A 57,671-nucleotide genomic window follows, 5' to 3' on the forward strand; every position below is an offset into this window, starting at 1 on the left:
CGTGCCCAGATCAAGTACTGCTGCCTGGTCCAGGCAACCCGTCCATTGTGCCAGACGCCACCGGGTGAAGAGAAATCGGCGGCGGCGCCGCGTGCACCACGTGGTCGAGTTCGACCTCCGCCGCCACCCTGGCATGCTCCGCGGCTTCCTTCACGTGTACCGCGCTGGGAGTTCCCGCGATGAAGTCCTGCACGAAGATCTTGGCGCGGATGACCGGCCGACGCCACTTCCGCTCCCGTTCGAGTGCGCGGAGCATCCGCTTCGGCTTGGAGGTGTAGCGCCACCGGGCCCACGGTGCGCTCGGCCGGCTCAAACGGAGCGCCCCGATCAGCAGGATCGGAAAGATGAACAGGCCGAGCAACCCCGTCCAGATCTTGCCCTTCAGCAGCACCACCGCCGCGATGAGCAGGTTGATCACGGACGACAACCCGATTGCGACCCGCACCCACGGATCCGGCGAATCCCGGAAGTCGGTGACGTTGATCAGTTCGAGCGGCCGGAGTCCGAGCAGCAGCAGACCCGTCACCGCGATCGCCACGAACACGGCATCGACCGACGTCCGGCCCTCATCCGCCCAGTACACGTCCTGCAGGTAGAAGATCAGCGCGAACTCGTCCAGCACCAGCGCGGCGCCGATCCCGAAGAACGTGGCGAGGACGGCGCCGGTGGTCTGGGTGCCGTCCTCGTACACGGCGATGAGGGACACTCCCGACACGAGCATCGTCACGACGCCGAACACCACGTGGTGGACGTGATGCCCGCCGGGTTTCACGTTGCCCGGCCACCACGACACCTCGGCGCGGATCATCCGCACGCTCAACCGGATGAACAGGAACGCCGCGAGAAACCCGAGCAGGAAAAAGAGCAGAGGCAGGCGCCCGTGCCCGACGATTTCCCGATCCAGCCATTCGTACATCGGCATCCACTATCCCAGTAAAGAACTGGTCACTCCATCGAAAAGTGGTGGCTCGTGTCGGGATGGTGACCTCTCTACTTGCCGAACCCCGCCTTCCGCAGCGCGTCGGCCATCGAACCGCCGGGCGCCGGGCGGGAGTCACGCCCGCGATCGCGTCCACCCTGCTGCTGCGGCTTGCCGCCGCGCCGATCCTGCGGCTGCCCGCCGCCCCGCCGGTCCTGCCGCTGCGCGCCTCCGCCGCGGGGACCGTCGTTCTTGCGGCCGGCCCCGACCTCGTCGTCGAGCCGCAGGGTCAGGCCGATGCGCTGACGTGCCTCGTCCACCTCGAGGACCTTCACCTTCACGACGTCACCCGACTTGACGACGTCCCGCGGGTCCTTGACGAAGTTGTGGGACATCGCGGACACGTGAACGAGGCCGTCCTGGTGAACGCCGATGTCGACGAACGCGCCGAACGCCGCGACGTTGGTGACGACGCCCTCGAGCGTCATCCCCGGCTTCAGGTGCGACACCTTCTCGATGCCGGCGGCAAACGTGGCCGTCTTGAACTCCGGGCGGGGGTCGCGGCCGGGCTTCTCGAGCTCACCGATGATGTCGGTGACCGTGGGCAGACCGAACCGGTCGTCGACGAAGTCCGCCGGGTTCAGGCTGCGGAGCGCGGACGTGTTGCCGATGATCTCGCGCACGCCGGTGCCGCTGGCGCCGACGATCTTGCGCACCACCGGGTAGGCCTCGGGGTGGACGCTGGACGCGTCGAGGGGGTCGTCCCCGTTGGGGATGCGCAGGAAGCCCGCGCACTGTTCGAACGCCTTCGGACCGAGCCGCGCGACGTCCTTGAGTCCCTTGCGGCTGCGGAACGGGCCGTTCTGGTCCCGGTGCGCGACGATGCTCTCTGCGAGCGAACCGGCGATACCCGACACGCGGGACAGCAGCGGCACCGACGCGGTGTTCACGTCGACGCCGACCGCGTTCACCGCGTCCTCGACGACGGCACCGAGCGACCGCGCGAGCAGCGTCTCCGACACATCGTGCTGGTACTGCCCGACGCCGATCGACTTCGGGTCGATCTTCACCAGTTCGGCGAGAGGGTCCTGCAGACGTCGCGCGATGGAGACTGCTCCGCGGATCGATACGTCGAGGTCGGGCAGCTCCGCCGAGGCGTACGCGGACGCCGAGTACACGGACGCGCCGGCCTCGGACACCACGATCTTCGTCAGGTTGGTGGCACCCGACTTGGCGATCAGCTCGGTCGCGAGCGCATCCGTCTCGCGGGAGGCGGTGCCGTTCCCGATGGCGATGAGTTCCACGCCGTGTTTGGCGACGAGACCGGCGAGAGTGGCCAGGGAGGCGTCCCACTTGTTCTGGGGCTGATGCGGATAGATCGTGTCGTGGGCCACGACCTTGCCGGTGGCGTCCACGACCGCGACTTTCGTCCCGGTCCGGAAGCCGGGGTCGAGGCCCATCGTGGCGCGGGTACCGGCAGGCGCTGCCAGCAGCAGGTCGCGCAGGTTGTTGGCGAACACGTCGACGGCGTCCTTCTCGGCCGACTGCCGCAGGCGCATCCGGGTGTCGATGCCCAGCGTGACGATCATCTTGGTGCGCCACGCCCACCGCACGGTGTCGAGCAGCCACCGGTCGGCGGGCCTGCCGCGGTCGGCGATGCCGAACCGGCCGGCGATCCGGCCCTCGTAGACGGTCGGCTCGCCGGGGACGGGCTCCTCCGTGTCGGGTGCCAGGGTGAGCGTGAGCACCTCTTCCTTCTCGCCGCGCAACACCGCCAGGATCCGGTGGGACGGGAGCTTGCCGAACGGCTCGGAGAACTCGAAGTAGTCGGCGAACTTCGCGCCCTCGGTCTCCTTGCCCTTACGGACCGCGGACACCAGCTGCCCGCGGGTCCACATCAGCTCGCGGAGCTCACCGACCAGGTCTGCGTCTTCGGCGAAACGCTCGACGAGGATCGCGCGCGCACCCTCGAGCTGTTCGGCCGTGTAGGACGCCGGATCGGTGGAGGGATCGGTGATCAGTGCGTCGGCGACGGGTTCGTGACCGGCCTCGCGGGCGATCTGCGCCTTGGTGCGCCGCTTCGGCTTGAACGGCAGGTAGATGTCCTCGAGGCGCGCCTTCGTGTCGGCGGTCATGATCTGCCCACGCAGCTGGTCGTCGAGCTTGCCCTGCGAGTCGATCGACTCGAGCACGGCGACCCGGCGCTCGTCCAGTTCCCGCAGGTAGCGCAGGCGTTCCTCGAGTTGGCGGAGCTGAGCGTCGTCGAGCGTTCCGGTGACTTCCTTGCGGTACCGGGCGATGAAGGGCACGGTGGCTCCACCGTCGAGGAGGTCCACGGCGGCCGCGACCTGTCCCTCCCGGACGTCGAGTTCCTCGGCAATGCGCTGGTTCACGGTCTTGAGAGTCACGGAAATGGACCCTACCGCTACTCTGAGACAATATCGTCGGCGGTGAGGCCGTCACGGAAATCTCGGGAGAATTTCATGTCCAGGCTGATCCGATGCCTGACGGTCATGGTCTTCGTGCTGGTTGCGCCGGCCTGCACCATCCCGACCGAGACGAACTCCGTGGTCGACATCCCGGCGACGTCACCGGCCGTCGCGACCCCCGACCTCCTCCCGGCCGACGACCCGCCGGCGGGGGACGGCGTGACCGTGAGCCCGGAGCCGTTCCCCTCCGCGCGAGTTCCCGTTTCCGCACCCCTCGCCGAACGCATCTCGGCGGCGGTCGCGACGGCGTCCGCCGAACGCGGCGCCGACATGTCGATCGCTGTTCTGGACCGCGCCACCGGCAGCTATCTGGAGGGTGCCGCGACCGAACCCGTCGAAACGGCGTCGTTGGCCAAGCTGTTCATCGCCGCCCAGATGTATCACCTCGACGCGCTCGGTGAGCGGCCGCTGTCCGACTTCGACCGTGTCCTCCTGAAGCGGATGCTCGAATCGTCCGACGACGACGCGGCCAACACTCTCTGGGACGATCTCGGCGGCTCGGACGTCGTCGTCGACGTCGCCGGGCGGTACGGACTCGCCGCGACCACCCCACCCTGGGACGGATTGTGGTGGAACACCGAGACGACCGCCGCCGACCTCGTGACGTTCTATGCCGGGCTTCTCGACGATCGCGACGGCCTGGGCGCGGATCGCATCGCCGAATTCGTCGGCTACCTGCGCTCGTCGACACCCGCGGGGATCGACGGTTACGACCAGCGGTTCGGCATCCCCGACGGGTTGCCCGGCGAGAACGTCGTCGGGGTGAAGCAGGGTTGGATGTGCTGTGTGGGAGATCGGTGGATCCACGTGTCGACCGGCCTGATCGGTGACGACAACCGCTACATCGTGGCCGTCGCGTCGCGGGAGGACATCCGGTACGAGGACGACGAGGAGTCGTACCCGGACACCGCGATCACGGATGTCACCGAGGATTCCAGCGCCCGGCATGCACGGGACACGATGACCGGATTCGTGAAGTCGCTGTTCCCCACCGGTGTCGTCGACGACTGGGCGCAGCCCCAGGGTTAGAGCTGCGGCAGGCCCGGAAGCCGGTTCAGGGCAACAGGTCCGGGCGGCGTTCGGCGGTGCGTTGCAGCGACTGCTCCCGTCGCCACGCAGCCACCTTCGCGTGATCACCCGACAGCAGGACCGGCGGGACGTCGAGTCCGCGCCACGTCGCCGGCCGCGTGTAGCTGGGACCTTCGAGGAGGCCGTCGGAGAACGAATCTTCTTGGTGCGACTGCTGATTGCCGAGGACTCCGGGAATCAGGCGCACGAACGCCTCGGTCATCACCAGCACGGCCGCCTCGCCCCCGATGAGGACGTAGTCGCCGATGCTCACCTCTTCGACGCGCACCCGGCGGGCGGCGTCGTCGAACACGCGCTGATCGATGCCTTCGTAACGTCCGCAGGCGAAGACGATGTGCTTCTCCCCCGCCCAGCGCTCGGCGGTGGCCTGCGTGAAAGGAACACCGGCCGGGGTGGGGACGACCAGCAGCGTGTCCGTGTCGCCGTCGCCCGCGGCGAGGACGTCGTCGAGGGCGGGCCCCCACACGGTGGGTTTCATGACCATCCCCGGCCCGCCGCCGTACGGAGAATCGTCGACGGCCTTGTGGACGTCGTGCGTCCAGTCCCGCAGATCGTGCACGTCGACGGAGATGAGGCCTTTGTCGATGGCCTTGCCGAGCAACGCCGCTCGAAGCGGTTCGAGGTACTCGGGGAAGATGGTGACCACGTCGAGACGCATGGCTACCGACTCACTTCCCGTCGGCGGATTCACCGAAGTCGGGATCGAGTAACCCTTCCGGCGGATCGATCTCGACGATGCCGTCGGCGACGGACACCGACGTGACGATCGCGGCGACGAACGGGACGAGAAGTTCGCCGGACTGTTCGCCGGTCCGGCGGATCGAGAGCAATTCGCCTGCCGCGGAATGCAATACCTCGATGACGGTTCCCACCTCGGTGCCGTCCGCGAGGCGCACCGACAGTCCCTCGAGTTCGTGATCGTAGAATTCGTCGGGGTCGTCGGACGGCTCGAGTTCGGCGCTGTCGATGACGAACAGGGTGCCCCGCAGGGCATCCGCCGCGGTGCGGTCCGACACACCTTCGAGGCGCAGCAGAAGCCGCCCGGAATGGTCCCGGGCGGCTTCCACCGTGTATGTGCTCACAGTCTGCTCGCGCGGCTTGTGTCCCCGCAGCACGGCACCGACGGCGAATCGATCGTCGGGTTCGTCGGTGCGAACCTCGACCACGATCTCACCCTTGATGCCGTGCGACTTGGCGACACGGCCGACGACGAGCTCCACTGCTGTAAGGCCTCTACTGATCGGTGTCGATGACGTCGACACGGATCCCGCGGCCACCGATACCGGAGACCAGCGTCCGCAGAGCGGTCGCGGTGCGACCACCACGGCCGATGACCTTGCCGAGATCGTCAGGGTTGACGTGCACCTCGACAGTGCGCCCCCGACGCCCGGTGATCAGCTCGACACGAACGTCGTCGGGGTTGGCGACGATGCCACGAACGAGGTGCTCCACGGCATCGGCGACGACGGCACTCACTTGTCAGCAGCCTCGGACTCTGCAGCAGCCTCGGCGGGAGCGTCGGCAGCAGCCTCGGCGTCCTCGGCCTTCGCCTTCTTCTTCTTGGGCGTGATGGCCTCGCCGACGGGCTCGTTCTCGGCCTGCGCGAGCGCAGCCTGGAACAGCTCCAGCTTGGAGGGCTTGGCTTCCTTGACGCGGAGGGTGCCCTCGGCGCCCGGCAGGCCCTTGAACTTCTGCCAGTCACCGGTGATCTTGAGGATGGCCTCGACGGGCTCGGTGGGCTGGGCGCCGACGCCGAGCCAGTACTGAGCGCGCTCGGAATCGACCTCGATCAGCGAGGGCTCTTCCTTGGGGTGGTACTTGCCGATGGTCTCGATCGCACGGCCGTTGCGGCGGGTGCGGGAGTCGGCGACGACGATGCGGTACTGCGGGTTCCGGATCTTGCCGAGCCGGGTGAGCTTGATCTTGACAGCCACTGCTGTACTTCTCCTTCAGTGCGCACACGAGTGTGCTCACGTGTCACGTGCAATTCGGCGACGCGCAGGAATAGCGCGCCCGGTTTTGCCTCTAACCTGTGACCGCCGCGCGGTGCGTGACCGGATGCGACGAACAGCGGTTCATTCTGCCAGACGAACACCGTCAGGGGGAAACCAGGTCATCGGGTCTTGACGACGGTGCCCCGCAGCACCACGACGTCGGGCGCGGCGAGGGCGTCGCTGCTCGCGCGCGGGTCGTTCCGGAAGACCAGCAGATCCGCGGGCGCACCCGCTTCCACTCCCGGATGTCCGAGCCACGTCCGCGCGTCCCAGCACGCAGCCCCGAGGGCCTCCGCCGGGGTCAGTCCGACCGCCTTCAGTTCCTCGACCTCGTCGGCGATGCGTCCGTGGACGATCGATCCGCCGGCGTCGGTTCCGGCGTAGATCGGGATTCCCGCATCGTGAGCGGCACCGATGGTGTCCTTCACCCGTGAGTGCAGGTCACGCATGTGCGCGGCGTAGATCGGGAACCGCGAGGCGGACTCGGCGATGTCCGGGAACGTCGCGATGTTGATCAGCGTCGGGACGAGCGCGGTTCCGTGCGAGACCATCAGCTCGATCGTCTCGTCGGTGAGCCCGGTGCCGTGCTCGATGCAGTCGATTCCGGCGTTGATCAGACCGGGAAGCGCATCCTCGGCGAAGACGTGCGCGGTGACGCGAGCCCCTTCGCGGTGCGCGGCCGCGATCGCTTCGACGAGGATGTCGTCGCTCCACAAGGGCGCCAGGTCGCCCGCGGAGCGGTCGATCCAGTCGCCGACGAGCTTGACCCACCCGTCACCGGCCCGGGCCTGGCGCACCACCTCGTCCGGCAGTTGCGACTCGTCCTCCAGATCGACCGGGAGTCCGCGGATGTACCGCTTGGGCGCGGCGATGTGCTGCCCGGCGCGGATGATCCTCGGCAGGTCGGGGCGGTCGTCGACGAACCGGGTGTCGACCGGCGAACCCGCGTCGCGGATCAGCAGGACCCCACAGTCACGCTCGGTCTCCGCCTGCGCGATCAACCCCTCGACGCTCTCGCCACCGCCGCCGCCGAACCGGATGCCGACGTGGCAGTGGGCGTCGACGAGACCGGGCACGATCCATCCCGATTCGCAGACGGTCTCGGCACCGGGAACCGGTTCCGTCGAGATCACACCGCCGTCGACCCAGAACTCGACCGGCTGTTCGTCGGGCAGACCGGTGCCCCGGAAGTGCAGTGCGGCCATCGGCTACTTCTTCGGCAGCTTCAGCTGGGACAGGTCGATGCCCTCGAGCCCGGGCGGCAATTCGTCGAGGCCCTTCGGCATGTTCGACAGATCCGGCATCCCCGCGGGGAGACCGCCGGGCGGCATTCCCGGGAACCCGCCGGGCAGGCCGCCGGGGAATCCTCCGCGCACCTTCGGCGGCGTCGGGCCCTTGCCACCCTTCTTGCCCTTCTTGCCCTTCTTGCTGCGCTGCTGCTTCCGCGAGCCGGGCATGCCCATTCGCCCGGCCATCGCGGCCATCATCTTGCGGGCCTCGAAGAAACGGTCGACGAGCTGGTTGACGTCGGAGACCTTGACGCCCGAACCGTTGGCGATCCGCAGCCTGCGGGACGCGTTGATGATCTTGGGATCGTCGCGCTCGGCGGGGGTCATGCCGCGGATGATGGCCTGCACCCGGTCGAGCTGCTTCTCGTCGACGTTCGCGAGAGCGTCCTTCATCTGTCCGGCACCCGGGAGCATGCCCAGGAGGTTGCCGATGGGGCCCATCTTGCGGACGGCCATCATCTGCTCGAGGAAGTCCTCCAGCGTGAGCTGTCCCGAGCCGATCTTCTGTGCGGTGGCCTCGGCCTGCTCGGCGTCGAAGTGCTGCTCGGCCGCCTCGATCAGGCTGAGGACGTCACCCATGCCGAGGATGCGGCTGGCCATGCGATCGGGATGGAAGACGTCGAAGTCCTCGAGCTTCTCACCCGTGGACGCGAACAGAATGGGCTGCCCGGTGACCTCGCGGACGCTGAGCGCCGCACCACCGCGGGCGTCACCGTCGAGCTTCGTTAGCACGACACCGGTGAATCCGACACCCTCACGGAACGCCTCGGCCGTGCTGACCGCGTCCTGACCGATCATCGCGTCGAGAACGAAGATCGTCTCGTCCGGGTTCACGGCGTCGCGGATACCCGCCGCCTGCGCCATCAGGTCGGCGTCGATACCCAGGCGGCCCGCGGTGTCGACGATCACCACGTCGAACTGCTTGTTGCGGGCTTCCTCGACACCTGCCCGGGCCACCTCGATCGGGTCGGCCGCGGTGATGCCCAGCTCGTTGTCGCCGCCGCCGATGGACGTGCCGGGGTGCGGTGCGAACACCGTGGCGCCCGCCCTCTCGCCGACGATCTGCAGCTGGGTGACGGCGCCGGGACGCTGCAGGTCGCAGGCGACGAGCAGCGGGGTGTGCCCCTGGTCGCGCAGCCACTTCGCGAGCTTGCCGGCGAGCGTCGTCTTACCGGAACCCTGCAGACCGGCGAGCATGATGACCGTCGGCGGCGTCTTGGCGAACACCAGACGGCGGGTCTCGCCACCGAGGATCCCGACGAGTTCCTCATTGACGATCTTGACGACCTGCTGCGCCGGGTTCAGCGCCGCCGACACCTCGACGCCCTTGGCGCGTTCCTTGATCTTGGCGATGAACGCGCGGACGACGGGCAGCGCGACGTCTGCCTCGAGCAGGGCCAACCGGATCTCACGGCAGGTGGCATCGATGTCGGCTCCGGAAAGGCGACCCTTGCCACGCAGATCCTTGAGGGTTCCGGTCAACCTGTCGGAAAGGGATTCGAACACCGAGTGCGCTCCTGAAGTCATACGAGTATGCGGTGGATATTCTCGGGCACCAGCCTAGCCGCTCACGTCCTGCCGTTCATTCTCCCCCGCTGCCCTCCTGCTTCTTCGGCTTCGTGAGCGGAACGACGCCGAGGATCGCGCTCTCGACCTGTTCCCTGCTCGCCCGGGTGTCCCCGCCGCCGAGATCGAGGCAGAACGAGTCGATCACCGAAGAACCCAGGGTGGTCACCCGCGCCCAGCGGACGTCCGCGCCGCACGTGTCGAACGCGTCGGCGAGCCGGGACAGCAGCCCCAGCCGGTCCTCGGCCCTCAGCTCGAGGATGACCTCGCCGGGCGATGCGGTGTCGAACCAGATGACCCGCGGCGGCGCCTGCGCGTACTGCACCGGAACCGCGGCTTCGCCCCGTTCCTCCACAGCGGCGACGCGCTGGCTCTCGCGAGCCTCCTCTTCCTTGGCCGTGAGCATCTCCAGCAGGTTCAGCTCCCCCGCCAGCGCGCGGATCAGCTCCTGCCGCAGCAGACCCGCTTGCGGCGGCGCCCCGAATCTCGGGGACACGACGAACGAGTTGACCGCCGACCCCTCGGCGCTGCCCAGGGACGCGGAGTAGACCCGCAGGGAGTGCAGCGCGAGCACGCCCGCCGCCTTCGACAGCAGACCCCGCTGATCGGGTGCGATGACCGTCACCACATACGTGTGGGGACTGTCGGCGGGAACCAGCGCGACGTGCACGCCACCCGACGCGGCCAGAGCCACGTGTTCCGGATCGAGCGGATCGGGTGCGGGAAGCACCTCTCCCGCCATGACCAGACGGCAGCGGCGCACGAGTTCCCCGATCAGCGACGACTTCCAGTCGCCCCACACACCGGGACCCGTCGCCAGCGAATCGGCCTCCGCCAGCGCATGCAGCAACTCCAGCAGGACGCCGTCGCCGCCGATCGCTTCCACGACCCGCTCGACCGTCTCGGGATCGTCGAGGTCCCGCCGGGTCGCGGTGTGCGGCAGCAGCAGGTGGTGGCGCACGATCGCCGTCAGCAGCGCGACGTCCGACGGCCACAATCCGAGGCGCTTACCGATCTGGGTGGCCAGTTCCGCGCCGACCACGCTGTGGTCGCCGCCGCGGCCCTTGCCGATGTCGTGCAGCAACGCGCCGAGCATCAGCAGGTCCGGGCGGGCCACGCGGGTGGTGAACCCGCTGGCATAGGCAGCGGTCTCGACGAGATGACGGTCCACCGTCCACGTGTGCACCGCGTCCCGCGGCGGCAGGTCCCGGACGGCACCCCACTCGGGAAGAAGCCTGCCCCACAGGCCGGTCCGATCGAGAGCTTCGATCGCCGCGACGGCACGGCTACCCGAGCCCAGCATCACCAGCAGATCGTTCAGCGCCTCCTTCGGCCACGGCTCGCGCAGCTCGGGAGCGTTGTCGGCCAGGCGATTCAGAGTGGACGCCGACATCGGCATCCCCGTCGTCGCCGACGCCGACGCGACCCGCAGCACGAGGCCGGGATCCTTCGCCGGCCGGGCGTCGCGCGCCAGCACCACTTCACCGGCGTGCTCGACGACACCCTCGTCGAGGGGCCGTCGCACCGGTGGTCGGCGCAACCGCGCCAGACCGCGCCGCGGCAGGGCGTGCCCGGCCGTCCGCACACCGACGTCGACGGAATAGCTGATGGTGCGTGCGGCATCGCTGAGCATGCGCGCGAGGTCGAATCGATCGCCGATCCGCAGTGCGGCGCCGATCTCGTCGGCGTCCTGCGCCCGCAGCTGATCGCGGGAGCGGCCCGCGACCCGGTGCAGTTCGGTGCGGACGTCGAGGAGCCGGCGATGTGCGAGTGCCAGTCCCCCGCCGGGCGACTCGGGACCGAGCCCGGGCATGCCGTCGGTGAGCTGCGCGATGGACAGCGCGTTGAGCAACTGTACGTCCCGCAGTCCACCGCGACCGCTCTTCAGGTCGGGCTCTGCGCGGTGGGCGATCTCGCCGCTGCGTTCCCAGCGCGACCGCGTCTGCTCGATGAGTCCGTCGAAACGGTTGCGGATGTCGGTGCGCCACTGCCTGCGGACGCCGCTGATGAGCAGATTGGTCAGCTCGACGTCGCCGACGATATGACGCGCCTCGAGCATTCCCAGAGCCGCGGTGATGTCCGTGTCCGCCACCTGTAGTGCCTGAGGGATGGTGCGGACGCTGTGGTCGAGCTTGATGTGCGCGTCCCACAACGGATACCAGAGTTGGTCGGCGACCTGCGCGACGACTGCCGGATCCATGTCGTCGTGAAGCAGGAGGAGGTCGAGATCCGAATACGGCAGAAGTTCCCGCCGTCCGAGCCCACCGACAGCGACGAGTGCGAAACCGCTGTCGGGCTTGATGCCCAGCTCGGCACCCTTTGTGGTCAACCAGAACTCGTGCAGGTCCACGAGCGCGTGACGGAGCGCTGCGGCGTCGAGCCGACGCCCGTGTCCTGCGGGATTCCTTGCGCCGGGGCCGGTCTCGGAGCCGCCGGTGAGCAGTTGCCTGCGTGCGCGGGCCAGGTCCGCTGCTTCGTCCGATCCGCCTGACGCAACCGGCCCTGGTTCCGTCGCCTTGGCGACGGGACCAGGGCCGGTCTTACCGGACCCGTTGGGGTCAGAGCGCATCCGCGCCGCGTTCCCCGGTGCGCACCCGGATGACCGACTCGACCGGCGAGACCCAGACCTTGCCGTCACCGATCTTGCCGGTGCGTGCCGCTTCGACGATCACCTCGACGACCTTGTCCACAGCAGCGTCGTCCACGACGACCTCGACCCGGACCTTCGGAACGAAATCGACCGAGTACTCGGCACCTCGGTAGACCTCGGTGTGGCCCTTCTGCCGGCCGTACCCCTGGACCTCGCTGACGGTCATGCCCAGGACGCCCGCCTGCTCGAGTCCCGTCTTGACGTCCTCCAGAGTGAACGGCTTGACAATTGCTGTGATCAGCTTCATTTCCTCATCCCTCCTTGCCGGATACACGAGCAGTCGCCGAGTTTCCGCCGAGAGCGGCGAAATCGTAGCCAGTTTCTGCGTGTTCCGACTCGTCCACTCCAAGTGATTCACCCTCGTCGCTGAGCCGCAGACCGATCGTGAACTTCACGATCAACGCGACGACGGCCGTACCGACGAGCGAGTAAAGCAGTACTGCTCCGGCGCCCACTGCCTGACGCCAGAGTTGGTCGAGGCCTCCACCATAGAACAGTCCGACAACACCCGCGGGCGCCTCAGCCGTTGCGACCAGGCCGACCATCAGCGTTCCGACGATGCCGCCGACGAGGTGGACACCGACGACGTCGAGCGAGTCGTCGAACCCGAAGCGGAACTTGAGTCCGACCGCGAGCGCGCAGAGTGCGCCCGCGACGACGCCGATGGCGAGCGCGCCGAGGACGTTCACCGAGGAACAGGAAGGCGTGATGGCAACCAGGCCGGCCACGATTCCGGACGCCGCACCGAGTGTGGTGGCGTGGCCGTCGCGAATCCGCTCGACCAGGAGCCAGGCGAGCATGGCCGCGCACGTTCCGATGACGGTGGTGATGAAGGTTGCTCCGGCGATGCCGTTGGAACCGACGGCCGAACCGGCGTTGAAACCGAACCAGCCGAACCAGAGGAGGCCGGCGCCGAGCATCACGAAGGGCAGGTTGTGCGGACGGAACGGGGTGCCCGGCCATCCCTTGCGCTTGCCGAGGATGATCGCGAGGACGAGGCCGGCGGCGCCGGCGTTGATGTGGACGGCGGTACCACCCGCGAAGTCGACCGCGGCGAGCTTGTTGGCGATCCAGCCACCGGTCTCGGCGGTGACGCCGTCGAAGGCGAAGACCCAGTGCGCCACGGGGAAGTACACGACCGTCGCCCAGAGGCCGGCGAACAGCAGCCAGGAACCGAAGCGCAGGCGATCCGCCACGGCACCCGAGATGAGGGCCACGGTGATGATCGCGAACATGGCCTGGAACGCGACGAAGACCGTCGCGGGGATGGTGCCGACGAGCGGGATCGCGGAATCGGCGATCACCGAACCGGCATCGTCGGTCTCGGCGAGGTACGACCCGCCGATCAGTCCTTTGAGCCCGAAGTACTGGAACGGATCACCGACAAGGTTTCCCTTGTCCTCACCGAAGGCCATGGAGTAGCCGTAGAGAACCCACAGGATGCCGACGACACCCATCGCGCTGATGCTCATCATGAGCATGTTCAGCACGCTCTTGGCCCGCACCATGCCGCCGTAGAAGAACGCAAGACCCGGAGTCATGAGCAACACGAGCGCGGCGCTGGTCAGCATCCACGCTGTGTCCCCGGTGTCCGGTGCACCGATAGTGGGGAAATCCACCTTGAGCCTCCTCCTTCTCTGCCCAGCCGGTAGCGGCTGACGACCTGAGAAGAAGGGTGCTCAGTTGGTGTTTCGGCTGTGCCACTGCACTGTTTCGCGCGCGTGAACGCATCGGCCTATTTTGTTGCGTGCAGGTTTCGCCAGGCGATTTGCGGTCGGTTTCAGCCCGCCTGAGCGGTCCGGGAGCCCGAGACGACCCGGATCGCTGCGTCAGCCGAGCAACGCGTCGACGAAGGCACCCGGCTCGAACGGCGCCAGATCGTCGGCGCCCTCACCGAGTCCGACGAGCTTCACGGGAACCCCGAGTTCGTGCTGAACCTGGAACACGATGCCGCCCTTGGCGGTGCCGTCGAGCTTGGTGAGCACCACACCGGTGATGTCGACGACCTCGGCGAACACCCGCGCCTGTGCGAGGCCGTTCTGCCCGATGGTCGCGTCCAGGACGAGGAGGACGTCGTCCACCGACGCCTTCTTCTCGATGACCCGCTTCACCTTGCCCAGCTCGTCCATCAGTCCGGTCTTCGTGTGGAGCCGGCCGGCCGTGTCGATCAGCACGACGTCGACGCCGTTGTCGATTCCCTTGGCCACGGCATCGAACGCGACGGCCGCCGGATCTGCGGCTTCCTTCCCGCGCACCACCTCGGCGCCCACCCGCTCGGCCCACGTCTGCAGCTGGTCCGCGGCGGCAGCACGAAACGTGTCGGCGGCACCGAGCAGGACACGCCTGCCGTCGGCCACGAGAACACGCGCGAGCTTGCCGGTGGTCGTCGTCTTGCCGGTGCCGTTCACACCGACGACCAGCAGGACCGCCGGGTGGTCGTCGTGCGGCAGGGCACGGATCGAGCGATCGAGTTCCGGCCGGAGTTCGGCGACCAGGACTTCGCGGAGGAGCGCACGGGCATCGGCCTCGGTGCGGACGCTGCGCGACGCCATCTGCTCACGCAGCGACGTGACGATCTTCGTGGTGGTCGCCGAGCCGAGGTCGGCGATGAGGAGCGTGTCCTCCACCTCTTCCCAGGAGTCCTCGTCGAGATCGCCGCCGCCGAGCAGTCCGAGCAGGCTCTTGCCCACGGCGGACTGGGAACGGGACAACCGCCCACGCAGACGGTCGAGCCGCCCCTCCGTGGGAGCGATGACGTCGAGCACCGGCGCGGCGGGGGCAGGTGCGGCTTCGGCTTCGGGTTCGGGCGCGGGCGCGACCTCGGGTTCCGGTTCGACCTCGGGTGCGACGACCGGTTCGTACGTGACCGGCTCCGGCGGGACCGTCGGCTTCTCCGGGGCCTTCTCCGGCTCGGGCGCCTTCTCCGGTGCCGGGGGTGCGACGACCTCGGGTTCGGGTACGACGATCTCGGGTTCGGGCACCGGCTTCGGCAGAACCGGCTCGGGCGCAGGCGGACGTGGCGGCGCCGTCGCCGTCGACCCCTGGCTGAAGTTGAACCCGCCGTCCGCGCGGTAACTGCCCGAACGGTCCTTCTCCGCCGTGGTGACCTGCGGGGTGTCCGGCGCCTTCAGGGAGATTCGGCGACGCCGATACAGCAGGGACCCGACGACGAGAACGACGAGAAGTACGGCCAGTGCGGCCGCGATGGCAATCCAAGCTCCGGTAGTCACGCCGCCCATTGTTTCAGGCTCCGGATTTCGTTGCTCACTGCCTTCCCACGCGCACAGTCCCGGCTCGGACCGGAATCAGGCGTCCGCGGCCGCCATGTCCTGGCCACGGAGCCGCTGGGAGATGACGGTGGTGATGCCGTCGCCGCGCATGCTGACGCCGTAGAGCGCGTCGGCCACCTCCATCGTCGGCTTCTGGTGGGTGATGACGATCAGCTGCGACTTCTCCCGCAACTGCTCGAACAATCCGATCAGACGACGCAGGTTCGTGTCGTCCAGTGCGGCCTCCACCTCGTCCATCACATAGAAGGGGGACGGCCTGGCCCGGAAGATCGCCACGAGCATCGCCACCGCCGTCAGCGACTTCTCGCCACCGGACAGCAACGACAGCCGTTTGACCTTCTTGCCGGGCGGCCGGGCCTCCACCTCGATGCCGGTGGTCAGCATGTCCGACGGGTCGGTGAGCACCAACCTGCCTTCACCGCCGGGGAACAGTTTCGCGAACACCTGCACGAATTCGCGTTCGACGTCCGAGTAGGCCTCGGTGAATACCTGCAGGATACGGGCATCGACGTCGGCCACCACCCCGAGGAGATCCTTGCGGGCGGTCTTCACGTCCTCGAGCTGTGTCGAGAGGAAGTTGTAGCGCTCCTCGAGCGCGGCGAACTCCTCGAGTGCCAGCGGGTTGACCTTGCCGAGCGTCGCCAGGTCCTTCTCGGCACGTTTCGCGCGACGCTCCTGCGTGGCGCGGTCGTACGGAATCGGTGCGGGCATCGTGACCTGCTCGCCGCGCTCCTTCGCCTGCTCGTACTCCTCCATCTCGAGTGCGGACGGCGGCAGCGCGACGTCGGGGCCGTATTCGGCGATCAGATCGTCCAGGCCGATGCCGTGCTGTTCGAGGATCGCCTCCTCGAGTTGCTCGATGCGCAGCGCGGCCTGGGCGCGAGCCACCTCGTCGCGGTGCACGGCGTCGGTGAGCGACGCCAGCTGTCCGCTCAGCTGACGCACCCTTTCCTTCACCTGTTCGAGTTGGGTGGTCCGCTCGGTGCGGGCCCGCGCGAGTTCGTCGCGGTGCGCCATCGCGGCTTCGACGACGTCACCGAGGTGCTCGGCGACCCGCTGCCCGGACTCGGCGACCGCCGCCGCAACCGCGGCCGCATTCTGGCGCGCCTTCATCGCACGTTCGGCCCGGGCGCGCGCGTCGCGTTCCACCTGTGCGGCGCGGCGCAGGGAATCCGCCTTGCCGCGCACCGATTCGGCACGCTCCTCGGCCGTGCGCACCGACAGTCGGGCTTCCACCTCCACGGCACGCATTTCGGCCAGCGCCGCGGCCGCCATCTCACGATCGATGCTCGTCGTGTCGGATCCACCCGTGTCGGCGCCGGAGGACGACCCGTCCTGTTCCGCCAGGCGCAGCCGTTCCTCGAGTTCGGCGAGCGCGGTCAGCGTGTCCTCGCGACCGCTCTCGGCCTTGTCCCGCTGCGCCATGAGCCGATCGGATTCGGCGTGCGCGGCCCGCGCGGCCTGGCCGAGGCGGCCGAGGCGCTCGTAGATGGCGGACATCGCGGCGTCGGATTCGTTCAGCGCGGCCAGTGCCTGCTCGGCGTTCTCCTGACGGTCGGCCTGTTCCGCGACCGCGCCGGACAGTGCCGCGGACAGTTCCTCGGCGCGACGTTCGGCGCGGGCCAGATCCTGCACCGAGTTGTCGATGGCGGCCTGGACCTCGAGGGTGCTCGGCTGACGGTCCGAGCCGCCGCTCATCCAGCCCGTTCCGAGGAGATCTCCGTCTCGGGTGACGGCGCGCACGTCGGGCCTGCGCCGGACGGTCTCGACGGCGTCGTCGAGGGAATCGACCACGACCACTCCGCCCAGGAGCGCTGCGAGCCCGGTCCGCAGTTCGGCGGGGCAGTCGATGACGTCGACGGCCCACCGGGCGCCGGAGTCCAGGTGCCCGCCGTCACCTGCGACGTGATCGGTGCCGATGAACAGGGACGCCCATCCGCTGTCCGTTTCCTTCAGCGCACCGACGGCGCCGCGGGCGGCGTCGAGGGATTCGGCGACGACGGCGTCCGCGGCGGGGCCCATGGCCGCGGCGACAGCACCCTCGTATCCCTTCTCGACGGTGATGAGTCCACCGATCGGTCCCCGGATGCCGTGCTGCGCCCGATTCTCGACGAGCCAGCCGGCGCCGTCCTTGCGTTCGAGGCCCATCGACAGCGCGTCGATCCGGGCACGCAGGGATGCCACTTCCTGTCCGGCGGCGCGCTCCTCGGCCTGGAGTTCCGTGACGCGTTCGGTGATCAGGCGCAGTGCCTCGACGGCACGCTCGTGGTGGGAATCCAGCCCGAGCTCGCCGGCGTCGAGGTCACCGATCTCGTCCTGGACCACCTCGAATTCGGACTGTGCCGCGTCGCCGCGCTGCCGGGCCTCTTCGATTGCGACGGTCAGCCGGGACACTTCGGCGTCGACGGAGTCGGCGCGGGTGCGCAGCGTGTCGACCTGCCCGGACAGCCGGGCCAGGCCTTCACGGCGGTCGGCGATCGCCCGGACCGCCGCCATGTGAGCGCGTTCGGCCTCGGCGGCGGTCTCCTCCCCCAGTGCCAGCTGCTCCTTGGCCGCGTCCAGCGCCGCGCGCGCCATCTCGACGGCTTCGACGAGCTCCATTTCCTCCGCGGCGATCCGGTCGGCGCGGGCCTCCATCTCGTCCGGATCCTGACCGCGGTTCGCGGAGGGCTCGGAGTCGAGGTGGCGCGCCCGTTCGCGGGCGATGCGGATGGTCGCGTTGACGCGCTCCGCGAGTGCCGACAGCTGGAACCACGTCTGCGCGGCCGCTTCCGCACCCGGTGTGAGCCTCGACAGTTCCTGTTCGTGCCGTCCCAGCTCCAGATTGGCCTCGTCGAGCGCCTCGGTGACCTGGTCGTGCTGCTCACGCGCGACCTTCTCGTCCTGAGCCTGGTTGGCCAGCTCCTCGCGCCGCGTGACCAGGTCGTCCGCGGCGAGCCGCAGCTTCGCGTCGCGGAGGTCGGCCTGCACGGTCTGGGCGCGGCGCGCCACCTCGGCCTGCCTGCCGAGCGGTTTGAGCTGGCGCCGCAGTTCCGCCGTGAGGTCGTTCAGGCGCGCCAGATTGGCCTGCATGGCGTCAAGTTTGCGGACCGCTTTTTCCTTGCGCTTGCGGTGCTTGAGAACGCCGGCTGCTTCCTCGATGAATGCGCGCCGATCCTCCGGTCGGGATTCGAGGATGGCGGCGAGGCGGCCCTGACCGACGATCACGTGCATCTCCCGGCCGATGCCGGAGTCGCTGAGCAGTTCCTGCACGTCCATGAGCCGGCACGAGCTGCCGTTGATCTCGTATTCTCCGGCGCCGTCGCGGAACATGCGCCGGGTGATCGACACCTCGGAGTAGTCGATCGGCAGGGCGCCGTCGGAGTTGTCGATGGTCAGCGTGACCTCGGCGCGTCCGAGGGGCGCCCGCCCGGCGGTGCCGGCGAAGATGACATCTTCCATCTTGCCGCCGCGCAGTGCCTTCGCCCCCTGCTCGCCCATCACCCAGGTGAGCGCGTCGACGACGTTGGATTTACCCGACCCGTTGGGCCCTACGACACAGGTGATTCCCGGCTCGAATCGCAGAGTCGTTGCGGACGCAAAGGATTTAAATCCCTTCAGCGTCAGACTCTTCAGATGCATGACGGAGAACTTTACCTGCGGTTCACCGTTCCACGAACCCGGTGAGGTCGCCGCGGGCGGAATCCCATTGCTCCACGACGAGATCCACCGCGCCCGGAGTGTCTCCCGACCGCAGCAGCGTCAGCAGGGTTTCCAGCTTGTCCCGAGGCCCCTCGGCGATGACGAGCACGCGGCCGTCCTTCTGGTTGGCCGCGTATCCGACGAGGCCGAGTTCCAGCGCGCGGGCGCGGGTCCACCACCGGAATCCCACACCCTGCACGAATCCGTGCACCCACGCGGTCATTCTCTCCATGTCCGTCACGACCGTTCGAGCTTGTAGATCTTCCCGGTGAAGCTGGTGGCATAGAGCGCGTCAGGATCCCAGCCCGGTCCGGCGCCGAACCGCACCGAGGACACGAGCGGCAGTCCGGACGCCAGGGCGCAGCTCTCCCCCGTCGTGGGATCGACCCGCACCACCTTGCCGCCGCCGTTGTAGGCGACGTAGACGATGCCGTCCGGTCCGGCGGTGAGGTCGTCGGCCGCGTTGAGGGGCCCGGAGCCGGGCAGCGCGACGGAGACAACGGGTCCGCCGAGGTCGTCTTCGCGGAGGATGCGCAGCGTGGTGGTCGTGTCGAACGTCGTCACCGTGTAGACGTTGCCGTCGTGCGCGGAGAGACCGTCGACGGTGCCGAGATCGGTGCGGACGACCTCGGGTGTGTGGGGATCCGCCGCGGGGACGCGCGTCAGTCCCGCCCCGGAGCCCAGATTCCGGGTGGTGAGGATGTCCCCGTTGCCCAGCCGGACCAGCCCGTTCGGCATGACCAGTCCCTCGGCCACGGTGCGTGTGTCACCCGTGTCGAGGTTCACGACGTCGACCGTGCCGCTCGCCGAGCCGGTGACCCCGGCGGCGAAGGAGTTCCCCGTGGCGAAGTACGCGTCGGCGCCGTCCACGGCGATTCCACCGGGCGACTCGACCTCGGGCACGACCGGGGTGACAGTGCCGTCTGGGGCGACCCCGTCGAGGGCTCCGCCGCCCACCAGGCCTGTCCGCGACACCAGCATGGTGCCCGCGCCGTCGAAGGCCAGGTTCTCGAGAACACCCGCCCCGGACGTCACCTCCGACACCGACCACGGGGTGCACGCACCGCCGGGGGGCGAGAACGCGGGCCCGGCGGCCGCGGGCGCGACCACGAGCAGACCCGCGCAGAGCGCCGTCCCGCCCGCGAGTGCGGCCAGCTCACGACGCATCATGCTTCCCTCTGGACGGTCAACGTCACTTTCGTCCCGGCCTTCAGCGTCCGCCCGACCGTGCAGACCTTGTCGACCGACCGTTCCACGAGCGCCACCAGACGCTCCTGCGCGTCGGCGTCGAGCTCGCTGAGGTCCAGCTCCAGCACCTCGTCCAGCTGCGGGTACACCTCGTTCTCCCGGTCGGCGGCACCGGACACCCGGATGGTGGCGTCGTAGTTGTCGCCCAGTCGCCGCGACAGCGGGAAGTCCGAGCTCATTCCACTGCACGCGGCGAGTGCGATCTTCAGGAGTTCCCCGGGGGTGAACACGCCCTCCACGCCCTCGGAGCCGATCAGGACCTCGGCGCCGCGCGAGCTGCGGCCCGTGTATCGCCGGGTGCCCGTCCGCTCGACCCACAGTGAGGTGGGCGCCGTCGTGTCGGAAGTCTGTTCTGCCATGGGTCAATCCTGCCACCGATCGACGCAACGCCAGGTAGGTGGGTGGGCGGCAGTGGTTTCCACACAATTGTGAACGAGGATTCTCAGCAGAGGGAACCGGTGGGCCGTAGGGTGAACCGACCAATGACGCCGAGACGTAGCGGGGAATGCAGATGGGCCAGATCGGTAGTGCGGGAGAGCGCGGGCTTCAGTCCGAGTACGGCACCGAGGATCGTGCCGCCAAGTTCTACTCGGATCAGATGCTGGACCATCTCAATCCGACGATGATCGAGTTCGTCGGCCGCCAGGAGATCGCCTTCATCGCCACCGCCGACGCGTCCGGCGAATGCGACAACAGTCTGCGCGCCGGGACACCGGGATTCATGCACGTCATCGACTCGAAGACCCTCGCGTATCCGGAGTACCGCGGCAACGGCGTCATGGCGAGCCTCGGCAACATCCGGGAAAACCCGCACGTCGGAATCATTCTCGTGGACTTCGTGCAGGACCTCATCGGACTGCACGTGAACGGCTCGGCCCGGATCGTCGAAGACCCGGCCCTGCGCTCCGAGTTCGCAGATCTGCCTGCGGACCACACGAACGGCCGGATCCCGGAACGCTGGGTGGTCGTGGACGTCGAGGAGGCATACATCCACTGTCGCAAGCACATTCCGAGAATGGCACCGGTCCCCCGCCACCGCGAGTGGGGCACCGACGACGTGAAACGCAAGGGCGGCGACTACTTCGACGCCAAGGCGACACCGCGCCACGACACCGACGGTCAGCTCTCCGAGGAGCCCGCGACCGCCGAACTCACACAGACGACTTCGCCGGGCTTCTCCGTGGTGCCGGCTGGCACTTCGGGCAACTGAACGACGAGCGGTTCATGAATTTCTCTCGCCTGATCGCGGTGCCGCACCGCGGGCACGGGCGATCCTCCTGACCGTAGGCGGACAGCGAACGGTCGAAATAGCCCGACTCGCCGTTGACGTTCACGTAGAGCGCGTCGAAGGACGTGCCGCCCTGGGTGAGTGCCTCACGCATGACCTCCTGGGCGGCCGTGAGCACTTCACGGACCTTGGGACCACTCAGCCTGTCGGTGAGCCGATTTCCGTGGATCTGTGCGCGCCACAGCGCCTCGTCCGCATAGATGTTGCCGATGCCGGAGACGACGGTCTGGTCCAGAAGCGCACGTTTGATCTCGGTGTGCTTGCCGCGCACGACCTTGACGGTGGCTGCGAGGTCGAAACGCGGATCCAGTGGGTCACGGGCGATGTGCGCCACCGAGTCCGGCACGAGCGAGCCGTCGACGTCGACGAGCGGCGCCAGCGCCCAGCCCCCGAACGTCCGCTGGTCGACGAACCGGAGGTCGAGACCGGAATCGAGCCGGGCCCGGATCCGCAAATGCTTCTCGGTCGGCAATTCCGGTGGCTGCACGAGCATTTGACCACTCATGCCGAGATGCACCACGAGAGCGACCGTGCTGGGTTCGAGGACCAGCCACAGATACTTTCCACGACGGTCGGCGCTCGCGATACGTTCGCCGGTGAGCTGTCCGGCGAGGTCGGCGGCGCCGGGCAGATGACGCCTGATCGCACGTGGGTGCAGGATGTCGACGGAATCGATCGACGCCCCCACGATGTGGCGTTCGAGTCCGCGCCGGACCACCTCTACTTCGGGTAGTTCAGGCACTGACGTCGTCGGCCGCTACGTCGGGGCCTGCGTCGGACAACGCATTCCACGCCGTGCTCGCAGCCTTCTGCTCGGCCTCTTTCTTGGAGCGGCCGATACCGACGCCGAGGGGCTTGCCGCCGACGATCACGGTGGCGGTGAATTCCTTGTCGTGGTCCGGGCCGGTCGCGGTGATCTCGTACGCCGGGACACCGACGCCACGCTCCGCCGTCAACTCCTGCAGACTCGTCTTCCAGTCCAGACCCGCGCCGAGGCGCGGGGCTCGCTGGAGAAGGTCGCTGAAGAGGTCGAGTACGACGCGTCGCGCCGTGTCGATGCCGTGCTCGAGGTGGATGGCGCCGAGAATCGACTCCATGCCGTCCGCCAGGATGCTCGGCTTGTCACGGCCACCGGTCATCTCCTCGCCCTTACCGAGCAGAAGATGGGCACCGAGGCCGCCCTCACCGAGTGTGCGGGCCACCTCCGCGAGCGCGTGCATGTTGACGATGCTCGCCCGGATCTTCGCGAGGTCGCCCTCGGACTTGTCCGGATGCGCAAGGTACAGCTTCTCGGTGACGGTGACTCCGAGCACGGAGTCACCGAGGAATTCGAGACGCTCGTTCGTGGGCAGACCACCGTTCTCGTACGCATACGAGCGGTGCGTCAACGCCAGGGTGAGCAGTGAAGGCTCGATTTCTACGCCGAGGGCGGCGAGGAGGGAAGCATGATCCTCCTCGCCGCCGGCGGGTGTATTACTGATGTCGCTCGTCACAACGCCTCTCCGCGGAGAACTAGACGGCGGCAGTGACCTGGCGGCCCTTGTATGTGCCACACGACGGGCACGCGACGTGGGGCAGCGTCTTCTCGCCGCAGCCACGGTTGGGGCAGGTGACGAGGGTAGGCACAGTGGTCTTCCACTGGCTGCGACGCGACCTCGTGTTGGATCGCGACATTCTGCGCTTGGGGACAGCCACTTCTACTTCTCCTCGGCTTCGGTGTTCACAAGATTCTTGCTGGGTTCTGATTCCACGCCAAATTTGGCTGCAAGACCAGCCCAGCGAGGATCAAGTATGTCATGCCCATGGCCAGATTCGGCAATCGCCAGGCGAACGCCACATTCTGGGCACAATCCTTGGCAGTCGTCACTGCAGAGCGGCTGCAACGGCAGTGCGAGGCCGACGGCGTCGATCACGACGGGTTCGAGGTCGATCTCGTCGTCGACGACGTGATAGACCTCCCCCTCCTCCGTGGTCTCTTCCGTGGCACTGTCCGGGTAAGCGAACAGCTCCGTGAGAGTCAGGTCCACCGTGTCCGAGAACGGCTCGAGACATCTCGAGCACTCCCCCACGGTGTCGGCTCGCAACGAACCGGTGACCAGAACCCCCTCGGATACGGCCTCCAACCGGAGATCGAGATCGATCTCCGATCCTTCCTCGATGGCGATCAGGTCGAGACCGATGCGCTGTGGCGCCGTCACCACCCGTTCCACGGTGCGCATCGAACCGGGACGACGGCCGAGTTTGACCGTGTCCAGCACGAAGTCCGCGTCCCGTCGGGAACGCGATGAGCTGTGGCGATGGGATGACAACAAACTTCACTTTCGAGAAAAGGGAAACGACAAAGGGCAACCACTCCACGATACGCAATCTGCGCGGTGGAGCCAAATTCGGTCGAGGGCGCCGGCCGGGCGGTGGCTCAGCGGCGACGCTCGGCCCGGCGGTCGTCGACGTCGTAGTCCGAGGCGTAATCGGGGACACCTGAACCGGTCCGCAACTGCTGACGTCCCCGGCCCACGGACCGGACGGTGCCGTTCAGGAAGTCCTCGAATTCCGCGAGCTTCGTGTCGACGTACAGATCGCAGTCCGAGCGGAGACGATCCGATTCGGCGTGCGCGGAGTCGATCACCCGGGCCGACTCGGCGTGCGCCGCCTGGACGACCTCCGTCTGCGAGACGAGGCGCGCCTGCTCGGCCGTGCCCTCCGCGACGGACCTCTCGTAGGACGCCTTGCCCGACTCGATCATGCGATCGGCTTCGGACCGCGCACGACCCGTCAGTGCGTCGTATTCGCGCTGGCCTTCCGCGACGGACGACTCGGCCTCGGCGCGCGCGTCGGTGACCAATTGCTCGGCGTGCGCGCGGGCCTCGGCGACCATCCGGTCGGCCTGCGCCTTCGCGTCCGCCAGAATGCGGTCGGCGTCGTCTCGCGCGTTCTCGATGGTGGAGTTCGCCTCGGCGTTGGCGCTGGAGATGGTCTTCTCCGCGTTGGACCGCGCGTCCCCCACCAGTTTGTCCTTGTGGTCCAGGACGTCCTGGGCGTCGTCGAGTTCACCGGGAATGGCATCGCGCACGTCGTCGAGCAGTTCGAGGACGTCGCCGCGCGGAACCACGCAGCCGGCGGTCATCGGTACGCCGCGTGCCTCTTCGACAATCGCGACAAGTTCGTCGAGCGCCTCGAATACCCGGTACACAAGCAACCCCAATCATCCATGACCCTCAGCAGGTCGGCGCAGCCTTCTTCGTGCAAGTCTGCCCGACCGGACGCCGCGGGTGTGTCGTGGCAGCCGGTGTGTCGGGTATCAGCTGCTCTCGGCGGCGCGCTCGGCGATCCTCGCGAGAAGACGGGCGTGCACCTTCTCGGGCAGCATGTCGGAGACGTCGCCGCCGAACGTGGCCACTTCCTTCACGAGCGAACTCGACAGGTAGCTGTAGGTGGGGTTGGTCGGGATGAAGAGGGTGTCGACGCCACTGAGCTTCTGGTTCATCTGCGCCATCTGCAGCTCGTAGTCGAAGTCGTTGGCGCCGCGCAGGCCCTTGACGATCGCTGTGATCCCTTGCTGCTTGGCGTAATCCACGAGCAGGCCGTGCCACGAGGACACCCGCACGTTGGGCAGCTCACTGGTCGAGTCTTCGAGCATCTCGATGCGCTCCTCGACGGTGAACAGGCCACGTTTGCTCTTGTTGACCATGACCGTCACGATGACCTCGTCGAACTGCGCGGCAGCTCTGCCGATCACGTCAAGGTGGCCATTGGTCACGGGGTCGAAGGATCCGGGGCAGACAGCGCCAGTCATGAGTCCAGACCGTAGCAGGTCGCCAATTCGATTCTCGCCTCGCCGTACTTCTTCGCCTTGACGGGCGCGAAGCCCTCGGGCCACGCCGTCTCGGGTGACCTCGACGACCGCTCGAGCACCACGATCGAGCCGTCGCCGACCCAGCCGTTGACCCGGAGGTGGCCGAGCACCGTCTGTACCGCCTCGTCGTCGACGGCGTACGGCGGATCCGCCATCACCAGGTCGTACGGCCGGTCGGCGGTGCCCGCGAGCACCGCGGCCACCGGAGCCCCGCGCACTTCCGCGCCCGGCAGACCGACCGTCGTCACGTTGTGCTTGATGATGCCCGCCGCTTTCGAGTCGGACTCGACGAGGACGACGCGGTCCGCACCCCGGGAGAGCGCCTCCAGGCCGAGCGCCCCCGACCCCGCGTAGAGGTCGAGGACGGACGCGCCTTCGAGGTCCATCCGGCTGTGCAGTGCGCTGAACAATGCCTCGCGGACCCGGTCCGAGGTGGGCCGGGTCCCGCTCGGCGGGACCCGCAGGCGTCGACCGCCCGCGAGTCCCGCGATGATCCGAGTCACTCGCTCGCGGACTCCCCTGTCGACACGACGGCGAGGAGGTCGCCGCCCTCCACCTGCTGGACCGATCCGATGGCCAGCCGGGAGACCGTGCCACTTCGCGGGGCGGTGATAGCCGCTTCCATCTTCATGGCCTCGATGGTCGCGATCGTGTCGCCGGCGGCGATGTGCTGACCCTCGGTCACGGCGAGGGTCACCACACCGGCGAACGGCGCCGGCACGTGGCCGGGGTTGTTCTTGTCGGCCTTCTCCGCGGCCGGGAGCTCACTGGAGATGGACCGGTCACGCACCGACACCGGACGCAGCTGCCCGTTGAGGATGCACATGACGGTGCGGTATCCCCGCTCGTCGGGTTCGGAGATGGCCTCGAGCCCGATGATCAGCTCGACACCCTGTGCGAGGCGGACCCGGTGCTCGTCGCCGCGACGCAGGCCGTAGAAGAACTGGTTCGCCGAGAGCTGCGACGTGTCGCCGTACTTGTCCCGGTGCTCGAGGAATTCCTTCGTCGGGCCGGGGAACAGCAACCGGTTGAGCGTCGCCCGTCGTTCCGCGGACGTGCCGGAGAGTGCCTTCTCGTCGTCCGCGGACAGAGCCACCTCGGGCTTGGCGGCTCCGCGACCTTCGAGGGCCCGGGTGCGGAACGGTTCGGGCCAGCCGCCGGGCGGGGTGCCCAGTTCGCCGCGCAGGAACCCGACCACCGAATCGGGGATGTCGAACTTCGCCGGGTTCTCCTTGAATTCCTCGGTGGACGCTCCGGATCCGACGAGGTGCAGGGCGAGGTCGCCGACCACCTTCGACGACGGGGTGACCTTGACCAGGCGGCCGAGCATCCGGTCGGCGGCCGCGTACTTGGCCTCGACCTCCTCGAACTTGTCACCGAGACCGAGCGCCACGGCCTGGGTGCGCAGGTTCGACAGCTGACCGCCGGGGATCTCGTGCGTGTAGACACGTCCGGTCGGGGCAGGCAGCCCGGACTCGAACGGCTTGTACACCTTGCGCAGCGCCTCCCAGTACGGCTCGAGGTCGCACACGGCCTGCAGGTCCAGGCCGGTGTCGTGCTCGGAGTGCGCGGCCGCGGCCACGATCGCCGACAACGCAGGCTGGCTGGTGGTGCCCGCCATCGCGGCCGAGGCACCGTCGACCGCATCCGCGCCTGCCTGCCATGCGGCCAGGTACGTCGCGAGCTGACCACCCGGGGTGTCGTGGGTGTGCACGTGCACGGGCAGGTCGAAGTTCTTGCGTAGCGCCGTCACCAGGGTGGTGGCGGCGGGGGCGCGGAGCAGTCCGGCCATGTCCTTGATCGCGATGATGTGCGCACCGGCCTCGACGATCTCCTCCGCCAGGCGCAGGTAGTAGTCGAGGGTGTACAGCTTCTCGTTCGGGTTCGACAGGTCGCCGGTGTAGGACAGGGCGACCTCGGCGAGTGCGGTGCCGGTCTCGCGGACGGCGTCGATGGCCGGCCGCATCTGGTCGACGTTGTTGAGGGCGTCGAAGATGCGGAAGATGTCGATGCCGCTGTTGGTGGCCTCCTCGACGAACGCCCGCGTCACCTTCTCCGGGTACGGGGTGTAGCCGACGGTGTTCCGTCCGCGCAGCAGCATCTGCAAACAGATGTTCGGCACGGCCTCGCGCAGAGCGGCCAGCCGGTACCAGGGGTCCTCGTGCAGGAACCGCAGCGCCACGTCGTAGGTCGCACCGCCCCACGCCTCAATGGACAGCAGCTCGGGGGTCAGCCGGGCGACGTGCCCGGCGACGTCGAGCAGACCGCTGGTCCGCACGCGGGTCGCGAGGAGTGACTGGTGTGCGTCACGGAACGTGGTCTCGGTGACGGCGAGGGCCTTCTGCTCCCGCAGCGCCTTGGCGAATCCCTCCGGCCCGAGGGCGAGCAGCTTCTGACGGCTGCCGTCCGGCGGCGGGGTGGACAGGTCGATCTGGGGCAGCTTGTCGCGCGGGTACACCGCCGACGGCCGCTCGCCGTGCGGCTTGTTGACCGTCACGTCGGCGAGGTAGGTGAGGATCTTGGTGCCACGGTCGGCGGAGCTGCGCAGCGTGAGCAGCTGGGGGCGCTCCTCGATGAAGGACGTGGTGACCCGGCCGGCCTTGAAATCGGGGTCGTCGAGCACCGCCTGCAGGAACGGGATGTTCGTCGACACGCCGCGGATCCGGAACTCGGTGACCGCGCGGCGGGCCCGGGCGACGGCGGTTTCGAAGTCGCGGCCGCGGCAGGTGAGCTTGACGAGCATCGAATCGAAGTACGCGGAGACCTCTGCCCCGACCGACGTTCCGCCGTCGAGGCGGATACCGGCACCACCCGGGGTGCGGTAGCCGGTGATCCGACCGGTGTCCGGGCGGAATCCGTTGGCGGGGTCCTCGGTGGTGATGCGGCACTGCAGCGCCGCGCCGCGCAGCGTGATCTTGTCCTGGCTCAGGCCCAGGTCCGCGAGGGTCTCCCCCGACGCGATCCGCAGCTGCGACTGCACGAGGTCGACGTCCGTGACCTCTTCGGTGACGGTGTGCTCGACCTGGATGCGAGGGTTCATCTCGATGAAGACGTGGTTGCCGCGGGTGTCGAGGAGGAATTCGACGGTGCCCGCACAGGAGTAGTTGATCTCCTTCGCGAACGCCACCGCGTCCGCGCAGATCTTCGCCCGCAGCTCTTCCGACAGGTTCGGGGCAGGCGCGAGCTCGATCACCTTCTGGTGGCGGCGCTGCAGCGAGCAGTCCCGCTCGAACAGGTGGATGACGTTGCCCTGACCGTCGGCCAGGATCTGGACCTCGATGTGACGCGGGTCGACGACGGCCTGTTCGAGGAATACCGTCGGGTCGCCGAAGGCCGACTCGGCCTCACGCGCGGCGGCCTCGATGGACTCCTTGAGCTGAGCCCGCTCGGCGACGCGGCGCATGCCGCGGCCACCGCCGCCGGCAACGGCCTTCACGAACAGCGGGAACTGCATGGTCTCGGCCGCGGCCAGCAGCTCGTCCACATCGGCGGACGGCTCCGACGACGCCAGCACCGGCAGACCGGCGGCCTTCGCCGCGGCGATCGCACGCGCCTTGTTGCCGGTGAGCTCGAGCACCTCGGCGGAGGGACCCACGAACGTGATGCCCGCCTCGGCGCACGCGGCGGCGAGATCCGGGTTCTCGGAAAGGAAGCCGTAGCCGGGGTAGATGGCGTCGGCCCCTGCCTGCTTGGCCGCGGAGACGATCTCGTCGACGGAGAGGTACGCCCGAACCGGGTGTCCCTCCTCGCCGATCTGATAACTCTCATCAGCCTTCAGACGGTGGATCGAGTTCCGATCCTCGTACGGGAACACCGCAACCGTTCCAGCACCTAGTTCGTAGGCGGCACGGAAAGCGCGGATCGCAATTTCGCCACGGTTGGCGACCAGGACTTTGGAGAACATTGGAGCAAACTACCCCGCCGCGGACGGCCGCGGAGAAGTGGCATCCCACATTTCAGGATCCTACACAAACTTCACAAAGACCCCCCTGACGTGTGCGAATTCTGCAACAGACCCGAAACAGACGAGCGAAGATTTACGTGAAGCGAAGTAAGTTCTCACGTTTTCTCCAGATATTCGATGCGGTCCGCGTCGAGCGCCGAGGTCACCATCGCCGACAGCCCGGGATGGTTTTCGAGGCGCGGATCGTCCGCGATGACCGAACGCGCGAACTCGGACGCCGCAGCGATGACGTCCTCGTGGCCGAGCAGCGACAACAGCCGCAACGTGGACGTCGTTCCCGACTGCGCCGCACCGAGAATGTCGCCCTCGCGGCGGGTGGCGAGGTCGAGTTGCGCAAGTTCGAAACCGTCGTTGGTCGACGCCACGTTCGACAATCGCTCGTAGGCGGGACCGCCCGGATTCATCTCGGTGACGAGAATGCACAGGCCCTGGTGTTCGCCACGGCCGACGCGTCCGCGCAGTTGGTGGAGCTGACTCACACCGAAACGGTCCGCGTCGACGATCACCATGATCGTCGCGTTCGGGACGTCGACGCCGACCTCGACGACCGTGGTGCACACCAGGACGTCGATGTCGCCGGCCGTGAAGTCGCGCATCACCGCGTCCTTCTCGTCAGCGGGAAGCCGGCCGTGCAGCAGACCCACCCGCAGGTCCGGCATGATGCTGCCGCTCAACTCCTCGTACACCTCGACGGCAGACTTCGTCTCGGGCGCCTTCTCGTCGAACGCGTCCTCGCCGTCGCCCTTCTCGCCGTCGCCGATGCGCGAGCACACGACGTACGCCTGCCTCCCCTCGGCCACGTCCTCGCGGATCCGTTCCCACGCGCGCGCGACCCACTGCGGCTTCTGGGACGCGGGTACCACACTGCTCTTGATCGGCGACCTGCCCTTCGGCAGCTGCCGCAGCGTCGACACCTCCAGATCGCCGAGCACCGTCATCGCGATGGTGCGGGGAATCGGCGTCGCCGTCATCACCAGCAGGTGCGGGCTCAGACCCTCGCGCGCACGCGACCGCAGCCGGTCGCGCTGCTCGACACCGAACCGGTGCTGCTCGTCGACCACCACCATCCCGAGGTTGAAGAACTCGACGTTGTCCTGAATGAGGGCGTGGGTGCCGATGACGATCCCGGCGTCGCCGGTGATCGCCTCGTTCAGAGCCGTGCGTTTGGCGGCGACCGGCATCGACCCCGTCAGCAGCGCCACCCGTGTGGCCTTCTCGTGCGCCCCGAGTTCCCCGGCGGTCGCGAGGGAGCCGAGCATCGCCCGCAGCGACCGGGCGTGCTGCGTCGCGAGCACCTCGGTCGGGGCGAGCAGGGCGCACTGGTAGCCGGCGTCGACCACCTGGAGCATGGCGCGCAGGGCCACGATCGTCTTACCGGAACCCACCTCCCCCTGCAGCAGCCTGCTCATCGGGTGCGGCTGCGCCAAATCGGCGGAGATCTCGTCGGCGACCGTGTGCTGACCCTCGGTGAGCTGGAAGGGAAGCATCTTCTCGAACACGTCGGCGATCCCGCCGGGCACCGGCAGGCACTCGGGCGCGACTCGCTCGGCGTTGTCGTGGCGGCGACGGGCGAGAACCAGCTGCAGCGCCGTCGCCTCGTCGAACCGGAGACGGTCGTGGGCGTTCTCCACGTCTTCACGGGTGTCGGGCAGGTGGACCGACCGGAGGGCTTCGTCGAGGCCGATCAGCTCGCGTTCGGCCCGGATGTTCTCCGGCAGGGGGTCGTCGACGTGATCGAGCTGGTCCAGGATCTGGCGGACACATTTCATGATCGTCCAGCTCTCGACGTCCCGGGTGGCCGGATAGAGCGGGATCAGCGCCCGGTCGAACACGGACATGTCGACCCCGGCACCGGCTTCCTGCGACGCCCGGGCGATTCCCGCGAGATCCCCGGCACCGCGGATCCGGCCGACGTTCACGACGGGGTCCTCGCTGCCGGCCCGCGGCTCGGGAAGGATGAGGTAGCTCGGGTGGGTGAGGCTCCACTTCTGGCGGAAGTACTTGACCGTTCCCGAGAACATCGCGCGCACACCGGGCTTGATCACGTGCTTGACCTTCTGCGGGCTGAAGAAGGTGACGTCCACGTTCTGGGTGTCGGTGGACAGGACCACCTTGAGCATGCTGCCCGGCCGGTTCTTCATCTTCACGACGGCCGCGGACGTGACCCGGGCGATGATCGTGATGTGCTCGCCCTCCGGCGGGTCCTTCTCCGCGAGCTCACGGCCCTGCGAGGCGTACCGGTGCGGGTAGTGCCGCAGCAGGTCCTCGACCGTGCGGATGTCGAACGCCTCCTCGAGCGCGTCGGCGGTCTTCTTTCCCAGCAGATGATCGAGCCGGTCGGACAATGTGGCCATCGAATTCCTCATTCCACCCCGAGTTGCAACAGATCTCCAGGTTGTCCACCGTGGTAGATCATCACCTCGACGCCGGGGTGCCGCTGCGAGATGTGATCGGCCAGTTCCGTGTCCAGCCCGTCCGGCGCCTCCGACCCCATCAGGAGCGTCACCAGTTCGCCACCCGCGCCGAGGACGAGGTCGACGAGTCGCCGTCCGGCCGCGACCGCGTCCGGTTCGATGACGATCACCTCGTGACCCATCAGTCCGATGCCGTCTCCCGGTTCGCACGTGCCCACATAGGTGAGGGCCCGTTCCCTGGCGATGCGCAGCGATCCCCAGCGGGTCGCTGCGGCGGCCTCCGACATCGCGAAGGCGTCGTCCACCGCCTCACGCTCGGGGTCGTGCACCGCCAGGGACGCGAGTCCCTGCACCATCGCGGACGTCGCGAGCAGCAGGACTTCGTGCCGGGCGTCCCTTGCCGCGGCACTGACCGCGACGAGTTCCTGGGCCGTCAGCGCACCGTTGGGGAGGACGAGCACCTCGGTGCGTCCCATCTGCCTGATGATGCCGAGGAGCTGGGCCCGGGTGACGGGGGCGTCGTCGCATCGGAGGACTGTCGCGCCTTCGCTGGCGAACAGTTCGGCGGCGCCATCGCCGGCCACGACGGCGACGATTCCCCGCTCCCCCTGATCCGGCCGGGTCCGGACCGGGGGAAAGAGCAACCCCTGGTCCCGCGCATCCACGAGGAAGCTGCTGACCCGGATTCCGTGGATGCGTCCCGCCGAGAGGCCGGCCTCCACTGCTGCGCCCGCGTCCGTGCAGTGCACGTGGACCGACCAGCCTCCGCCGCCGTCGCCGACGATCACGATCGAGTCCCCGAGGGCGTTCAGCGTGGTGCGCAACTCCGCGATGCGGTCCTCGTCGGACTCCGCGACCAGGTACATCACCTCGAAGTCCTGATCCGAACCCTCGTCGCATTCGGGTCCGGGTCCCGGATGCGCGTGCGGGCGCTGCGACGCGGGCGGCGCGGAAACAGGGACGAGCTCTGCGCGATGCGTGGACGGGGTGCGGCGCGGAACGTGGAGCGCGATCGGTGCGCGATCGGGCGGTGCCCCCGTCACCGCTGTGACGAGAGCGTCGAGGATCACGACGAGGCCGAGTCCTCCCGCATCGACGACGCCTGCGGTGCCGAGCACCTCGAGTTGCGACGGCGTCCTGGTGAGCGCGGACGCCGCCGCGTCCGCGGCTGCGCGGGCCGTGACCGCGATCGGCGCCTCGTCCGGAAACTCCGCCGCGGCGTCGGCGGCACAGCGCAACACGGTGACGATGGTCCCCTCCACGAGGTAGCTCACCGCGTCCGTCACCAGGTTGGTGGCCATCAGCAGCCCGGTCCGGACCGTCCTTGTGTCGACGGCGGGGGTGACGGCTGCTTCCGCAATCCCTCGCAGCACCTGGGACAGGATCACGCCGGAGTTCCCGCGCGCGCCGGCGACCGCGCCCCGAGCCAGGGCGATGGCCACCTGCCGGACGTCCTTGGTGCCGCTGCCCGCGTACTCGTCGATCGCACCCAGCGCCGCACGCATCGTGAACAGCAGATTGGTACCCGTGTCGGAGTCCGGGATCGGAAAGACGTTGAGGCTGTTGATCTCCTCGCACCGCTTTTCCAGACCCGCGACGGCGGTCCGCGCCCACGATTCGAGGACTCGCCCGTCCATCGGGAGCTCAGGGGCCACTGTCGTCCTCTCCGGCCAGGGAATGGGAAGGTGCCGTCAGACTAGTCGGGGGACGATGATCGGGCCCGCGGTCCGAGCCCTTCGGGACCGGGTTTGGCCAATCCGCACTCGAGCGGCTACTCTTGCACGGTTGCCTCGTACAGGGCGCGCTTGCTGTGCCCTGTCTCTACGAGGCCAGCAAATTTCACAGTTCACTATCTTGAAGGAGTTCGCGACTATGGCTGCCGTCTGCGACGTATGCGCCAAGGGGCCCGGCTTCGGTAAGTCGGTCTCGCACTCGCACCGGCGTACCAACCGTCGCTGGAACCCGAACATTCAGACTGTTCGTGCCGAGGTTGCCCCCGGAAACACCCGGAAGGTCAACGTCTGCACCTCCTGCCTGAAGGCTGGAAAGGTTGCTCGGGGCTGACCCGACGCTGCGTGCGATGTCACTGCGCCCCCGACACTTCGGTGTCGGGGGCGCAGTTTTTTGTGTCGCCACACCCGTCCGATTCGGCATCGTCGCAGCGCATCGGGGCACGTCGGGCACCGGCAGGGGCCCAACGTAAGGTGCAACGGTGACTTCTCTCGATGGACTCAGCAAAGTACAGCTCGAAGACGGCGTCCTGCGCATCACGATCGCGACGGCGGAGAACGGCACCTCACTGGACGGCGAGGGCATGGTGCAGGGTGCCCGGGCACTCGAAGCGGTCGGTGACCGAATCGGCAGCGTCCTTCTCGTCGGGGAGGGCCCGAACTTCTGTGCGGGCGGCAACGTCCACGCCTTCGCCTCCGCGCCGGTGCGAAGCGAATACGTCGCCGAGGTGGCGCGCGTGTTCCACGAATTCGTTCGTGCGCTCGACGCCGTGACCGTTCCGGTGATCGCCGGTGTTCACGGGTGGGCGGCGGGCGCCGGCATGAGCCTTGTCTGCCTCACGGACGTCGCCATCGGCGGCCCGGGGACCAAGCTGCGCCCGGCCTACCCGTCCATCGGCTTCACCCCGGACGGCGGCATGTCCTGGACCCTCCCGCGCATCGTCGGCGACGCCCGCGCGCGCGAGATCCTGATCACCGATGCCGTTCTCAGCGGCGACGAGGCCGTCCGCCTGGGCATCCTCAGCCGCCTCGTCGGCGACGACGTCGTCCAGGACGAGGCCCTTCGACTCGCCCGCACCCTCGCTGCCGGCCCGACGCCGTCCTACTCGGGGATCAAGACGCTCGTGCGCGCCTCCCGATATCGCTCGCTCGCCGAGCAACTCGACGCGGAGGCCGCGTCGATCGCCACCGCGGCCGACAGCCCGGTGGGACGCGAGGGCGTCGACGCCTTCGTCGAGAAACGGCGTGCCGATTTCTCGTCTGTGCAGTAGAGGAACGTGCCGCCTTCTCGTCTGTGCAGTAGGGGAATTCGCCGTTTACGGCAGCTGCCAGTTCACCGGTTCGGCGCCCAGGCCGTCGAGGAGTTCGTTCGCGCGGCTGAACGGCCGCGAACCGAAGAATCCGCGCGACGCGGACAGCGGTGAGGGGTGCGCCGATTCGATCGTCGGCACGTCGCCGAGCATCGGTTTCAACGTGGACGCGTCCCGGCCCCACAGAATTGCGACGAGGGGTTCGGGGCGCGCCACGAGAGCGCGAATGGCCTGCTCGGTCACCGCCTCCCAGCCCTTCTTCCGGTGCGAGGCCGGGAGTCCGGGCTGCACGGTGAGGACCCTGTTCAGCAGAAGCACTCCCTGACGTGACCACGGGGTGAGGTCCCCGGTGGTGGGCGTCTCGTAGCCGAGGTCCTTGCTGTATTCGGTGAAGATGTTGCCGAGGCTGCGTGGCACGGGGCGCACATCCGGAGCCACCGAGAAGCTGAGACCGACCGCGTGACCGGGTGTGGGATACGGGTCCTGACCCACGATCAGGACCTTGACCTCGGAGAATGGGTGGGTGAACGCTCTCAGGACGTTCTCTCCGGCGGGAAGGTAGTCACGCCCGTCGGCGATTTCCGCGCGCAGGAACTCGCCCATCTCCGTGATCCGTCCGGACACCGGTTCGAGTGCGTCTGCCCATCCGGCCTCGACGAGGTCCGCCAGCGGCGCCGCCATCAGTCGAGCCTGCGCAGCGAGTCGCGGTAGTAGGCCGCGTTCGCGGCGTACATCTTCACGTTCATCTCGAGGTGCCCCTCGGGAACCTCGTAGCCCTGCCGGATCTTCGCGGGGACGCCGAGCGCCATGCTCCGCGGCGGAACCTCGAACTTGAACGGAACGACGGCGCCGGCTCCGACGACCGAACCGGCACCGATGACCGAACCGTTGAGAACGATCGATCCGGAGGCGATCAGGCAGTGGTCGCCGATCGTGGATCCCTCGATGTGCGCCGCGTGACCGACGACGCACCCCGAGCCGATGACGGTGGGATCGATCATCGTGCAATGGATCACGGTGCCGTCCTGGATGTTCGTGTCGGCGCCGACGGTGATGGTGCCGTAGTCGGCGCGGAGCACGGCCTGCGGCCACACCGAGGTGCCTGCCGCCAGGGTCACGTTCCCGATCACCACGGCGTCGGGATGGACGTAGGCGTCCGGATGGATGTCGGGTTCGCGGTCCCCGAGCGCGTAGATAGCCATGCGTGCAACCTATACCGAGAAACTCTGCCAGCCCCCGGCCCCCGGCCAGGTCTCGCCGTCCACCGAGATGCCGGACCCGTCGTGCACCGCGCCGATCCCGGTCCACCCCGCCGGGAGCGGGACGCCGGCAGGGAAGGTGGCGGCGAAACCGTGGTCCTCTCCCCCGGTGAGCACCCATTCCCAGTGGTCGACGCCGAGAGCCTTCGCTGCCGCCACCAGTTCGGGTGAGACAGCCAGGTCGGATCGGGTGAGGGACATTCCGACGCCGGAGGCGTCACAGATGTGACCGAGATCGGCGAGGAGTCCGTCGGAGATGTCGGTCATTGCGTGGGCGCCCCCGTCCGCGGCGGCCCAGGCGGCGGAATACGGCGGGGTGGGGACCCGATGCGCGGCGAGCAGGTCCGGGAAATCCGAGGACCCGCCGAGCAGCAGCGCGAGACCGGCCGCCGACCGGCCGAGTTCGCCGGCCACCGCGACGACGTCGCCGGGCCGCGCGCCCGACCGCCGGATCGGGCTCCTGCCACCCAGATCACCGAGGACGGTGACGGAAATCACGATCTGCCCGGCCTGCACGAGATCACCGCCCACGACGCCGGCCCCGAGTTCCTCGGCGCTTTCCCCGATCGCCGCCGAGATGCCGTCCGCCACGTCGATCGACGTGTCCGGCGGGAGACCGAGGGAGACGAGGAAGGCGGTGGGCCGCGCCCCCATCGCCGCGACGTCGGCCGCATTCTGCGCCACCGCCTTGTGGCCCACGTCGCGTGGTGACGACCAGTCGAGCCGAAAATGCCTGTCCTGCACCAGCATGTCGGCGGACACCGCCACCCGGCCGTCGTCCGCCCGGACGAGGGCAGCGTCGTCGCCGGGGCCGATCAGCGTGGACGGCGGCTGCACCCGGCCGTCCACCGCTCGGCCGATCACGGCGAACTCGCCGACGTCGGCGACGGTGAGTGGCGGGTTCGGGTCCGGGGAATCCGTCGGTGTGATGGTGTGCCTCCAGTGTCGGGTGGCCCGTGCAGCGGCTGTGGGCCCGGTCGACGGAATGTGCGACTGCGGTACCTTTTAGCTGTTGCCGGAACTTCTCGGCACGTGACCGATCAGCGCGCCGAAGCACCCGCGACTCTACCGAGATCATGCGGCGCGGAGCAGGGAAGGGCCGGAGCGAGAGTGCAAGCGTTCATCCTGATCCAGACCGAAGTCGGCAAGGCTGCGGCGATCGCGACCGAGATCGCGAAGATCACCGGAGTCCGGACCGCCGAGGACGTGGTCGGACCGTATGACGTCATCGTGCGGGTGTCCGCTGACGAGGTCGCTCCCGTCGTCGAGGAGATCCGTCAGGTCTCCGGCATCACCCGCACCCTCACCTGCGACGTCCCCGAAAAGTCTGCGAACAAGAACTGAGCATGTCCGACCTCGAACCCGAACAGAGCACACCTGCCGGCAACTCCGACCCGGTCCCCGCGGAGCGGCGCAATCCCGCGCTCATCGCGACGGCCGTGGCGCTTCCCGTGGCCCTGGTCATCGGCATCGTCGTCGCGGCGGTGTTCGCCGGGCGGAACCCGGTGAAGGAACCGGTGTCGCTGGGGCCGGTGCCCGCGCCCGCATCCGGCTCCGCGGAGTGCGCCACCCTGATGGCGGGCCTCCCCGACGCGCTGGGCGACTACACGCGCGCCGAACTCACCGAGCCCGCACCCGAGGCGACTGCCGCGTGGCAGCCGGCCGAGGGTGAACCACTCGTCCTGCGTTGCGGTCTGGACCGTCCCGCGGAGTTCGATCAGGCCTCGGCGCTGCAGGTGATCGACGGAGTTCAGTGGTTCGAGATCTCGGGTGCGAGCGCCGGAATCGACGCGAGCAGCTATTTCGCGGTCGACCGCGGCGTGTACATCGGACTCACGGTTCCCACCGGGGTGGGACCGACGCCGCTTCAGGACATTTCCGGCGCGGTGTCGCAGGCATTGCCGCAGAAGCCGCTCGATCCGGCGCCCGTGGCGAATCCCTGAGCGCCGGACCTCGGTTTCCCTAGCGCAGGCCGATGCCGCGCGCGAGGGCCGTGTCGACCAGGGTCGAGACGAGGGTGCCGTAGTCGACACCAACCGCACCCCACATGCGCGGGTACATCGAGATCGACGTGAATCCCGGCATCGTGTTGATCTCGTTGATGACCGGGCCGTCCTCGGTCACGAAGAAGTCGACCCGCGCGAGACCCTGGCAGTCGAGCGCGGAGAACGCGCGCACCGCGAGTTCGCGGATCTCTTCGCTGACCGCTTCGTCGAGTTTCGCGGGCACGTCGAACTCGCACACGTCGTCGAGGTATTTGCTGTCGAAGTCGTAGAACGCCTCGTCGTCGCCTGCGCCTTCCGGCATCCGGATCTCGGCGATGACGCTGGCCCGCACGTCGCCGTCCGGGAACTCGAGGACTCCGCACTCGACCTCGCGGCCGACGATCCCCGATTCGACGATCACTTTCGGGTCGTGCAGGCGGGCGTGGGCGATGGCGTCGTCGAGCGCGGCCCACTCGGCCACCCGGGTGATACCGATCGACGATCCGCCGCGGGCCGGCTTCACGAACACCGGGAGGTGGAGGCGGGACTTCTGTTCGTCGGTCAGTGTGGCGGTGCCCGGACGCAGGACGACCTGGAACCCGATGGGCAGGCCTTCCGCGGCGAGCAGCTTCTTCGTGAATTCCTTGTCCATACCGGCGGCGCTGGCGAGTACGCCGGGACCGACGTACGGGACACCTGCGAGTTCGAGCAGGCCCTGGATCGTGCCGTCCTCGCCGTAGGCGCCGTGCAGGACGGGGAAGACGACGTCGACCGAGGCCAGGATCTTGCCCGCTTCGCCGTCGTCGAGTGCGACGAGGTCGCCGGACCGCGTCGGGTCGGCGGTGAGGGCCAGTGCGGACCCGTCGGCGTCGACGCTGGGCAGTGCCCTGCCGCGGATGGACAGCGTTTCGGGGTCGGTGGAGCCGAGGACCCACGAGCCCTCGGTGGTGATGCCGATCGGCACTACCTCGTACCGTTCCGGGTCGAGATTCCTCAGGACGCTTCCGGCCGACACACAGGACACGGAATGCTCGTTGCTGCGGCCACCGAAGATGACGGCTACCCGGGTACGCGGTTTACTCACGACACAGACCGTACCGTCGTCGCGACACGCTCACCGCACCCACCTCTCCTCATATTTCCTTCGCCGACCTCACGACACGGTGGGCGGCCCCGCACTCACAACGCGGACAGCGCTCTCTCGAGATCGGCGACGAGGTCTTCGGTGTCCTCGATTCCGCACGAGATCCGCACGAACCCCTCGGGTACGGGGTCTCCCCACCGGGCCCGGCGGTCGGCGCTGGTGTGGATGCCGCCGAAGCTCGTCGCAGGCACGAGGAGCTCACTTCCGGCCACGAGTCGGTGGAACTGTTCGGCGGAGTCCACCTCGAAGCTCACCAGCCCGCCGAATCGACGCATCTGACCGGCGGCGACGGCGTGCGCAGGATCTCCGGGCAGACCCGGATAACGGACGCGGTGGGCCGCCGGGTGTGACTCGAGCAGGACCGCGAGGGCCAAGGCGTTGGCGCATTGACGCTCGAATCGCAGACCGGCCGTCCCGAGACTCCGGTGGGCGAGCCACGTCTCGAACGGCCCCAGCACCGTGCCCGACAGGGCCCTCTCGCGTTCCATCCCGGCCAGGAAGTCGGCGTCCGACGCGGCGATGTACCCCATGAGGAGATCACTGTGACCGCTCAAAGTCTTTGTGCCGCTGGCGACTACCACGTCGGCTCCGAGTTCGAGCGGTTGCTGGCCGAGCGGCGTTGCGGTCGTGTTGTCCACCACGAGAACAGCGCCCGCGTTCGCGCACTGCTCGGACACGGCGCGCAGATCCACCACGTCGAGCGAGGGGTTGGCCGGAGTCTCGGCCACCACCACCGTCGTCCCCTCGGCGGACGCCAACAGTGCGGCGGCCGCCTCGCCGGCCATCTCGGCGGTCCTCAGTTCGCGCACGGTGATGCCCATCGGCTCCAGGCGCTCCCGCGCGTACGCGCGCACCTGGTAGTAGCCGTCAGACGGAACGACCACCGTGTCGCCGGCGGTGAGCAGACTCCTCAGCACGACGGTGACCGCCGACATCCCGGAGCCGACGACGAGCGCGCCCGCGGCGCCCTCGAGCGTCGCCAGCGCCGATTCGAGGTCGCGCCAGCCCGGATTGGAGGCACGCGCGTAGGTGTCGGACTCGGTTCCCTCGTCCGCGCTCAGCTGATACGGCGCTGCGAAAACCGGCCCCCTCTGCATCGGCGATCCGGGAACATTTTCTGCGGCAACAGCTTTGACGCAGCGGGTGGAATCACCACTCACGAGCTCACTCCGGCTTCGTGCGACGGCCGAGCAGCTGACCGATCGCGTCCTGCACCACGACGCCCTCGTGGCACACCCGGTGCACGGCATCGGTGAGCGGCATCTCGACGTCGTAACTGGCCGCGAGAGCCCGCACGGACGAGCACGATTTCACACCCTCGGCGACCTGACCGTGAGTGGCCGCCTGGGCACTCTCGATCGAACCACCCTGACCGAGGCGTTCACCGAAGGACCGATTGCGCGACAGGGGCGACGTGCACGTCGCAACCAGATCGCCCACTCCCGCGAGACCCGCGAGGGTGGCAGGTTTCGCACCGAGGGCCACTCCCAGCCGGATGATCTCGGCGAGACCGCGAGTGATGATGCTCGCAATCGTGTTCTCTCCCAGACCGATTCCCGATGCCATACCGCAGGCGAGGGCGATGACGTTCTTGCAGGCGCCACCGATCTCGCACCCGATGACGTCCGAATTCGTGTACGGACGGAAGTATCCGGTGGCCGAGGCCTTCTGCAGTTCCAGTGCCCGCGTCGAATCCGTGCACGCGACGACCGTCGCCGCCGGTTGACCGATCGCGATCTCCCGGGCCAGATTGGGCCCGGACAGCACGGCGACACGTCCCGGGTCTGCGCCGGTGACCTGGATGATCACCTGACTCATCCGCATGAGGGTGCCGGTTTCGATGCCCTTGGCGAGGCTCAGCAGGGTGGCGTCCTCGGGGATCATCGGACTCCAGACCTGCAGATTGTCGCGCAGGGACTGCGACGGCACCGCGAGGACGACGATGTCGGCGCCATCGAGTGCGGCCCGCGCGTCGTCGGTGGCGGTCAACGACGGAGGCAGGGCGATGCCCGGCAAGTAGTCCGCGTTCTCGTGCCGCGACACGATCGATTCGGCGACCTCAGCGCGTCGCGCCCACATGGTGACGTCGGTCCCGGCATCGGCCAGGACCTTCGCAAATGCAGTCCCCCATGAACCCGCTCCCAGTACCGCAGCCTTGCTCACACAGCCCCCTCGTCGTTCGTTACCCGATGCGTCGCCCACAGTATTGCCGATGCCGAGGTCGAGCGCCGCCCCGCTACCGAACTCGTTCGCTGCTCAGCGGCGACCGGGCGTCCGGAGCACCGCCCCGCGCGGGCTGGCAAGATATCCGCATGAGCACAGCGACCCGATCCGTGGCGCCGCGCGCGCACGTTCTCGTCGCCGTGAAGGAACTCCACGCGGCCAAGACGCGGCTGTCGGGTGTCTTCGACACGGCCGACCGCACCGGACTGGTCCTGTCGATGCTGCGCGACACCCTGGCCGTCGTCAGCGACGTCGCGACGGTCGTCGGTGTCACCGTGGTCACGCCGGATCCCGCGGTGGCGCGGCTCGCGCGCAGTGTCGGCGCGCACGTCTACGCCGACCCCGCACCCGTTTCCGCCGAGGATCGGCCGGACGAGGGCGGCACCGAGCACAGCCTCAATGCGGCGCTGTCGGCGGCGGCCGAGCACGTCCGCCGCAACGAGCGCGGAGTCGACGTCGTCGCACTGCAGGCCGACCTTCCGTCTCTGCGCGGAGGCGAATTCGGTGAAGCACTCGCCGCAGCGAGAACCGGTGGCAGGTCGGTCGTCGTCGATCATCACGGCACCGGAACCGCCGCACTGTTCTCCTGCGACCCGGAGATTCCGCTCGATCCCCGGTTCGGACCGGGATCGGCGAAGCGGCATCTCGAGTCCGGGGCGCGGCCCCTCGACGGGCACTGGCCCGGTCTGCGAACCGACGTCGACACCGCCGACGATCTCGATGCCGCGCAGGCTCTCGGCGTCGGACCTGCGACGCGTGCCGCCCTCGACGCTCTCGAACACACCGCCCCCTCGCGCTGCGGAAACGAGTAGGTCGCGCACGCCGTGTGAATTTGCCCCATCGATTGTCGGCGGCCGAATTCTCGAGGGATGATCGTGGGGTGAGTAACCGAGAAGCACTCGACCAGCAGACCGACGTCGACGGAAAGAACGGAACCCGCGACGACATCGTCACGGCCAATCCCACGAACGTTCCGATGGCGCCACCCGCTGCGACGAGTGCCCTCACGAGCGCACTGACCGACGGACTCCCCGAAGATCGTTACCTGAACCGCGAACTCAGTTGGCTCGATTTCAATGCCCGGGTTCTCGCCCTCGCCGAGGACACGTCGCTGCCGTTGCTCGAGCGCGCCAAGTTCCTCGCCATCTTCGCGTCCAATCTCGACGAGTTCTTCATGGTCCGCGTGGCCGGACTCAAGCGCCGCGACGAGACCGGGCTGTCCGTGCGGTCCGCCGACGGTCTCTCCCCCCGCGAACAGCTCTCGCTGATCGCAACCCGGACCCAGGAGATCTCGGAGAAGGCCGCACGGGTCTTCCTCGACTCCGTTCGTCCCGCGCTTGCCGCCGAAGGGATCTCCATCATCGGATGGGACGATCTCACCGACGACGACCGCGAGCGCCTGTCGGTGCATTTCCAGGACCAGATCTTCCCCGTGCTCACTCCGCTCGCAGTCGACCACGCCCACCCGTTCCCGTACATCAGCGGTCTGAGTCTCAACCTCGCGGTGACGGTGAAGGATGCGGTGACCGGTGGCGAACACTTTGCGAGGGTCAAGGTTCCGGACAACGTGGGCCGGTTCGTCCGCGTCCGCCGCGACGAAACGCCCTCCTCCATCGACGCGTTCCTGCCCCTGGAAGATCTGATCTCCGCTCACCTCGACATGCTGTTCCCGGGCATGGAGATCGTGGAGCACCATGCATTCCGGATCACGCGCAACGCCGATTTCGAGGTCGAAGAAGACCGCGACGAGGATCTTCTGCAGGCCCTCGAGCGTGAGTTGGCCCGCCGCCGCTTCGGTTCACCGGTGCGACTCGAGGTCGCGGACGACATGACCGAGCACATGCTCGAACTTCTCCTGCGCGAACTCGACGTCGATCCCGGCGACGTCATCCAGGTACCCGGACTGCTGGATCTGTCGTGCCTCTGGCAGGTGTATGCGGTCGACCGGCCCGCCCTCAAGGACGCACCGTTCGTCCCGGCAACGCATCCGGCGTTCGGCGAGAGAGAAACACCCAAGAGCGTCTTCTCCACCCTCCGCGACGGCGACGTCCTGGTCCACCACCCGTACGACTCTTTCTCCACGAGCGTCCAGCGCTTCATCGAACAGGCCGCGGCCGACCCCCAGGTTCTGGCGATCAAGCAGACGCTCTACCGCACTTCGGGCGACTCCCCCATCGTCGACGCATTGATCACCGCCGCCGAGGCGGGCAAACAGGTTGTGGCACTGGTCGAGATCAAGGCGCGATTCGACGAGCAGGCGAACATCAAGTGGGCCCGCAAGCTCGAACACGCGGGTGTGCACGTGGTGTACGGACTCGTCGGGCTCAAGACGCACTGCAAGACGTGTCTCGTGGTCCGTCGCGAAGGGTCCACCATCCGGCGTTACTGCCACATCGGTACCGGCAACTACAACCCGAAGACCGCCCGGCTGTACGAAGACATCGGCCTCCTCACCGCCGCACCCGAGATCGGCGCAGACCTCACCGACCTGTTCAATTCCCTCACCGGCTACTCGCGGAAGACGCAGTACCGCAACCTGCTCGTCGCGCCGTACGGCGTCCGCCGGGGAATCATCGAGCGGATCGACGGTGAGATCGCGCACAAACTGCGGGGTGAGGACTCCGGAATCCTGCTGAAGGCCAACGCCTTGGTCGACGAACAGGTGATCGACTCGCTCTACCGCGCGTCCCGGGCCGGTGTGCCCGTCGAAATCGTCGTGCGTGGCATCTGCGCCCTCAAACCCGGAGTCCCCGGGCTGAGTGAGAACATCCACGTCCGGTCGATTCTCGGACGATTCCTCGAGCATTCCCGGGTGTTCCATTTCCGCGGCGCCGACGAATACTGGATCGGCAGCGCAGACATGATGCACCGCAACCTCGACCGACGCGTCGAGGTCATGGCGCAGGTGAAAGACCCTCGACTCACCGCTCAGATAGCCGAGATCGTCGATTCCGCGCTCGATCCCGTCACGCGGTGCTGGGTGCTCGGGTCCGACGGCCGGTGGGTTCCGTCGCCTGCCCACGGCGAGGAGGTTCGCGACCACCAGGAGGCCATGATGCGCAAACGAATGGGCACCGGATCCTGATCGCGGCGAGTCCGCGGCAGAAGGAAGGAACTCGGTGAGCAGTTCACCCGGCAAACCGGTCAAAGCCAATATCTTCGCTGCGGGGGCAGTGCTGTGGCGAAAGTCTCCCCGCAATCCCGACGAGATCGAGATCGCGCTCATTCACCGGCCCAAATACGAGGACTGGTCATTTCCGAAGGGAAAGCTCGACCCCGGAGAGACCGCAGTGGTGGCCGCATTGCGTGAGGTGGAAGAAGAGACGGGTATTCGCGGGCGCCTCGGCCGGCATCTGGGCGCGTTGACATATCCGATTCCGGGCCATCGCCGATTGAAACGAGTCGAATACTGGGCGGCAGAAGCCCGCGCCGGTGAATTCGTCTCCAACAGTGAAGTGGACGAGATGCGGTGGCTTCCCGTCTCCGAGGTGGCCGATCAGCTGTCGTATCCCATGGATCGCAAGATGCTCCGCCGATTCACGGCTCAGCCACCCGACACCGCGACCGTGCTCCTGGTCCGGCACGCCAAGGCTGGAAGCCGGAAGCGATACAAGGGCGACGACACCACCCGGCCCCTGGATGCGAACGGCCTACTCCAGGCCGAGACGCTCGTCCCGCAGCTCGAAGCGTTCGGGGCCACCGACATCACGTCGGCCGACCGGACGCGGTGCACACAGACGGTCGAGCCGCTGGCGCGCGCGCTGGACACGACCGTCCGGTTGGATCCGCTGCTGTCCGAGGAGAGTTACACCGCCGACCCGGTGGCCACCCGCACGCGGGTCCGCAAGATCGCCGCTCTCGGCGGAGTTCAGGTGATCTGCAGTCAGGGAGGCGTCATTCCCGATCTGCTCGACTGGTGGGCGGAGAACGACGGCATCACACTTCCCCCGGCGCGGAACAGGAAGGCGAGCACCTGGGTGCTCTCGCTGTCCGGCGGCAAACTCATCGCCGCCGACCACATCGACAGTCCCCTGCCTCCCACTCGGAAGGACTGAGCCCCACCGGCCGGAGTCACCGAGAGGCAAAGGAAACACGGACAGGCGCCAACCCCCAGGGTCGGCGCCTGTCTGTGTTCGGGCAGTCCCGTGTGCGCTGTATTACTTGGCGCGCTTCGCGGGAGCCTTCTTTGCTGCGGTCTTCTTGGCTGCCGTGGTCTTGGCCGGAGCCTTCTTGGCTGCAGTCTTCTTGGCTGCGGTCTTGGCCGGAGCCACCTTCTTCGCGACGGTCTTCTTCGCGGCCGTAGTCTTGGCCGGAGCCTTCTTGGCTGCAGTCTTCTTCGCGGCCGTGGTCTTGGCCGGAGCTGCCTTCTTGGCTGCAGTCTTCTTGGCAGCAGCCTTCTTGGCAGCAGCCTTGGTGGCGGGCGCCGCTGCGCCGCGCTTGACTGCCGGACCGGTGGCCGGAAGCTTCTGGCCGCCAGCGATAACCGCCTTGAACTGAGCGCCCGGACGGAACGCCGGCACCGACGTCGGCTTGACCTTGACGGTCTCACCCGTGCGCGGGTTGCGTGCGACACGTGCCGCGCGACGACGCTGCTCGAAGACACCGAAACCGGTGATGGTCACGCTGTCGCCGCGGTGCACTGCCCGGACGATCGTGTCCACGACATGCTCGACAGCTTCCGTTGCCGTGCGCCTGTCCGTGCCCAGTTTCTCGGTCAGAACATCGATGAGCTCTGCCTTATTCATTGAAATTCCTCCGCGAACTAATGGTCCATCATCGGACCGACTACGAACTACGGTAAACCTGAATACCGCAGGAGTCTATGTGCCACGCCAATTCTCATACAACGCGGCACCATTCTCAGGAACTTATTATCTGGCAGACAGGGCTCCGATTCCAACTTTCAGTCGGCCGGAGTGGGCTCCGGAAGAGTCGCAGGTTTCCAAGAAGGCCTTGACTTTTCGAACTCGGAAATGGCTTCTACCTGCCGTAATGTCAATCCGATGTCGTCCAGACCCTCGATCAGACGCCACCGTGTGTAGTCATCAATCGCAAAGGGCACCACGGTGGTTCCGGCCGTCACAGTCTTGTTCTCGAGGTCGACAATCAATTCGAGACCGGGTTGCTCGTCGAGCAGTTTCCAGAGCAGTTCGACGTCTGACTGGGCCACCTGAGCGGCCAGCAGACCGGCCTTGCCGGCGTTGCCGCGGAAGATGTCGGCGAAGCGAGAGGCGATCACGACCCGAAATCCGAAGTCGGATAGCGCCCACACGGCGTGCTCCCGGGAGGAGCCCGTGCCGAAATCGGGCCCGGCCACGAGAACACTGCCCTTGTCGTACGGGGCGACGTTCAGAACGAAGTTCGGATCGTTCCGCCACGCGGCGAACAGGCCGTCCTCGAAACCGGTGCGGGTCACTCGTTTCAGGTAGACCGCCGGAATGATCTGGTCCGTGTCCACGTTGGATCGCCGCAGCGGAACGCCGATACCTTTGTGTGTGCTAAAGGATTCCATCGAAAAATCTCCTAAATTCCTTGGGTCCTAGGCCAGATCTGTCGGCGCGGACAGTGTTCCCCGGACCGCGGTCGCGGCGGCGACCAGCGGCGAAACCAGGTGAGTCCGGCCGCCCTTGCCTTGACGGCCTTCGAAATTGCGGTTGGACGTGGAGGCCGAACGCTCGCCGGGCGCGAGCTGATCCGGGTTCATCCCGAGGCACATCGAGCACCCCGCCTGCCGCCATTCGGCGCCAGCGGCGGTGAAGATCTCGCCGAGACCCTCCTTTTCGGCCTGCGCGCGAACACGCATCGAGCCCGGCACGATCAGCATCCGGACCCCGTCGGCGACGTGGCGGCCACGCAACACATCGGCCACGGCGCGCAGATCCTCGATCCGGCCGTTGGTGCACGAACCCACGAAAACTGTGTCGATCGCCACCTCACGCAACGGAGTTCCGGCTTCGAGACCCATGTAGGTCAACGCCTTCTCCGCGGCGTGACGCGCGCTCTCGTCCACGATGTCGGCAGGATTCGGCACGGCCTCGCCGAGCGGCAGTCCCTGCCCCGGGTTGGTGCCCCAGGTCACGAACGGCGTCAGGGAACTCGCGTCGATGTGGACCTCGTTGTCGAAAACCGCACCCTCGTCGGTCTTCAACTGCTCCCAGGCCTCGACCGCGGCGTCCCAGTCGGCGCCCTTCGGCGCATGGGGACGTCCCTTGATGAATTCGTAGGTGATCTCGTCGGGGGCGATCATGCCTGCCCGCGCACCCGCCTCGATGGACATGTTGCAGACGGTCATCCGCGCTTCCATCGACATCTTCCGGATCGCTTCGCCGCGGTACTCCAGGACGTAGCCCTGGCCGCCGCCCGTTCCGATCTTCGCGATGACGGCCAAAATGAGATCTTTACTCGTCACGCCGTCGGGCAATTCGCCGTCCACGGTGATCGCCATCGTCCGGAAAGGACGCAACGACAACGTCTGCGTCGCCATGACGTGTTCGACCTCACTGGTGCCGATACCCATCGCGAGCGCGCCGAAGGCGCCGTGGGTGGACGTGTGGCTGTCACCGCACACCACGGTCATGCCGGGCTGGGTGAGGCCCAGCTGCGGGCCGACGACGTGGACGATGCCCTGGTCGATGTTTCCCATCGGGTGCAGCCGGACACCGAATTCCTCACAGTTGCGCCGCAGCGTGTCCACCTGAGTCTTGGAGACGGGGTCTGCGATCGGCTTGTCGATGTCGACGGTGGGGACGTTGTGGTCCTCGGTGGCGATCGTCAGGTCGGGTCGGCGCAGTGGGCGCCCCGCCAGCCGGAGTCCGTCGAATGCCTGCGGACTCGTCACTTCGTGAACGAGATGCAGGTCGATGTAGATGAGGTCGGGGTTGTCTCCCTCACCCCGGACCACGACGTGGTCTTCCCACACCTTCTCTGCCAGGGTGCGTGCTTTCTCCGCCATCTTCTCCACCTCTGTGTGTCTTCTCGCACCGCGGGCTTCGGGCCGGTCCGCCGTGCGCTTGATGTCGTTACCCTCTTCCCGGACACGCACTCAACGTGAGACGAAGGTGCGCTATGATCCCAGTATGCGAGAAAGTGGTATCGACCTATGAGACAGCATAGCGGCATCGGAGTCCTTGACAAAGCGGTGGGCGTGCTGCATGCCGTGGCCGAGAAGCCCTGCAGCCTCACTGAACTGTGCTCGCGCACCGGACTCCCCCGCGCCACCGCCCACCGGCTGGCCGTCGGGCTCGAGGTCCACCGCCTCCTGACCCGCGACTCCGACGGGTTGTGGTGCCCCGGTCCCGGCCTCGCCGAACTCGCTGCAACGGCTAACGATCCACTCGTTTCGGCGGCGGCCCTCGTCCTTCCGCGGCTGCGCGAGATCACCGGGGAGAGCGTGCAGCTGTACCGCAGGGAAGGCACTCAGCGCATCTGCGTGGCGGCGATGGAGCCGCCCACAGGTCTCCGCGACACCGTTCTCGTCGGGGCACGACTGCCGATGAGCGCCGGCTCGGGCGCCAAGGTCCTTCTCGCCTGGGCCGACCCACAGACCCAGCGCGCGATTCTTCCCGACGCGGCGTTCGGCGAACGCGTGCTGCTCGAGGTCCGCAGGCGCGGCTGGGCACAGAGCGCCGCCGAGCGGGAACCCGGTGTCGCCAGTGTCGCCGCACCCGTGCGGGATGCCGGCGGCGCTGTCATCGCAGCAATTTCGGTGTCCGGCCCCATCGACAGGATGGGCAGGCGTCCCGGCGCTCGCTGGGCGGCCGACCTTCTCGCCGCCGCCGAGGCGTTGCACAAGAGGCTCTGATCGACCACGACCGACGTTCACCGCGACAGGAGAAGCCGATGGGGAAGAACCAACGATCGCAGATCACGATGACGGATTCGGAGATCGCCGAATTCGTGAATCGGAGCCGGATCGCCACGCTCGCAACGGTGGCAGCGGACGGCCGAGCCCACCTCGTCGCCATGTGGTACGCCGTGATCGACGGCGAGATCTGGTTCGAGACGAAGTCGAAATCGCAGAAAGCGGTCAACCTGCGCCGTGACGACCGCGTCACCGTCCTGATCGAGGACGGCCAGACGTACGACACCCTGCGCGGAATCTCCATCGAGGGCCGGGCGGAGATCGTGGAGGACCCGGACGCGATGTTCGCGGTCGGCGTCAGCGTGTGGGAACGGTACACCGGGCCCTACACCGACGATCTGCGTCCCGCTATCGATCAGCTGCTGCACAAGCGGGTTGTCGTGCGGATCGTTCCCGAGCGCATCAGAAGCTGGGATCATGCCAAGCTCGGCTTGCCCGCGATGCCGGCGGGCGGGACCACGGCCGCGTACCTGGAGACGGCCGACCGCCGCGCCTGACGCCGCGCAGAAAAAACGGGAGCATTCTCGGTGCCCTCGGCGTAGCTTCACAGAGTGAACCGACTACCCGAGGGAGTTCACCATGACCGACGCCAGTAACGAGGACACGAAAAAGAAATTCCGCGAAGCACTCGAGCGGAAGAATCATCAGGCCGGACTGTCCACCGATCACAAGGACGGACATTCCAAGGCGCACGAGGCCCATGGGCCCGCCGACCACAAACGCGAATTCCGCCGCAAGACGGGATAAACGACACATCGTCCGGATAAAAAGAAACACCCTCCAATTTCTTGGAGGGTGTTTCAATTTGTAGCCCCGACGGGATTCGAACCCGCGCTACCGCCTTGAGAGGGCGGCGTCCTAGGCCGCTAGACGACGGGGCCAGGAACTTTGTCTTGCTTTGGAAGCTCAGCAAGCATAGCTTCCAGAAGTTCGGAGTCAAAATCGGCCGAACTTCCGCTGGGGTACCAGGACTCGAACCTAGAATGGCGGTACCAGAAACCGCTGTGTTGCCAATTACACCATACCCCAATGGCCGTTCTCGAACCGCTGAGCTTCTGGGCTCTGCGGCCCGCCTCGGGCCGAAGAAGAGATTACCAGCCTACTGCCGGGATTTACCAAATCGTATGGTCAGAGGCTGTTTTTGCACCCTTTTCGGCCCGAGAGCGGCGTTCTAGCCGGCGATGCCGGCCCGCGCAGAGCGCAGCCGGGACAGCGAGACGTCGCGTCCGAGCAGTTCCATCGATTCGTAGAGCGGCGGGCTGATGTGCGAGCCCGTGACGGCCACCCGCACCGGAGCGAACGCCTTACGTGGCTTGAGGCCCAATTCGTCCACGAGAGCGGTCTTGAGGGCCTCTTCCAGTGAGGCCGCATCCCATGCCTCGACTGCGCCCAGCGACGCGAGGGCGGCGTCGAGAACCGGTGCGGAGTCGGCGCCCAGGTTCTTGGCAGCGGCGGCTGGGTCGATCGCGAAGTCGGCCTCGTCGACGAACAGGAACTTCAGCAGTTCCCAGGCGTCGGACAGGACCACGATGCGCGTCTGGACCAGTTCGGCAGCGGTCGCGAAGACGGACTCGTCCACGGTCTCCCCGAGATGGCCGTGGAGCGTCAGGAACGCGCGCAGGCGCGCGGCGAAATCAGCGGGCTCGAGGAGCCGGATGTGCTCGGCGTTGATCGCGTCGGCCTTTTTCTGGTCGAACCGGGCCGGATTGGAATTGACCTTGGAGATATCGAAGGCGGCGACCATCTCGTCCAGCGAGAACACGTCGTGGTCGTCGGAAATACCCCAGCCCAGCAGCGCCAGGTAATTCAACAGTCCCTCGGGGACGAAACCGCGATCGCGATGGATGAAGAGATTCGACTCGGGGTCGCGCTTGGACAGTTTCTTGTTGCCCTGTCCCATGACGAACGGCAGATGCCCGAACTTCGGAGTGAACTCGGCCACGCCGATCCGCTGCATCGCCTCGTAGAGGGCGAGCTGCCGCGGCGTCGACGACAGCAGGTCCTCGCCGCGCAGGACGTGTGTGATCTTCATCAACGCGTCGTCGACGGGGTTGACCAACGTGTACAGCGGAATCCCGTTGCCGCGGGTGAGGGCGAAGTCGGGAACGGTTCCGGCCTTGAACGTCGTCTCGCCGCGCACGAGGTCGTCCCACGTCAGGTCGTGGTCCGGCATCCGGAGCCGGACCACGGGTTTGCGGCCCTCGTCGAGGAACGCCTGCCTCTGCTCCGGTGTCAGATCACGATCGAAGTTGTCGTAGCCGAGCTTGGGATCGCGGCCGGCCGCCTTGTGCCGCTCCTCGACCTCCTCGGGCGTCGAGAACGACTCGTACGCCTCGCCCGCCGCGAGCAGTTTCGCGACGACGTCCAGATGCAGGTCCCGTCGCTGGGACTGACGGTAGGGCTCGTACGGTCCCCCGACCTCCGGGCCCTCATCCCAGTTCAGTCCGAGCCAGCGCAGCGCGTCCAGGATCGCCTGGTACGACTCCTCGCTGTCACGGGCAGCATCGGTGTCCTCGATGCGGAACACGAACGACCCACCGTTATGACGGGCGAACGCCCAGTTGAACAGGGCGGTTCGGACGAGCCCCACATGCGGGGTTCCGGTGGGCGACGGGCAGAAACGGACGCGAACTTCGCTTGTGGTCATGGCTCACTTGGGTCGACGCTGGGAAAACGGACTCCTACAGGCTAGTCCGCTCCCGATGTCGACACGAGAGCCGTCAGCGCTTGGCGGTCACCGGGTTGGTGAGGGTGCCGATGCCACCGATGGTCACGCTCACACTCTGGCCGTCCACGATCGGCCCGACGCCTTCCGGGGTGCCTGTGAGGATGACGTCGCCCGGGAGCAGCGTCATGACGGCCGACACCCATTCGATGATCTTCGGAATGTCGTGCAGCAGAAGCGAAGTGTTGCTCCGCTGCTTCACCACTCCGTCCACCTCGGTGGTGATGTCGACGTCGGAGGCGTCGAGCCGGGTCTCGATCCACGGCCCGAGTGGGCAGAACGTGTCGTGGCCCTTCGCTCTCGTCCACTGCCCGTCGTGGCGCTGGTGGTCGCGGGCCGTCACGTCGTTGGCGGCCGTGTACCCGAGCACCACGTCGAGAGCCTTGGCAGCGGGCACGTCCTTGCAGGGGCGTCCGATGACGACCGCGAGTTCTCCTTCGTAATGAACTTCATTGGAGGACTTCGGCAGGACGATTGCGGCGTCGGGGCCCACGATCGAGGTGTTGGGCTTGAGGAAGATCACAGGATCGGCCGGCGCCTCTCCTCCCATTTCGGCGGCGTGGGCGGCGTAGTTCTTTCCGATCGCGACGACCTTGCTGGCGAGGATCGGTGCCAGCAGTCGCACGTCGGCGAGCGGCCAGCTCCGGCCGGTGAAAGTGGGGGTGCCGAACGGGTGCTCGGCGATCTCCTTCGCGATCCGGGACTCCTCGTCCCCCTCGATACTGACGAACGCAACACCATCGGGACTTGCCACTCGACCAAGACGCATGACGTCGAGTCTATCGGCCCGGGTGCACCGCCGTGCCGGGACGCCGCGGGACGGGAGGTATAGACTCCGCATGTTCGCCAATATATGAGACTTCAATCCTAGATATTGAGATGACATGACAGCATCGCTCGACACGCCGTCCGCCGTCGGAACTGCCCGCAGATGGTGGATGCTCACCCTCGGGATGTTCGCCCAGGCCGCACAGGCGGTCTTCGTCAACGGCGTCGCCTTCCTGATCCCCGAACTCCAGGAGAATCACGGGCTCAGCCTCGCCCGTACCGGACTCCTCGTCGCCGCACCCACCCTCGGAGTCATGCTGACGCTGATCGCGTGGGGCGCCCTCGCCGATCGCTACGGCGAACGCCGAGTGCTGGCCGCCGGGATGGCGGCCACGGCGGCCGCGGGAATCGGCGCGGCCCTGTCCGGATCACTCACGGCCACCGCGGCCTTCCTGCTGCTCGGCGGCATGGCGGCCGCCTCGGCGAATGCCGCGAGCGGACGCGTCGTCGTCGGATGGTTCCCGCCCGAGCGCCGCGGACTGGCGATGGGTATCCGGCAGATGTCGCTGCCGCTCGGCATTGCCTGCGCTGCGCTGACGCTGCCCTCGGTCGCACACGACCACGGCATCGGATGGGCGCTCGCGCTGCCCGCCATCCTGTGCGCGACCGCCGCGCTGGCCTGTGCACTCTGGGTTGTCGATCCGCCCAGGCCGAGCCGAAGCGCCGCGGCAAATCTCGGCATGCTCGCGAATCCGTACCGCGACAGCGGAACTCTGTGGCGCATCCACGCCGTCTCGGTGCTGCTCGTCGTGCCCCAGTACACGGTGTGGACGTACGCGCTCGTGTGGCTGATCTCCGAAAGGCATTGGGAAGCAACGGCGGCAGGCCTGATCGTGACAGTCGCCCAGATCCTCGGCGCGTTCGGCCGGATGGGGGTCGGTTTCTGGTCCGACGTGGTGGGCAGTCGTATGCGTCCGCTTCGCTGGGTCGCCGTCGCCGGCGGAGTGTCCATGGCGGCGCTCGCCGTGACGGATGCAATGGATACGCCGGTGGCGATCGTGGCGCTGCTCGCGGCGTCCGTCGCGACGGTGGCACCGAACGGCCTCGCCTTCACCGCGGTCGCCGAGATCGCGGGCCCGTTCTGGGGCGGACGCGCGCTCGGTGTCCAGAACACCGGTCAGTTCGTCGCGGCCTCGCTCGTTCCCCCGGTGTTCGGCGCACTGATCGGAATCGTCGGCTTCCCGGTGACTTTCGCCATAGCCGCGGCATTTCCGGCCGCCTCGATACCACTGATCCCCGTGGCCCGGTCCGAAGATCGGGCCACGGGGATCGAGGGAGACAAGATCGAATCGCGGTCCTAGAGGGCGGCAGCGATCCGGTCGCCGACCTCCGACGTGACGACCTTCGAGTCGCCGCGGGACGCCAGATCGGCCTCGACGGCGGCCTCGATGCGCGCGGCATCGCCGTCCCGGCCGACGTGACGCAGCAGCAGCGCCGCGGACAGGATGGCCGCCGTGGGATCCGCGATCCCCTGGCCGGCGATGTCCGGGGCGCTGCCGTGCACCGGCTCGAACATCGACGGGTTCGTCCCCGACGCGTCGATGTTCCCCGACGCCGCCAGTCCGATGCCTCCCGTGACCGCACCCGCGAGGTCGGTGATGATGTCGCCGAACAGGTTGTCCGTGACAATCACGTCGAATCGCGACGGATCGGTGACCATGTAGATGGTGGCCGCGTCGATGTGGCAGTACGCCGTCTCCACGTCCGGGTATTCGGCCGACACCGTCTCCACGGCACGCGTCCAGATCGCACCGGCGTTGGAGAGGACGTTCGTCTTGTGGATCAGGGTGACGTGCTTACGCCGGGTCTGCGCGAGCGCGAACGCGTACCGCACCACCCGCTCGGCACCGAACCACGTGTTGATCGACACCTCGGTCGCGATCTCGTGCGGGGTGCCGACGCGGATCGCGCCACCGTTGCCGGTGTACGGACCCTCGGTGCCCTCGCGCACGACCACGAAGTCGATGTCCGGCTGCGCCGCGAGCGGCGACTTCGATCCCGGATACAGCTGGGACGGACGCAGATTCACGTGATGATCCAACGCGAATCGCATGTTCAGCAGCAGCCCCCGCTCGAGCACACCCGGCGTCACCGACGGGTCGCCGATGGCGCCCAGCAGAATCGCGTCGTGCTCGCGGATCGCCGCGAGATCGGCATCCGGGAGCAGTTCCCCGGTGGCGTTGTATCGACGGGCACCGAGGTCGTACTCGGTGGTCTCGAGATCGGGTACGAGCTTCCGCAGCACCTTCAGTGCCTCGGCCGTGACCTCGACACCGATGCCGTCACCCGGAATGACCGCAAGCTTCATGAACGCCTCACTTCACATAGAGCTGTGCGCGTGCCACGACAACAGGGGTCGTGACACGCGCACAGTGGGGATTAGGCCAGGTTGACGAGCTCGATCTTGGTGGCGCCGACGGCGGTCGAGATCGCGTCCCGCACCTCGCTCGGCACCTCCCGGTCGACGCGGAGGAGGATGGTCGCACCCTCGCCCTCGGCGTCCTGGCTGAGCTGCGCAGCCTGGATGTCGATGCCGGCGTTGCCGAGCTGCGTGCCGATCTTGCCCAGCGCGCCGGGCTGATCGGTGTAGTTCACCACCAGGTTGAGACCCTCGGCGCGCAGTTCGAAGTTGCGGCCGTTGATGTTGACGATCTTCTCGACCTGCTGCGGGCCGGTCAGCGTGCCCGAGACGTTGATGACGCTGCCGTCGCCGAACACGGCGCGCAGGTCCACCACGCTGCGGTGGTTGGGGCTTTCGGCGGCCTTGGTGACCTCGGCCGTGACGCCGCGCTCTTCCGCGAGTGCAGGAGCGTTGACGAACGTGACCGCGTCCTCGATGACGGCGGAGAACACACCGCGCAGAGCCGAGAGCGCGAGCACCTCGACGTCCTCGGAGGCCAGCTCGCCGCGCACGTCGACGGAGAGGTTGACGGGCAGTTCACCCGACAGGGCCCCGATGAGCACACCCTGCTTGCGGACGATCTCGAGCCACGGGGCAACTTCCTCGCCCACGGCGCCACCCGACACGTTGACCGCGTCGGGAACGAAATCGCCTGCGAGAGCGAGCAGTACGGACTTCGCGACGTCTGTTCCGGCGCGGTCCTGAGCCTCGCTCGTGGAGGCACCGAGGTGCGGCGTCACGACGACCTCGGGCAAGTCGAACAACGGGCTGTCGGTGCAGGGCTCGGTCTCGAACACGTCGAGGCCCGCGGCGCGCACGTGACCCGACTTGATGGCCTCGGCCAGCGCTGCCTCGTCGATCAGACCGCCACGGGCGGCGTTGACGATGACGACGCCCTTCTTGGTCTTCGCCAGGTTCTCCGTGCCGAGCAGTCCCTTGGTCTCGGGAGTCTTGGGGAGGTGCACGGAGATGAGGTCGGCGCGCTCGAGCAACTCGTCGAGGGTGACGAGCTCGATGCCGAGCTGCGCGGCACGGGCGGCCGACACGTAGGGGTCGTACGCGATGACGTGCGTCTCGAACGCGGCGAGACGCTGCGCGAACAGCTGGCCGATGCGGCCGAGGCCGACGACGCCGACGGTCTTGCCGAAGATCTCGACACCGTTGAACTTGCTGCGCTTCCATTCGCGGTCGCGCAGGGTGGCGTCGGCCGCGGGGATCTGGCGCGCGGTGGCGAGCATCAGCGCGACTGCGTGCTCGGCGGCCGTGTGGATGTTGGACGTCGGCGCGTTGACGACCATGACACCACGCTCGGTGGCGGCGGGCACGTCGACGTTGTCGAGACCGACGCCGGCCCGGGCGACGATCTTGAGCTTGGTACCGGCCGCCAGGACCTCGGCGTCCACGGTGGTGGCGGAACGGACGAGGATCGCGTCGGCCTCGGGCACCGCCGCGAGCAGGGCCGGGCGATCAGGTCCGTCGACCCATCGCACCTCCACACCGTCGCCCAATGCCTCGACGGTGGACGGCGCGAGCTTGTCGGCGATCAGAACTACAGGACGGCCTGGCTGGCTCACGTGCAAACTCCCTGAATAGGTGGGTGTGGGGGTGTTTTAACCACACACAGCTTAGTCCGCCCTCACAGGGAAACCGCATCCTGGTCCGCGATACCACATAGTGGACGCCTGCAACAACGGAATCGGACACGAAACAACACCGGCCCAATGTCATATCGGGGGCCTCTGACGAGACCGATGCGACATCGGGCCGGCGGTTCGGTGGAACTGTAAAGCAGTGAAACCTAGGCGGTTTCGGTGATCGGGCGGTCGACCCAGCTCATCAGGTCGCGCAGCTTCTTGCCGGTGACCTCGATGGGGTGCTCGGCGTTGGCCTTGCGCAGGCCCTCGAGCTCGGTGTTGCCGTTCTCGACGTTGGCGACGAGGCGGCGAGTGAACTCACCCGACTGGATGTCGGCCAGGATCGCCTTCATGCGCTCCTTGGTGCCGGCGTCGATGACGCGCGGGCCGGAGAGGTAGCCACCGAACTCCGCGGTGTCGGACACCGAGTAGTTCATGCGGGCGATGCCACCCTCGTACATGAGGTCGACGATGAGCTTGAGCTCGTGCAGCACCTCGAAGTACGCCATCTCGGGCGCGTAGCCGGCCTCGACCATGACCTCGAAACCGGTCTTGACCAGTTCCTCGGTGCCGCCGCAGAGCACGGCCTGCTCGCCGAAGAGGTCCGTCTCGGTCTCTTCCTTGAACGTGGTCTTGATGACGCCGGCGCGGGTGCCGCCGATGCCCTTGGCGTAGGACAGCGCGAGGGCCTGGCCCTCACCCTTCGGGTCCTGGTCGATCGCGATGAGCGCGGGAACACCCTTGCCGTCGACGAACTGACGACGCACCAGGTGGCCGGGGCCCTTGGGGGCGACCATGCCGACGGTGACGAACTCCGGAGCCTTGATCAGGTCGAAG

53 protein-coding genes and 2 tRNA genes (1 of these 55 running past the window's edge) are annotated in these 57,671 nt (G+C 67.7%); 13 read left to right on the top strand and 42 right to left on the bottom strand.

All coding sequences use genetic code 11. The annotated features are described in order from the left end of the window. Window positions 1-10 precede the first annotated feature (10 nt). Entirely contained in the window at window positions 11-916 is a 906-nt protein-coding gene (locus QM693_RS30890) for a hypothetical protein (protein WP_280781781.1), read from the bottom strand. Window positions 917-990: 74 nt separating this feature from the next. Continuing rightward, window positions 991-3,327, bottom strand: coding sequence for a Tex family protein (locus QM693_RS30895; protein WP_280781748.1), 2,337 nt, complete (start codon window positions 3,325-3,327; stop codon window positions 991-993). A gap of 75 nt (window positions 3,328-3,402) precedes the next feature. Between QM693_RS30895 and QM693_RS30900 the strand changes: the two genes are divergently transcribed. After that, the gene (locus tag QM693_RS30900; RefSeq protein WP_283354233.1) at window positions 3,403-4,437 is read left to right on the top strand and encodes a serine hydrolase; all 1,035 of its coding nucleotides are present in this window, start codon (window positions 3,403-3,405) and stop codon (window positions 4,435-4,437) included. A gap of 25 nt (window positions 4,438-4,462) precedes the next feature. Here the strand turns inward: QM693_RS30900 and trmD are convergent, their stop codons facing one another. The 14 genes from trmD to QM693_RS30970 all read right to left on the bottom strand — a co-directional run bounded on the left by trmD (window position 4,463) and on the right by QM693_RS30970 (window position 20,574). Continuing rightward, window positions 4,463-5,155 carry a tRNA (guanosine(37)-N1)-methyltransferase TrmD gene (trmD, locus tag QM693_RS30905; RefSeq protein WP_280781746.1) on the bottom strand — a complete coding sequence of 231 codons (693 nt, stop codon included), beginning with the start codon at window positions 5,153-5,155 and terminating at the stop codon, window positions 4,463-4,465. A gap of 10 nt (window positions 5,156-5,165) precedes the next feature. Beyond that, window positions 5,166-5,717, bottom strand: coding sequence for a ribosome maturation factor RimM (rimM, locus tag QM693_RS30910; RefSeq protein WP_283354234.1), 552 nt, complete (start codon window positions 5,715-5,717; stop codon window positions 5,166-5,168). Between the two features lie 13 nt (window positions 5,718-5,730). Then, window positions 5,731-5,973 (bottom strand): RNA-binding protein, encoded by a 243-nt coding sequence (locus QM693_RS30915; RefSeq protein ID WP_185729181.1) that lies wholly within the window; start codon window positions 5,971-5,973, stop codon window positions 5,731-5,733. Further along, complete coding sequence (rpsP, locus tag QM693_RS30920; RefSeq protein ID WP_005240477.1) at window positions 5,970-6,431, bottom strand: 30S ribosomal protein S16; 462 nt, start codon at window positions 6,429-6,431, stop codon at window positions 5,970-5,972. The genes QM693_RS30915 and rpsP overlap by 4 nt, the downstream gene beginning before the upstream one ends. 179 nt (window positions 6,432-6,610) lie before the next feature. Then, window positions 6,611-7,696 carry an amidohydrolase family protein gene (locus QM693_RS30925; RefSeq protein ID WP_283354235.1) on the bottom strand — a complete coding sequence of 362 codons (1,086 nt, stop codon included), beginning with the start codon at window positions 7,694-7,696 and terminating at the stop codon, window positions 6,611-6,613. 3 nt (window positions 7,697-7,699) lie between these two features. Next, complete coding sequence (ffh, locus tag QM693_RS30930; protein WP_005564859.1) at window positions 7,700-9,286, bottom strand: signal recognition particle protein; 1,587 nt, start codon at window positions 9,284-9,286, stop codon at window positions 7,700-7,702. A gap of 76 nt (window positions 9,287-9,362) precedes the next feature. Next, window positions 9,363-11,915 (bottom strand): [protein-PII] uridylyltransferase, encoded by a 2,553-nt coding sequence (locus QM693_RS30935; protein ID WP_283334804.1) that lies wholly within the window; start codon window positions 11,913-11,915, stop codon window positions 9,363-9,365. Further along, window positions 11,905-12,243, bottom strand: a complete 339-nt coding sequence (locus tag QM693_RS30940) for a P-II family nitrogen regulator (RefSeq protein WP_005240467.1) — start codon at window positions 12,241-12,243, stop codon at window positions 11,905-11,907. Before QM693_RS30940 ends, QM693_RS30935 begins: the two co-directional genes overlap by 11 nt. 4 nt (window positions 12,244-12,247) lie before the next feature. Beyond that, window positions 12,248-13,567, bottom strand: a complete 1,320-nt coding sequence (locus QM693_RS30945; protein ID WP_371113085.1) for an ammonium transporter — start codon at window positions 13,565-13,567, stop codon at window positions 12,248-12,250. Between the two features lie 258 nt (window positions 13,568-13,825). Further along, on the bottom strand, window positions 13,826-15,235 hold the full coding sequence (gene ftsY / locus QM693_RS30950; RefSeq protein WP_280781741.1) for a signal recognition particle-docking protein FtsY: 1,410 nt from the start codon (window positions 15,233-15,235) through the stop codon (window positions 13,826-13,828). 66 nt (window positions 15,236-15,301) lie between these two features. Further along, window positions 15,302-18,907, bottom strand: a complete 3,606-nt coding sequence (smc, locus tag QM693_RS30955) for a chromosome segregation protein SMC (protein ID WP_283354236.1) — start codon at window positions 18,905-18,907, stop codon at window positions 15,302-15,304. Between the two features lie 22 nt (window positions 18,908-18,929). Next, complete coding sequence (locus QM693_RS30960) at window positions 18,930-19,199, bottom strand: acylphosphatase (protein WP_011598391.1); 270 nt, start codon at window positions 19,197-19,199, stop codon at window positions 18,930-18,932. Between the two features lie 5 nt (window positions 19,200-19,204). Next, window positions 19,205-20,134, bottom strand: coding sequence for an NHL repeat-containing protein (locus QM693_RS30965; protein ID WP_280781780.1), 930 nt, complete (start codon window positions 20,132-20,134; stop codon window positions 19,205-19,207). Further along, complete coding sequence (locus QM693_RS30970) at window positions 20,134-20,574, bottom strand: OsmC family protein (RefSeq protein WP_105413037.1); 441 nt, start codon at window positions 20,572-20,574, stop codon at window positions 20,134-20,136. Before QM693_RS30970 ends, QM693_RS30965 begins: the two co-directional genes overlap by 1 nt. 146 nt (window positions 20,575-20,720) lie before the next feature. Between QM693_RS30970 and QM693_RS30975 the strand changes: the two genes are divergently transcribed. Then, on the top strand, window positions 20,721-21,425 hold the full coding sequence (locus QM693_RS30975; protein WP_283354237.1) for a pyridoxamine 5'-phosphate oxidase family protein: 705 nt from the start codon (window positions 20,721-20,723) through the stop codon (window positions 21,423-21,425). On the opposite strand, the gene mutM is transcribed toward QM693_RS30975, so the two are convergent. The 10 genes from mutM to QM693_RS31025 all read right to left on the bottom strand — a co-directional run bounded on the left by mutM (window position 21,367) and on the right by QM693_RS31025 (window position 33,371). After that, entirely contained in the window at window positions 21,367-22,245 is an 879-nt protein-coding gene (gene mutM, locus QM693_RS30980) for a bifunctional DNA-formamidopyrimidine glycosylase/DNA-(apurinic or apyrimidinic site) lyase (RefSeq protein ID WP_283334807.1), read from the bottom strand. The two genes, QM693_RS30975 and mutM, sit on opposite strands and share 59 nt — an antisense overlap. Then, window positions 22,238-22,996: a ribonuclease III gene (gene rnc, locus QM693_RS30985; RefSeq protein ID WP_009479707.1), complete on the bottom strand. Its 759-nt coding sequence runs from the start codon at window positions 22,994-22,996 to the stop codon at window positions 22,238-22,240. Before rnc ends, mutM begins: the two co-directional genes overlap by 8 nt. A 19-nt stretch (window positions 22,997-23,015) precedes the next feature. Next, complete coding sequence (gene rpmF, locus QM693_RS30990; RefSeq protein WP_005240446.1) at window positions 23,016-23,198, bottom strand: 50S ribosomal protein L32; 183 nt, start codon at window positions 23,196-23,198, stop codon at window positions 23,016-23,018. 2 nt (window positions 23,199-23,200) lie between these two features. Further along, the gene (locus QM693_RS30995; RefSeq protein ID WP_009479706.1) at window positions 23,201-23,761 is read right to left on the bottom strand and encodes a YceD family protein; all 561 of its coding nucleotides are present in this window, start codon (window positions 23,759-23,761) and stop codon (window positions 23,201-23,203) included. 158 nt (window positions 23,762-23,919) lie between these two features. Beyond that, window positions 23,920-24,693 (bottom strand): DivIVA domain-containing protein, encoded by a 774-nt coding sequence (locus tag QM693_RS31000; RefSeq protein WP_105413040.1) that lies wholly within the window; start codon window positions 24,691-24,693, stop codon window positions 23,920-23,922. Window positions 24,694-24,801: 108 nt separating this feature from the next. Further along, window positions 24,802-25,296, bottom strand: a complete 495-nt coding sequence (gene coaD / locus QM693_RS31005; protein ID WP_005240440.1) for a pantetheine-phosphate adenylyltransferase — start codon at window positions 25,294-25,296, stop codon at window positions 24,802-24,804. Further along, a complete protein-coding gene (gene rsmD / locus QM693_RS31010) occupies window positions 25,293-25,859 on the bottom strand; it encodes a 16S rRNA (guanine(966)-N(2))-methyltransferase RsmD (RefSeq protein WP_009479703.1) in 567 nt (188 codons plus the stop codon). Before rsmD ends, coaD begins: the two co-directional genes overlap by 4 nt. After that, window positions 25,856-29,260 (bottom strand): pyruvate carboxylase, encoded by a 3,405-nt coding sequence (locus tag QM693_RS31015; RefSeq protein WP_280781737.1) that lies wholly within the window; start codon window positions 29,258-29,260, stop codon window positions 25,856-25,858. Before QM693_RS31015 ends, rsmD begins: the two co-directional genes overlap by 4 nt. 155 nt (window positions 29,261-29,415) lie before the next feature. Next, on the bottom strand, window positions 29,416-31,674 hold the full coding sequence (recG, locus tag QM693_RS31020; protein WP_283354238.1) for an ATP-dependent DNA helicase RecG: 2,259 nt from the start codon (window positions 31,672-31,674) through the stop codon (window positions 29,416-29,418). Window positions 31,675-31,682: 8 nt separating this feature from the next. After that, a complete protein-coding gene (locus tag QM693_RS31025) occupies window positions 31,683-33,371 on the bottom strand; it encodes a DAK2 domain-containing protein (protein WP_283334845.1) in 1,689 nt (562 codons plus the stop codon). A 235-nt stretch (window positions 33,372-33,606) separates the two neighbouring features. Here QM693_RS31025 and rpmB point away from each other — a divergent pair, with 235 nt between their 5' ends. After that, window positions 33,607-33,798 carry a 50S ribosomal protein L28 gene (gene rpmB / locus QM693_RS31030; RefSeq protein WP_005240429.1) on the top strand — a complete coding sequence of 64 codons (192 nt, stop codon included), beginning with the start codon at window positions 33,607-33,609 and terminating at the stop codon, window positions 33,796-33,798. 148 nt (window positions 33,799-33,946) lie between these two features. Then, window positions 33,947-34,735 carry an enoyl-CoA hydratase/isomerase family protein gene (locus tag QM693_RS31035; RefSeq protein WP_280781735.1) on the top strand — a complete coding sequence of 263 codons (789 nt, stop codon included), beginning with the start codon at window positions 33,947-33,949 and terminating at the stop codon, window positions 34,733-34,735. A 45-nt stretch (window positions 34,736-34,780) separates the two neighbouring features. On the opposite strand, the gene QM693_RS31040 is transcribed toward QM693_RS31035, so the two are convergent. Genes QM693_RS31040 through QM693_RS31050 form a run of 3 tightly spaced genes read right to left on the bottom strand, consistent with a single transcriptional unit; the run spans window position 34,781 to window position 36,897 of the window. Beyond that, complete coding sequence (locus QM693_RS31040) at window positions 34,781-35,455, bottom strand: uracil-DNA glycosylase (RefSeq protein ID WP_283334812.1); 675 nt, start codon at window positions 35,453-35,455, stop codon at window positions 34,781-34,783. Beyond that, complete coding sequence (locus QM693_RS31045; protein ID WP_037245490.1) at window positions 35,455-35,976, bottom strand: gamma carbonic anhydrase family protein; 522 nt, start codon at window positions 35,974-35,976, stop codon at window positions 35,455-35,457. The genes QM693_RS31040 and QM693_RS31045 overlap by 1 nt, the downstream gene beginning before the upstream one ends. Window positions 35,977-35,985: 9 nt before the next feature. Then, window positions 35,986-36,897: a thiamine-phosphate kinase gene (locus tag QM693_RS31050; protein WP_411194597.1), complete on the bottom strand. Its 912-nt coding sequence runs from the start codon at window positions 36,895-36,897 to the stop codon at window positions 35,986-35,988. Between the two features lie 246 nt (window positions 36,898-37,143). Here QM693_RS31050 and QM693_RS31055 point away from each other — a divergent pair, with 246 nt between their 5' ends. Together QM693_RS31055 and QM693_RS31060 are read left to right on the top strand one after the other, a co-directional pair. Further along, window positions 37,144-37,377 carry an Lrp/AsnC ligand binding domain-containing protein gene (locus QM693_RS31055; RefSeq protein ID WP_105413047.1) on the top strand — a complete coding sequence of 78 codons (234 nt, stop codon included), beginning with the start codon at window positions 37,144-37,146 and terminating at the stop codon, window positions 37,375-37,377. A 2-nt stretch (window positions 37,378-37,379) separates the two neighbouring features. Beyond that, complete coding sequence (locus QM693_RS31060) at window positions 37,380-37,976, top strand: DUF3515 domain-containing protein (protein WP_280781734.1); 597 nt, start codon at window positions 37,380-37,382, stop codon at window positions 37,974-37,976. Between the two features lie 19 nt (window positions 37,977-37,995). Here QM693_RS31060 and QM693_RS31065 read toward each other — a convergent pair whose 3' ends face one another. The 3 genes from QM693_RS31065 to QM693_RS31075 form a co-directional block, all read right to left on the bottom strand. Further along, window positions 37,996-39,102, bottom strand: a complete 1,107-nt coding sequence (locus tag QM693_RS31065) for a D-alanine--D-alanine ligase family protein (protein WP_105413049.1) — start codon at window positions 39,100-39,102, stop codon at window positions 37,996-37,998. 95 nt (window positions 39,103-39,197) lie between these two features. Further along, complete coding sequence (locus QM693_RS31070) at window positions 39,198-40,322, bottom strand: cystathionine gamma-lyase (RefSeq protein WP_283354239.1); 1,125 nt, start codon at window positions 40,320-40,322, stop codon at window positions 39,198-39,200. A 4-nt stretch (window positions 40,323-40,326) separates the two neighbouring features. Next, entirely contained in the window at window positions 40,327-41,325 is a 999-nt protein-coding gene (locus QM693_RS31075) for an NAD(P)H-dependent glycerol-3-phosphate dehydrogenase (protein WP_009479691.1), read from the bottom strand. Between the two features lie 149 nt (window positions 41,326-41,474). Between QM693_RS31075 and cofC the strand changes: the two genes are divergently transcribed. The 3 genes from cofC to QM693_RS31090 all read left to right on the top strand — a co-directional run bounded on the left by cofC (window position 41,475) and on the right by QM693_RS31090 (window position 45,440). Continuing rightward, entirely contained in the window at window positions 41,475-42,197 is a 723-nt protein-coding gene (cofC, locus tag QM693_RS31080; RefSeq protein WP_280781732.1) for a 2-phospho-L-lactate guanylyltransferase, read from the top strand. 68 nt (window positions 42,198-42,265) lie between these two features. Further along, a complete protein-coding gene (locus tag QM693_RS31085) occupies window positions 42,266-44,470 on the top strand; it encodes an RNA degradosome polyphosphate kinase (RefSeq protein ID WP_283334815.1) in 2,205 nt (734 codons plus the stop codon). Window positions 44,471-44,504: 34 nt separating this feature from the next. After that, window positions 44,505-45,440: an NUDIX hydrolase gene (locus QM693_RS31090; RefSeq protein WP_283334816.1), complete on the top strand. Its 936-nt coding sequence runs from the start codon at window positions 44,505-44,507 to the stop codon at window positions 45,438-45,440. Between the two features lie 102 nt (window positions 45,441-45,542). On the opposite strand, the gene QM693_RS31095 is transcribed toward QM693_RS31090, so the two are convergent. From QM693_RS31095 to leuC, 3 genes are all read right to left on the bottom strand, one after another. Next, the gene (locus QM693_RS31095; RefSeq protein WP_283354240.1) at window positions 45,543-46,130 is read right to left on the bottom strand and encodes an HU family DNA-binding protein; all 588 of its coding nucleotides are present in this window, start codon (window positions 46,128-46,130) and stop codon (window positions 45,543-45,545) included. A 158-nt stretch (window positions 46,131-46,288) separates the two neighbouring features. After that, window positions 46,289-46,897: a 3-isopropylmalate dehydratase small subunit gene (leuD, locus tag QM693_RS31100; protein WP_005240402.1), complete on the bottom strand. Its 609-nt coding sequence runs from the start codon at window positions 46,895-46,897 to the stop codon at window positions 46,289-46,291. Window positions 46,898-46,924: 27 nt separating this feature from the next. Beyond that, a complete protein-coding gene (gene leuC, locus QM693_RS31105) occupies window positions 46,925-48,346 on the bottom strand; it encodes a 3-isopropylmalate dehydratase large subunit (protein ID WP_280781728.1) in 1,422 nt (473 codons plus the stop codon). 138 nt (window positions 48,347-48,484) lie between these two features. Here leuC and QM693_RS31110 point away from each other — a divergent pair, with 138 nt between their 5' ends. From QM693_RS31110 to QM693_RS31120, 3 genes are all read left to right on the top strand, one after another. Then, entirely contained in the window at window positions 48,485-49,186 is a 702-nt protein-coding gene (locus tag QM693_RS31110; RefSeq protein WP_005240398.1) for an IclR family transcriptional regulator, read from the top strand. A 38-nt stretch (window positions 49,187-49,224) separates the two neighbouring features. Next, window positions 49,225-49,743: a pyridoxamine 5'-phosphate oxidase family protein gene (locus QM693_RS31115; RefSeq protein ID WP_283354241.1), complete on the top strand. Its 519-nt coding sequence runs from the start codon at window positions 49,225-49,227 to the stop codon at window positions 49,741-49,743. Window positions 49,744-49,825: 82 nt separating this feature from the next. Then, window positions 49,826-49,993: a DUF5302 domain-containing protein gene (locus tag QM693_RS31120; RefSeq protein ID WP_005240394.1), complete on the top strand. Its 168-nt coding sequence runs from the start codon at window positions 49,826-49,828 to the stop codon at window positions 49,991-49,993. Window positions 49,994-50,054: 61 nt separating this feature from the next. On the opposite strand, the gene QM693_RS31125 is transcribed toward QM693_RS31120, so the two are convergent. The 4 genes from QM693_RS31125 to QM693_RS31140 all read right to left on the bottom strand — a co-directional run bounded on the left by QM693_RS31125 (window position 50,055) and on the right by QM693_RS31140 (window position 52,740). Continuing rightward, window positions 50,055-50,127 (bottom strand) — tRNA-Glu (locus QM693_RS31125). 76 nt (window positions 50,128-50,203) lie between these two features. After that, window positions 50,204-50,275, bottom strand: a tRNA-Gln gene (locus tag QM693_RS31130). Between the two features lie 142 nt (window positions 50,276-50,417). Next, on the bottom strand, window positions 50,418-51,893 hold the full coding sequence (gene gltX, locus QM693_RS31135; RefSeq protein ID WP_283354242.1) for a glutamate--tRNA ligase: 1,476 nt from the start codon (window positions 51,891-51,893) through the stop codon (window positions 50,418-50,420). A 73-nt stretch (window positions 51,894-51,966) separates the two neighbouring features. Continuing rightward, on the bottom strand, window positions 51,967-52,740 hold the full coding sequence (locus tag QM693_RS31140; protein ID WP_280781725.1) for a fumarylacetoacetate hydrolase family protein: 774 nt from the start codon (window positions 52,738-52,740) through the stop codon (window positions 51,967-51,969). 115 nt (window positions 52,741-52,855) lie between these two features. Between QM693_RS31140 and QM693_RS31145 the strand changes: the two genes are divergently transcribed. Beyond that, on the top strand, window positions 52,856-54,100 hold the full coding sequence (locus QM693_RS31145) for an MFS transporter (protein WP_283354243.1): 1,245 nt from the start codon (window positions 52,856-52,858) through the stop codon (window positions 54,098-54,100). Here the strand turns inward: QM693_RS31145 and QM693_RS31150 are convergent. From QM693_RS31150 to ilvC, 3 genes are all read right to left on the bottom strand, one after another. Further along, window positions 54,097-55,107: a 3-isopropylmalate dehydrogenase gene (locus QM693_RS31150; protein ID WP_005573989.1), complete on the bottom strand. Its 1,011-nt coding sequence runs from the start codon at window positions 55,105-55,107 to the stop codon at window positions 54,097-54,099. The two genes, QM693_RS31145 and QM693_RS31150, sit on opposite strands and share 4 nt — an antisense overlap. Before the next feature lie 71 nt (window positions 55,108-55,178). Next, the gene (gene serA, locus QM693_RS31155; RefSeq protein ID WP_005240386.1) at window positions 55,179-56,774 is read right to left on the bottom strand and encodes a phosphoglycerate dehydrogenase; all 1,596 of its coding nucleotides are present in this window, start codon (window positions 56,772-56,774) and stop codon (window positions 55,179-55,181) included. A 224-nt stretch (window positions 56,775-56,998) separates the two neighbouring features. Further along, window positions 56,999-57,671 carry the 3' portion of a ketol-acid reductoisomerase gene (ilvC, locus tag QM693_RS31160; RefSeq protein WP_061700158.1) on the bottom strand. The gene runs 329 nt beyond the window's last position, so 673 of the gene's 1,002 nt are visible here — the last part of the coding sequence; its start codon lies beyond the right edge, outside the window; its stop codon occupies window positions 56,999-57,001.

It is taken from the genome of Rhodococcus sp. IEGM 1305, from assembly GCF_030058635.1.
GTDB lineage: Bacteria > Actinomycetota > Actinomycetes > Mycobacteriales > Mycobacteriaceae > Rhodococcus_F > Rhodococcus_F opacus_D.

Excerpts from the sequence above, each read along its gene's own strand:
- QM693_RS31040 (WP_283334812.1), bottom strand. The coding sequence starts at position 35,455 with ATGGCGGCGCCGCTGGCGGACCTCGTCGAGGCCGGATGGGCAGACGCA.
- QM693_RS30945 (WP_371113085.1), bottom strand. The coding sequence starts at position 13,567 with ATGCTGACCAGCGCCGCGCTCGTGTTGCTCATGACTCCGGGTCTTGCG.
- QM693_RS30960 (WP_011598391.1), bottom strand. The coding sequence starts at position 19,199 with ATGGAGAGAATGACCGCGTGGGTGCACGGATTCGTGCAGGGTGTGGGA.
- rpmB (WP_005240429.1), top strand. The coding sequence starts at position 33,607 with ATGGCTGCCGTCTGCGACGTATGCGCCAAGGGGCCCGGCTTCGGTAAG.
- smc (WP_283354236.1), bottom strand. The coding sequence starts at position 18,907 with ATGCATCTGAAGAGTCTGACGCTGAAGGGATTTAAATCCTTTGCGTCC.
- ftsY (WP_280781741.1), bottom strand. The coding sequence starts at position 15,235 with ATGGGCGGCGTGACTACCGGAGCTTGGATTGCCATCGCGGCCGCACTG.
- gltX (WP_283354242.1), bottom strand. The coding sequence starts at position 51,893 with ATGACCACAAGCGAAGTTCGCGTCCGTTTCTGCCCGTCGCCCACCGGA.
- QM693_RS30890 (WP_280781781.1), bottom strand. The coding sequence starts at position 916 with ATGTACGAATGGCTGGATCGGGAAATCGTCGGGCACGGGCGCCTGCCT.
- leuD (WP_005240402.1), bottom strand. The coding sequence starts at position 46,897 with ATGGAATCCTTTAGCACACACAAAGGTATCGGCGTTCCGCTGCGGCGA.
- QM693_RS30975 (WP_283354237.1), top strand. The coding sequence starts at position 20,721 with ATGCAGATGGGCCAGATCGGTAGTGCGGGAGAGCGCGGGCTTCAGTCC.
- trmD (WP_280781746.1), bottom strand. The coding sequence starts at position 5,155 with ATGCGTCTCGACGTGGTCACCATCTTCCCCGAGTACCTCGAACCGCTT.
- QM693_RS31115 (WP_283354241.1), top strand. The coding sequence starts at position 49,225 with ATGGGGAAGAACCAACGATCGCAGATCACGATGACGGATTCGGAGATC.
- recG (WP_283354238.1), bottom strand. The coding sequence starts at position 31,674 with ATGGCCACATTGTCCGACCGGCTCGATCATCTGCTGGGAAAGAAGACC.
- QM693_RS31095 (WP_283354240.1), bottom strand. The coding sequence starts at position 46,130 with ATGAATAAGGCAGAGCTCATCGATGTTCTGACCGAGAAACTGGGCACG.
- QM693_RS30925 (WP_283354235.1), bottom strand. The coding sequence starts at position 7,696 with ATGGCCGCACTGCACTTCCGGGGCACCGGTCTGCCCGACGAACAGCCG.
- QM693_RS30965 (WP_280781780.1), bottom strand. The coding sequence starts at position 20,134 with ATGCGTCGTGAGCTGGCCGCACTCGCGGGCGGGACGGCGCTCTGCGCG.
- QM693_RS30970 (WP_105413037.1), bottom strand. The coding sequence starts at position 20,574 with ATGGCAGAACAGACTTCCGACACGACGGCGCCCACCTCACTGTGGGTC.
- coaD (WP_005240440.1), bottom strand. The coding sequence starts at position 25,296 with ATGACTGGCGCTGTCTGCCCCGGATCCTTCGACCCCGTGACCAATGGC.
- QM693_RS31045 (WP_037245490.1), bottom strand. The coding sequence starts at position 35,976 with ATGGCTATCTACGCGCTCGGGGACCGCGAACCCGACATCCATCCGGAC.
- QM693_RS31145 (WP_283354243.1), top strand. The coding sequence starts at position 52,856 with ATGACAGCATCGCTCGACACGCCGTCCGCCGTCGGAACTGCCCGCAGA.
- QM693_RS31110 (WP_005240398.1), top strand. The coding sequence starts at position 48,485 with ATGAGACAGCATAGCGGCATCGGAGTCCTTGACAAAGCGGTGGGCGTG.
- QM693_RS31150 (WP_005573989.1), bottom strand. The coding sequence starts at position 55,107 with ATGAAGCTTGCGGTCATTCCGGGTGACGGCATCGGTGTCGAGGTCACG.
- QM693_RS30940 (WP_005240467.1), bottom strand. The coding sequence starts at position 12,243 with ATGAAGCTGATCACAGCAATTGTCAAGCCGTTCACTCTGGAGGACGTC.
- QM693_RS31015 (WP_280781737.1), bottom strand. The coding sequence starts at position 29,260 with ATGTTCTCCAAAGTCCTGGTCGCCAACCGTGGCGAAATTGCGATCCGC.
- QM693_RS30900 (WP_283354233.1), top strand. The coding sequence starts at position 3,403 with ATGTCCAGGCTGATCCGATGCCTGACGGTCATGGTCTTCGTGCTGGTT.
- QM693_RS31025 (WP_283334845.1), bottom strand. The coding sequence starts at position 33,371 with ATGGACGGGCGAGTCCTCGAATCGTGGGCGCGGACCGCCGTCGCGGGT.
- cofC (WP_280781732.1), top strand. The coding sequence starts at position 41,475 with ATGAGCACAGCGACCCGATCCGTGGCGCCGCGCGCGCACGTTCTCGTC.
- QM693_RS31060 (WP_280781734.1), top strand. The coding sequence starts at position 37,380 with ATGTCCGACCTCGAACCCGAACAGAGCACACCTGCCGGCAACTCCGAC.
- QM693_RS31120 (WP_005240394.1), top strand. The coding sequence starts at position 49,826 with ATGACCGACGCCAGTAACGAGGACACGAAAAAGAAATTCCGCGAAGCA.
- QM693_RS30935 (WP_283334804.1), bottom strand. The coding sequence starts at position 11,915 with ATGCGCTCTGACCCCAACGGGTCCGGTAAGACCGGCCCTGGTCCCGTC.
- QM693_RS31140 (WP_280781725.1), bottom strand. The coding sequence starts at position 52,740 with ATGCGTCTTGGTCGAGTGGCAAGTCCCGATGGTGTTGCGTTCGTCAGT.